The organism is Kocuria palustris (assembly GCF_016907795.1).
Classification (GTDB): Bacteria; Actinomycetota; Actinomycetes; order Actinomycetales; family Micrococcaceae; genus Kocuria; species Kocuria palustris.
This window is the reverse complement of record NZ_JAFBCR010000001.1, coordinates 2855235-2897960: the sequence shown is the minus strand read 5'-3', so window position 1 is coordinate 2897960 and position 42726 is coordinate 2855235. Positions and strand designations below refer to the sequence as shown.

Below are 42726 nucleotides of genomic sequence, written 5' to 3'. Positions count from 1 at the left end.
TCTCGATGACCGGCACCGTGGCGTTCTGCACGACCGACTGGATGAGCCCGTGTCCCCCGCGCGGGATCAGCACGTCGACCTTGCCGCGCGCCGACATCAGGGCCGTGGCTCCGTCGCGGCCGTAGTCGTCGACGGTCTGCACGATGTCCACGGGCAGCCGCTTGTCCGCCAGGGCGTCGCGGATCAGCCCGACGAGCACGCGGTTGGACTCGGCGGCAGCGGAGCCGCCGCGCAGCAGGACGGCGTTGCCCGACTTCAGGGCGATGCCGGCGATGTCGACCGTCACGTTCGGGCGCGCCTCGTAGATCGCGCCGACGACGCCCATGGGCACGCGCACCTGGCGCATGCGCAATCCGTTGGCCAGGGTCTCTCCGCGCACCATGGTGCCGACGGGATCCGGAAGCGCGGCCAGCTCGCGCAGCGAATCCGCGAGGCCCTTGATGCGGTCCTCGTCCAGCTCCAGTCGGTCCAGCAGGGCCGAGGAGGTCCCGTTCTCGCGACCGCGGTCGATATCGCGCCTGTTGGCCTCGATGATGCGCTCGGAGGACTTCTCGATGGCCTCCGCGATGTGCAGCAGCGCGGCGTCCTTGCGCGAGCGGGTGGTCGTGGCCAGCGTGCGCGCTGCCACCTTGGCGTCATCGGCCATGAGCCCGACGGCCACCTGGGGGTCCTCGCCGAAGGTCTCGTGGGTCAGGCGGACCGAGGCATCGGTCGAGGCGGTGTCGTTCGTGGTGTTCTCGCTCATCAGGGTGTGCTCCTCCTCCGCCGTCGCGGCGGGGTCGTGAATCATCCTGCTCCGGTGGTCTTCCTGCTCAGCACAGCGAACCCGCCCGGCGCATTGTTCCGCGCCGGGCCAGGCCGCCGGATCACTCGCTCCTGCGCTTGCGGGGCTTGTCCGCGGCGTCGGAGGTGCTGCGCTCGCGGGAGGCGGACCTCGCGGCGGCGCCGTCCTTGGCCTTCGCCTTGGACTTCCCCTCGGCCTTGTCCTTGTCCTTGGTCTTGGCCTTGGACTTCGCGCCTGCGCCGTCCTTGGCCTTCACCTTGGGCATGGACTGGGTCCTGGCGCGGCGGCGCACCTTGGTCTTGGCCGAGCGCGGGCGGATGGTCACGAGGTTGTCCACGTGGACCAGCTCGCGCTCGAAGCGCGAGCCCAGGTCCTCCCCGATCTCCCGGGTCGTGCGGCCCAGCATGTCCGGGATGTCCTCGGAGTCGTAGTTGGACAGCCCGTGGGCGACCTCCTCGCCCTCGGCGTTGACCAGCGAGACCGGCTCGCCTGCCGCGAAGCGGCCGCGGACCTCGGTCACGCCGGCCGGCAGCAGCGACTTGCGCTTGCCGATGGCCTTGACGGCGCCGTCGTCGAGCACGAGCGAGCCCTTGATGTCGGCCAGGTGCGCCAGCCACAGCAGGCGGGTGTTGCGTCGCCCGCCGGTGGGCAGGAACCAGGTGCCGACGTCCTCGCCGGCCAGGGCGCGCTCGATGTTCGCGGTGGAGGTCACCAGCGCGGGCACGCCGCCGGCCGCGGCGATGCGGGCGGCCTGGACCTTGGTCACCATGCCGCCGGAGCCCACGCCGGCCCGGCCCACGGTGCCGATCTCGACGCCCTCGAGGTCCTTGAGCGGATCCTCGACGACCGGGATGCGCTCACCGCCCTCATCCGGGTGCTTGGTGTAGAGCGCGTCCACGTCCGAGAGCAGCAGCAGGACGTCGGCCTTGACCAGGTTCGCGGTCAGCGCCGCGATGCGGTCGTTGTCGCCGAACTTGATCTCCTGGGTGGCCACGGCGTCGTTCTCGTTGATGATCGGCAGCACGCCCAGGTCCAGAAGCCGCTCGATCTGGCGGTGCGTGTTCTGGTAGTGATGCCGCTTCATGAGGTCCTCGGCGGTGACCAGGACCTGGCCCACCTGGACGTCGTAGCGGGCCAGCGAGTCGATGTACCGGCCGATCAGCAGGCCCTGGCCCACGGAGGCGGCGGCCTGCTGGGCGGCCAGCTCCTTGGGGCGCTTGTCGAAGCCCAGCGGCGACAGACCGGCCGAGATCGCGCCGGAGGAGACATAGACGATCTCCTTGCCGCGCTTCTTCTGCTGGCCCAGCGCGGCGACGATGCGCTGGATCGCGGCCTCGTCGATCGAGTTCTGGATGCTGGTCAGCGACGACGAGCCGACCTTCACGACGATCCGCTGGGCCCTGGGGATCTGCGACGGGCTCGTGATCGGCGAGACCCGGTTCTTCCCCCGGTTCTCGGAGCTGATCTGCTCGACGGACTTCTCCGCCTCCCCGCCCATGCGGTCGATGTCGTTCTTGTGCAAGACCTTCGCCATGCTTGTCCGTGTCCTTCCTGTGCCCCGCTGCGGGGCAGGTCTGAAGAGGTCAGGGGGATCGTGCGTGTCGCTAGGGTGCTGCTGTCGTGCCGCGCTGCGGCAGGGCCGGGCTCAGTCCTCGGTGGTGTCCTGGCCCTGGCTGCCGCCCTGCTGACGGGCTCGGCGCTTCTCGTCGACGGATTCGGTCCACACGCCGGCCAGGCGCTCCGATTCGAGCTCGTCGCGCGCGGCGGTCTTGGCGTCCATCCGATCGTAGAACTCCCGGCGCTTCTGCTCGCGCGTGGGACGGCTCGTGGTGTCCTGCAGTCGCGGATCCGTGCCGCGCGGTGCCGCGAGCAGCTCGGCGCCGCCGACCATGGTGGGCTCCCAGTCGAAGACCACGCCGTCCTCCTCGGGACCGATCAGCACGGCGTCGCCGGGTCGGGCCTTCTGGCGGAACAGCTCGTCCTCGATGCCGAGCTTGGCGAAGCGGTCGGCCAGGTAGCCCACCGCCTCCTCGTTGTTGAAGTCGGTCTGCAGGACCCACTTCTCGGGCTTCTCGCCGCGCACATGCCACAGCGGCTCGAGGCCGCGCTCCTCGCGCGTGATCGTGAAGTCGGGGACCCCGACCTTCCCGCCGCGACGGGTGCGCAGCGGCTCGGGCCGCAGCACGGCCGGTGCGGTCTCATCCGGAGCCTCGGCCTCGCGGCCCTGCTCGACGAGCTCGCCCATGGCGTAGCCCAGCAGGCTCATCCCCTCGTGCGAGGCCGTGGAGACCTCGAAGACGCGGTAGCCGCGCTCCTCCAGGTCCGGGCGCACGAATTCGGCCAGCTCGCGGGCATCGGGGACATCGATCTTGTTGAGCACCACCAGGCGGGGGCGCTCCAGCAGCGGGATGGAGCGGCCGCCGTCGAGCTTGCCGTCGATCGCGTAGGCGGCCAGCTCGGCCTCGAGCGCCTCCAGATCGGAGATCGGGTCGCGGTGGGGTTCGAGGGTGGCGCAGTCGATGACGTGCACCAGGGCGGCGCAGCGCTCCACGTGGCGCAGGAACTCGAGGCCCAGGCCCTTGCCCTCGGACGCGCCGGGGATCAGGCCGGGGACGTCGGCGACGGTGTAGCGGTACTGCCCGGCCTCGACCACGCCCAGGTTGGGGACCAGGGTCGTGAACGGGTAGTCGGCGATCTTGGGCCGCGCCTTGGACATGGCCGCGATCAGCGAGGACTTCCCGGCCGACGGGTAGCCCACCAGCGCGATGTCCGCCAGGGACTTGACCTCGAGCACGATGTCCCGGGCGTCGCCGGGAAGGCCCAGCAGCGCGAAGCCGGGGGCCTTGCGCTTGGGAGAGGCCAGGGCCGCGTTGCCGAGCCCGCCCTGACCGCCGGCGGCGGCCACGAACTCGGAGCCGACGCCGACCAGATCCGCCAGGACCTCACCGTCGCGGTCCTTCACGACAGTGCCGTCCGGGACCGAGAGGATCAGGTCCTCGCCCTTGAACCCGTTGCGGTCATCGCCCATGCCCGGGCCGCCGTTGGGCGCCGAGCGGTGCGGGGAGCGGTGATACGGCAGCAGCGTGGTGGACTGGCCGTCGACCCGCAGGATCACGGAGCCGCCGTCGCCTCCGTGGCCGCCGTCCGGTCCGCCCAGCGGCTTGAACTTCTCGCGTCGGACGGACACGCAGCCGTGGCCGCCGTTGCCGCCCGCTGCGTGGAGGACCACTCGGTCGACGAACTCGGCCATGGTCTCCCTTCCTTGCCGGGCGTCCCGCGCCGGCAGCTGATCGGCGCCTGAGGGCGCCGAGATGTGCGTTCCGCCAGGCGTTCAGCCGGCGGGGTCCTGAAACGGAAGAGAGGGCGGGCGCACGTGGCACCCACCCTCTGACTCCTCATGGTGAGCGTGACGCGGATGATCCCGCGTCGAGCGACCGCTGCAGCGCCCCCTCAGGGTCGCTGCAGCGGTCGCCGGGTCACTCAGCCGCTGCGAGGACGTTGACGACCTTGCGGCCGCGCTTGGTCCCGAAGGCCACCTGGCCGGTGGCCAGGGCGAACAGGGTGTCGTCCTTGCCGCGGCCCACGTTCTCACCGGGGTGGAAGTGGGTGCCGCGCTGACGCACGATGATCGAGCCGGCGTTGACGGACTCGCCGCCGAAGCGCTTGACGCCCAGGTACTGGGCGTTGGAGTCGCGGCCGTTGCGGGTGGAGCTTGCGCCCTTCTTATGTGCCATGGCTGCTGCCTGCTTTCGCTAGTCGGTCCGGTTCGAGCCGCGGAGGCTCGGGCGGACCCATGGAGTGTGGAGAGGGTGACCGGGTGGGTCAGGCCTTGATGTCGGTGACCTTCACGGTGGTCAGCTCAGAACGGTGACCCTGGCGCTTCTTGTAGCCGGTCTTGTTCTTGTACTTCATGATGCGGATCTTGGGGCCGCGGAGGTTCTCGACGACCTCGGCCGTGACCTTGACGCCCGAGAGCTTCTCGGCCTCGGAGGTCACCTTGTCGCCGTCGACGAGCAGGAGTGCGGGGAGCTCGAGGGTGCTGCCGGTCTCACCGGCGACACGGTCGAGGGTCACGAGGTCGCCGACGGCAACCTTCTCCTGGCGGCCGCCTGCGCGGACAATCGCGTAAACCACGGGGAACTCACTTCTCTCGAGTAGAAATCACTGTCTGGGGGCGCAGACGCTCCTGCCTGACTGACGACGCCGAGATCACCGTGGCGTCGGCCTGCCAGTGGGATGGAGACAGTACGGCCGACGCGGCTTCTCAGCGGTCAGGAGCTGCACCCAAGTGTGCCTTCCGAAGTCCCGCACTTATGACATGGACGGTGTCGCGAGGGGTCATGCGGCATGGCACTGAGCAAGCAGATTACTCCATCGTCACCGCTGCGGACAAGGACATCGCCCCCGCGCGAGTCGTCATCCGGATCACCCCCCGAGCATCCCGCGCAGGGCCGGTGCCAGGTGGTGCCCGTGGTGCACCGGACCGCTGCCCCGCCCCACCTCGAGCTCCTCGGCATGCTCGAGCGCTCCGCGCAGCCAGCCCCGCGCCGCCTCCACGGACTCCGGGAGACGCCCCGAGCGCGCCGCCAGCACGGCGATCGCGCTCGAGAGGGAGCAGCCCGTGCCGTGGGTGCAGCTCGTGTCGATCCGCGCTGCGTCCCACTGCGCCACCGGCTCCTCCTGCCCTGGCCCGACCAGCGCATCAGGGGTGCGCTCCCCCGGCAGGTGCCCGCCCTTGACGAGCACGAGCACGCCCAGCCGATCGGCCAGCCGCCGTCCCTGCTCAAGGGCCTCGGACCACTCCTGCGCCGGCGCCCGGTCCAGCAGGGAGGCGAGCTCCGTGAGATTCGGCGTCACCAGGTCGGCGGAGCCCAGCAGCTCCAGGACGGCGCCGAGCGCCTCGGACTCCAGCAGGGTCCCACCGGCTGTGGCGACCATGACGGGATCGATGACGCACAGCGGCGGCTTCTGCTCCTGCAGCCACTGCCCCACGACCTCGACGGCACCGGCGCTGCCCAGCATGCCGATCTTCACGGCACCCACGACGACGTCGTCGGAGACGGCCAGCAGCTGATCCCTCAGCACCTCCGGCGGCGGTGTGTGGATCGAGCGCACTCCGCAGGTGTTCTGGGAGACGACAGCGGTGATCGCGCCCATGCCGTAGCCGCCCAGGACGCTGATGGTCTTCAGATCCGCGTGCACTCCGGCTCCGCCGGTGGGATCGGTTCCGGCGATCGACAGGACGCGCGGGACGGCGCGCGGGCTGATGGTGCTCATCGCTGGATCTCCCGTCGGTAGGTCTGCGCCGCCAGGCGCGGATCGGCAGCCGCGCAGATCCCGGAGACCACGGCCACGCCGTCGGCACCTGCGGCCATCAGCCCCGCGACGTCCTCCGGCCGGATCCCGCCGATGGCCACGGCCGGGAGGGCACTCAGGGCTCGGGCCCGGGCGAAGCCGTCGATGCCCAGCGGCTGCGGGGCGTTGGGCTTGGTGGCGGTGGCCCGCACCGCGCCGATGCCCAGATAGTCCACCGTTGCCGGGGGCAGCGCCGCTGCGGCGGCGATCTCGGCCTCCGAGGCGGCGGAGAGGCCGATGATCGCCTCCGGGCCGCACAGCCGACGGGCGTCCTCCGCAGGCAGATCCGACTGGCCGATGTGGACGCCGTCGCAGGCGATCCCCCGGGCGCGTGCGGCCAGGTGGCACTCCACGCGATCGTCCACGACCACCGGGGCCGCGCCGTCGACGGCCGACACGACGGCCTCGAGCAGCTCGAGCAGCTCGCGTCCGGAGGCATCCTTGGCCCGGACCTGGATCATGCTCGTCCCGCCCTCGACAGCCAGCCGCGCGACCTCGGGGACGCTGCGAGGCCGGCTGAGCTGGGGGTCGGTGACGTGGTAGAGCGACAGTGCGGCGGGGTCGAATCGGGGGCTCATCGCCCGGCCTCCTCTGCCTGGCCCGCCCCGGCGGCGGCACCGTCCGCGGCGCTCGGGGCCCCGGCCGCCTCCGCCTCGACGCGGCACCGTTCGGCGACGTCCTCGGGGCGCAGCCCGGCCAGGGCGTCGAGCAGATGCACGGCGAAGGACCCCGGGCCCTGGCAGCGATCGGCGGCGTCCTCGGCCGCCAGTCCCCAGACCAGGCTCCCGGCCGCGGCGGCGTCGGCGGGGTCCTGCGCGACGGCGGCGAAGGCCGCGATCACGGAGCCCAGGGCGCACCCTCCGCCCACCACCTGGGTCAGCAGCTCGTGACCGTGCGGCACGCGCAGCGTCCCCGATGCGGAGACGATCAGATCGACGGGCCCGGAGATGGCCACGGCATCGGCGCAACCGGTCGACACGAGCTGCCGGGCGGCCTGCACCGCGGCCTCCGGGGCATCCGTCGTGTCGATGCCGCGGCCCCCGGCCCCTCCGGTCAGAGCCAGGACCTCCGACGGGTTGCCGCGGATCACCGCGGGACGGGACTCCAGCAGCTCGGCGGCAAGGGCGGTGCGGATCGGCAGCGAGCCGATCGCCACCGGGTCCAGCACCCAGGGTCGGCCTCCGGCCTGCCGGGCGGCAGCGGCCTCGCGCATGGCGCCGCGCTGCTCGGGATCGGGAGTGCCCAGATTGATCAGCATGCCGTCGGCGATCTCGGCGAACGGCCCGGCCTCCCCCTGGATGTCCGTCATGGCCGGAGCGGCGCCGAGGGCCAGCAGGGCGTTGGCGGTGAAGTTGGAGACCACCGTGTTGGTCAGGCACTGCACCAGGGGGCGCGTGCTGCGCAGCTGCTCGAGCAGCTGGGCCATCCGGGCCGAGACCGGCCCGGAGGCGTCGTGCGATGGATTCAGGGTGCGACTGTGCGTCATGGCGACAATCCCTCCGCTAGTGCGAACTAGTTCAGGTTCGACGGGTGTGCTCTCAGCCGCCTGCTCGGGCGGCACCCCGTGTCGTGCCTGCTCAGTCTACGCATGATCCGGCTGCCCGGGCGAAGACGACGACGGCCGCCTCCCCTTCTCGGGGAGACGGCCGTCATGCGATCGGGTCGTCCCATCGGCGCCGGCCGATCACCGGCGCCGACTGCGCTCAGGAGCGCCCGCGCTCACCCTGCGAGGCGTCCCCGCCATCCTGCGCCGGACCCGCCTGGGGTGCGGCCTCCGGGGCGCTGGCGCGGCGCGAGCGGCGCGGGCGACGGCGCGGACCGGCGGCACCGGGCTCGCGCTCGCCCAGCGAGCTGGCCAGCGACTCGAGCTGCGAGCCGGACGAGCCCCCGGCGCCCAGCGCCTCGGCGGCGCTCTGGCCCTGCGGCAGCTCGATGACCTCGCCGTTGATCGTCACCTGCGAGGCTCCCTCGGAGGTCGAGACCACCGAGGCGCTGCCTGCGGTCACGGTCGCCGAGGCGGCCGGAGCCGCAGGAGCCGACTGCGGGGCCTCGGGCGTGCCCGCCGGAGCAGCCGCACGACGCGAGCGACGCGCCCGCTGGCGCACCGGGGCGGCCTGCTCCGCGTCCGCATCGCGCACCGTCGCCGTGCCCTGAGCGGCCGGGGCCGTCGGTGCGGCCGGGGCCTGGACCGGCTCCGGCGCCGCCTGGGCAGCGGCCGCGGTGCGGCTGCGACGCTTCTGCTGAGCGGCTGCCGCCTGCTCGCCCTGGGAAGCACCCTGGGCCGCCTCCTGCGACTCGGCTCGCGCCGTGCGCGATCGCCGCTCACGTCGTCCCTGGGCGCCCTGAGCGGCGTCCCGGCGCTTCGGCTCCGATGCCTCTCGCGGCGTGGCCTCGCCGTCGGTTTCCTTCTCTGGGGCCGACTGATCCGCCGCGTCCTCGCGCGGGGCGCTCGCCTCGGGAGCCTCGCCGGAGGCCGCACGGATGCGCGCCTCGATCAGGGAGCGGGTCTCGTCCTCGGAGCGGGTCCCGGACTGCGCCTCGGACCGGCCGCGGCCGCCACGGCCGGAGGAGCGCTCACCGCGCTGCCGGCGCTGCCCGGAGCGGCCGTCCGACTCACCGCGGCCCTGCTCTGCCTGGGCGCCGGTGTCCTGGCCCTGCGCCGGATCGGCCTGCGGGGAGTCCTGCCGGTCGCTCTGGGCCTGGTCGCTGCGGTCCTGATCGTCCTGGTCCTGCGGGGCCTGGCCGTCCTGACCGCGGCCGCGCGAGCGCTTGCCGCGGCGCTTGCGACGACGCTTGCCGCTCTCGCGGGAGTCCTGGGACTCCTGCGGGCGCTGGCCCTGGGACTCCTGGTCCCCGGCGGGCTCGCTCGCAGAGGCTGCCTCCGTCCGCTCTCCTGCCGAGGCGGAGGAGTCGGTGTCGTGGCCGCTGGCCGAGGCGATCGCGGCCAGGGCGCTTCGGGTGGCCTGTGCGCGCTTGGCCTGCTCCGGATCCTCGGCGCGCGGACCCTGCTCGTCCTGAGCGCCCGGGAGACGACGGCTGCGCTTGCGGTCGTTGCGACCCTGCCGGTTGTCCGAGGAGCCCGAGCTGCGGCCCTTGAGCGGGTGATCGTGGACGACCACGCCGCGGCCGTCGCAGGCCTCGCAGTCCTCCGAGAAGACCTCGAGCAGGCCGGTGCCCATGCGCTTGCGGGTCATCTGCACGAGCCCCAGCGAGGTGACCTCGGCGACCTGGTGCTTGGTGCGGTCGCGACCCAGGCACTCGACCAGGCGCCGCAGCACGAGGTCGCGGTTGGCCTCGAGCACCATGTCGATGAAGTCGATGACCACGATGCCGCCGATATCGCGCAGGCGCAGCTGCCGCACGATCTCCTCGGCCGCCTCGAGGTTGTTCTTGGTGACGGTCTCCTCGAGATTGCCGCCGGAGCCGGTGAACTTGCCCGTGTTGACGTCGACGACGGTCATGGCCTCGGTGCGGTCGATCACCAGGGAGCCGCCCGAGGGCAGCATGACCTTGCGCTCCAGTGCCTTGAAGATCTGATCGTCCACCCGGTAGTGGGCGAAGAGATCCTCGTCCCCGTCCCAGCGGTGGACGCGGTCCAGCAGGTCAGGAGCCACGTAGGTCACGTAGGCCTCGATGCCGTCCCAGGCCTCCTGGCCCTGGACGTGCATGGCGGTGAAGTCCTCGTTGAAGACGTCGCGCACGGTCTTGATGGTCAGATCCGGCTCGGCGTACAGCAGCTCCGGTGCAAGCGTCTTGCCCTGGGCCGCCTTCTCCTGGATCTGCTCCCACTGGGTGCGCAGGCGGTTGATGTCGTTGGTCAGCTCCTCCTCCGAAGCCCCCTCGGCGGCGGTGCGCACGATGACGCCCGCACCCTCCGGGAGGTGGTCCTTGAGGATCTTCTTCAGCCGCTGGCGCTCGACGTCGGGCAGCTTGCGGGAGATGCCGGTCATCGAGCCGCCGGGCACGAACACGAGGTAGCGCCCCGGCAGGGAGATCTGGCTGGTCAGGCGCGCGCCCTTGTGCCCCACCGGGTCCTTGGTGGCCTGCACCAGCACCGGGTCTCCGGGCTTCAGCGCATTCTCGATGCGCTTGGCCGCACCGTTGAGGCTCGCCTTGTCCCAGTCGACCTCGCCGGCGTAGAGGACGGCGTTGCGGCCGCGGCCGATGTCCACGAAGGCGGCCTCCATGGACGGCAGCACGTTCTGGACCTTGCCCAGGTAGACGCTGCCGATCAGCGAGTCCTGCTGGGTGTGCGAGACGAAGTGCTCCGCGAGGATCCCGTCCTCGAGCACGCCGATCTGGATGCGGTCGTTCTTCTGCCGCACCACCATGGTCCGCTCGACCGATTCCCGACGAGCCAGGAACTCCGCCTCGGTGATCACCTGGCGGCGGCGCCCGGTCTGACGCGACTCGCGACGACGCTGCTTCTTGGCCTCCAGGCGCGTGGAACCCTTGACCGACTGCACAGTGGTGGGCGCGGAGCCGTCGACCACGCGCGCGGTGCGGATGCGCGTGATGGTCTGCTCCGGGTCGCCGTCGTCCCCGCCGATCAGCTCCAGATCCTCCGAGCCGCGACGGCGCCTGCGCCGACGTCGGCTCGTGACCCCAGCACCGGGCTCCGGGTCCTCGTACTCGGCCTCCTCGGCCTGCTCCTCCTCCTGCACCTCGCGCAGACGAGCCTCCTCGCGCTCGCGCTCGGCGCGCTCCCGTGCCGCGGCGACGTCCTCCGGGGCCGGGGCGTGGAAGAGCAGCGACGTGGCCGACGCCGCGCCGAACGCGGCGAACGGATCCGCCGTCGGCTGCTCGTCCTTGGCCTCCTCGTCCTTGCCCTGCTGCGGCGGCTCCTGCTGGGCCGGCTGCTGCTGGCTCTGCGCCTCCTGGGCCTGCTCGCTGCCGCCCAGCGGCGCGGTGCGCAGGATCGTGGTGCTGGCCTGCTCCTGCGTGTGCTCTGCGGACTCGAGCGCCTCGAAGGCGGTCTGCGCCGGATTTGCCTGCTCGGCGGCCTGGCCCTCGGTCTCGACGCGCTCGCCCTCCTGCTGGGACTCCTCGTCCTGCGCCGGCTTCGCCTGCTCGCTCTGGCTCGTCTCGGTCCCCGCTTCGACCTGCTCGACCCCGTCCTGCTCGGACTCGGCCGTCGTCGACGGAGCGGTCTCGGCCGACGCCGTCTCGGCTGCCGTCGGGGCCTCCTGAGCCGTTCCCGTGACGTCGATCTCGGTCTGCGACGACTGCGCGTCGGGTGCGGTGGAGGGGCTCTCCGCCGGGACGTTCGAGTCCTCCGGCGAAGAGTCCGACCCGGGCTGTGCCTGCTCTGATGCCATGTGTGCTGTGCTCCTGCGGGTACCAGCCGTCCGCACCCGGCGGTCCCCCGGTCGTGAGCGCCGTGCGTGGCCCCGAGGGGTCGCGCGGCTGCTGCAAGAAGTCGTGTGTGTGCGCTGCGCGGGGGCGCTGATCGCCGGGCGCGCAGGCCGTCACGGATCCGAGTCGCCGGGGCGGGCCCTGTAGGACCCTGCTCACGGCCGATCTTGTCCGGGCGGCGGACGCGCTCGATCCTTCCGAGAGCTGCGGCCGCGCCGACCGGGTCGGAGCCGTCGACGGACCCTCCCACGGGTGCGGCCGAAGGAGGACCGCTCTCATTCTGACACAGCGCTCCCCCGGAATGAGGCACATCACGTCCGGGCCCGGGGTGATCGCCGCGACCCTCACCACCCATCGCCGCGACCCTCACCACCTATCGGCGCGCCCGTAGGATCGGGAGAGTGAACACTCGAGACACTCTGGACTCCCCCACTGACGAGCCGGGCCGCGCTCACGCCGCCGCGCGCGGCTCCAAGCCAACCTCCCCCCGCCCTGCAGGCGATCTCGGCTGGGCGATCCTGGCCCTGATCACTGCGGCCGCCGGGCTGTACGCCTCGATCTCGCTGGTCGGGGAGAAGCTGCAGATCCTGGAGAACCCGCTGCACACCACGGCCTGCGACATCAATGCGGTGCTCTCGTGCGGCACGGTGATCCGCACCGACCAGGCGGCGGTCTTCGGATTCCCGAACCCTCTGATCGGCCTGGTCGCCTACGCGGTCGTGATCGTGATCGCCGTGGCCGTGCTGGCCGGGGCGCGGTTCCGGAACTGGTTCTGGTGGGGTCTGATCGTCGGTCAGCTCCTGGGCCAGGTCTTCCTGATCTGGCTGTGGTTCGAGGCCACCTTCCAGATCAACGCCCTGTGCCTGTACTGCATGCTCGTGTGGCTGGTGCACCCGTTCCTGCTGATGTCCACGATCGGTCGCAGCGTGCGCACCGGGGCGCTTCCGGGCTCGGCGGCCGCCCGCTCGAGCTCCGGTCTGTGGAGCATGGGCGCGGCCGTGCTGATCGTGGTGATCATCTTCGGCGCCGTGCTGGTGCGCTTCTCCGGCACCATGTTCGGCTGATCCGCCACGGCTGCCCTGGAGCAGCTGCGATGCAGAAGAGCGAACGCCCCGGAAGAGGCTTCCGGGGCGTTCGGACTGTCATTCCCCCGCATCTGCACGGACCGCAGGACGATCCGTCGGCGATCGGGAGGGACTCACAGCCTAGGGCTGCGCCCGAACCTCCGCAATCCGCTCAAGGGACTTCCCAGTGCTCAGCGCGGCGGCATGCGCAGCGCGCCGTCCATGCGCACCGTCTCGCCGTTGAGGTAGTCGTGCTCGACGAGCATGCTCACCAGGCGCGCGTACTCCTCCGGGCGGGCCAGGCGCGCCGGGAACGGGACGGTGGCCTCCAGCCCGGCGCGAAAGTCCGGGTCGATCCCGGCCATCATGGGCGTCTCGACGATTCCCGGGGCGATCGTGCACACACGGATGCCCTTCGAGGCCAGGTCTCGGGCCGCCGAGATCGTCAGCGCGTGGACGCCGCCCTTCGAGGCCGCGTAGGCGGCCTGCCCGATCTGGCCCTCGAAGGCCGCGACGGAGGCGGTGGAGACGATCAGGCCGCGCTGGCCGTCGTCGTCGACCGGCTCGAGCTCGGCCATGGCGGCCGCCGCAGCTGTCATGACGCTGAAGGTGCCGATCAGGTTGATCTCCACGACCTTCTGGAACAGCCCGATGTCGTGGGGGCCCTTCTTGCTGAGGATGCGCTGGCCCGGGGCGATGCCCGCACAGTTCACGGCCAGGCGCAGCGGGCCGGCCGCTGCCGCCTCCTGCACGGCGGCCTGCACGGCCTCGGGGTCGGTGACGTCGGCGGCGATCAGGTGCACGCCGTCCTGGGCCTCGGCCTTGTCGATCGAGGGCTGCAGGTCCACCCCGTACACGGTGGCTCCCTGGGCGACGAGCGCGGCCGCGGTGGCCGCGCCGAGTCCTGAGGCCGCTCCGGTGACGAGGGCGACGGTGTCCTTCAGCTGCATGGTCTCTCCTTGGGGTTCTCGTTCAGGTTCGGGTCTCGATGAGCGCTGGGCGCGGGATCGGGATTCAGGAGCGCTCGCCGACCCCGGCGCCCTGCTCCTTGCGCTGGGCGCGCAGCACATTGCGCTGGACCTTGCCCGACGGGGTCTTGGGAAGCTCGTCGACCAGGTGGACCCGGCGCGGGAAGGCGTGCGCGGCGTACTCGGTCTTCACGAACCGGGCGATCTCCTCGCCCAGGCCGTCCGCCCGCTGCACGTCGTCGCGCAGCACGACGAAGGCCTCCACGACCTCGCCGCGCAGCTCGTCGGGCACGCCGATCACGGCTGCCTCGGCCACGGCCGGGTGGCCCATCAGCGCCGACTCGACCTCTAGCGGGCCCACCCGGTACCCGGCCATGAGGATGACGTCGTCGTCGCGCGAGGTGAAGGCGAACGCCCCCGAGGACAGCCTGCGGGCCAGATCCCCGGTCAGATACAGGCTCCCGTCGCGCGAATAGCGCTGCGCGGTGCGCTCGGGCTCGTCCACGTAGCCGGTGAACCACATCAGAGGGCTGTCCGGCAGGACGATCGCCAGGCGGCCGGGCTCGTCGTCAGGGGCGGGCCGATCCGCCTCGAGCTCGAGGACCTGCGCTGCGAATCCGGGCAGAGGCCGGCCCATGGAGCCGGGCTCGATCGGGCGCAGCACGTCCGGGTGCCAGCCGTTGACGATGCACATGCCCATCTCGGTCTGGCCGTAGTCGTCGCGGATGGCCGTGCCCAGATGCTGCTCGGCCCACTCGACCAGCTGCGGGTTCAGGGGCTCTCCGGCAGACGAGGCCACGCGCACGCTCAGCGGCTGGTCGGGGCCGGACCCGGAGCGCAGCACCCGGTACACGGTCGGAGCCGCCGCGAGGTTGGTGACGCCGAGCTCGGCGAGAAGCCGCCAGGTCAGCTCGGGGCTGAAGCCGCCGCGCAGCAGGATGTTGGCCCGCCCCATGAACAGCGGGCCCATGAGCCCGTAGTACAGGCCGTAGGCCCATCCGGGATCGGCGGCGTTCCAGAAGACGTCGTCCGCGCGCACGTCGAGACCGTACTCGAGGTAGATGCCGAACGCGGCCAGCGCGCGCACTGGGACCGGGACCGCCTTGGGCGATCCCGTGGTTCCGGAGGTGTAGATGTGCACCAGGTGATCGTCGCCGTCGCGAAGCGCTGCCGGCAGGCCTGCCTGCTGCTGCTCGATCAGCTGCTCCAGCGTCGGGGCCACGACGGGCTCGCCGGAGCCGTCGTCGGCCGTCACGACGGTCCAGCCGGCGTCCTCGCCGCGCAGCTGCTCGGAGTCCAGCTTGGAGCGCTGGGAGGCGTCGCACACCACCACATGAGGCTGGCTGGGCAGCAGCCGCTGGGCGATCGCGGACGGGGCGAAGGCTGTGAACAGCGGGATGTGGATCGCGCCCAGGCGCCAGATGCCCAGCAGCGTCACCACCAGGTCCTCGCCCTTGCCCATCAGCGTGGCGACCCGGTCACCGGGTCCCACTCCGAGCTCGGCGAGTGCCGCCGCCGCGCGCTGCGAGCGCTCGGTGAGGTGCCCGTAGGTCAGCTCCCTGCGGGAGAGGTCCTGCTCGACGACCGTGAAGGCCACGGCCTCGGGATCGTGGCGGTCGCACAGCAGGTGCGCGACCGGGATGCCGGTGCCGCTGACCTGCTCCAGCAGGTCCTGCGCCCTGCGCTCCGGGGTGCTCACGGCGTCTCCTTCGGGGGTGGGATCGTCTTCCGTGCGCGCGTGCACGGGACCTTCAGCAACCTACTGGTGCGCCCCGTGAGTGTGCAACGGCTCACACCCCCTCGGCGCGTCGCGGCGCGTCAGGTACGACGACGGCCGCACCGAGCGGATCGGTGCGGCCGTCGTGATGCTGCGGAGGGCTTCGGCTCAGGCGAACCAGATGCCGATCTCGCGCTCGGCGGACTCGGAGGAGTCGGAGCCGTGCACGATGTTCTTCTGGACCTTCTCGCCCCAGTCGCGAGCCAGGTCGCCGCGGATGGTCCCGGCGGCGGCCTTGACCGGATCGGACACCCCGGCCATGGCGCGGAAGGACTCGATCACGGACTCGCCCTCGAACACGGCGGCCACCACGGGCCCGGACATCATGAACTCGACGAGCGGCTCGAAGAACGGCTTGCCCTGGTGCTCGGCGTAGTGCTGCTCCAGGATCTCGCGGGTGGCGTCGAGCTTCTTGAGCTCGGCCAGGCGGAAGCCGCGGGCCTCGACCCGGGCCAGGACCTGGCCGGTCAGGCCGCGCTCGACGCCGTCGGGCTTGACCAGGATGAGGGTGCGCTCGGTCATTCGGTGCTTCTCCGTCTCTGCCGTGCGCCCTGGACGGGCGCGGTGTTCAGGTCTCCAGGACCACCCTAGGTGTTGTGGGGCATGAGGTTCTTGTCACCAACGGCGTGCTCAGATGAGGCGAGCGGGCTCTTCGCCGCAGGATGGAAGTTCCTACACGACCCATCCACGGAAAGACAGAGCCCGCTCATGCCCCACGCTAATGCACCACTGACCCCTACCGGGCGTCTGCGCATGGTCGAACGCCACCTGCACGACGGCATCCCGATCGCTCACGTGGCCGCCGAGTTCCGTGTCTCGCGCCCGACCGTCACGACCTGGGTGGCCCGCTATCGCGCCGAAGGGCGGCCGGGGTTGAAGGACCGCTCCAGCCGTCCGCACACGGCCACCAGCCAGCTCGATCCGCGGCTCATCGTCCGGATCGAAGAGCTGCGGCGGGAACGGAAGTGGCCAGCCCGGCGCATCCATCACCATCTGCGCGCCGAAGGCCATCAGCTGCATCTGCGCACCGTGGGCCGGTGGCTGCACCGACTCGGGATCTCCCGACTGCGCGACCTCACCCCGGCCGGGGAACAGCTGCGCCGAGCCCCACAGCGCATCCGTACGAGCAGGCCCGGGCAGATGGTGCACCTGGACGTGAAGAAGCTCGGGCGCATCCCCGATGGCGGGGGCTGGTGGGCCCATGGCCGCGGCAGCCAGGCGGCCCTGGCCTCCAAGCGCCAGGGCCGTGTCGGCTATACGTACCTGCACTCGGCAATCGATGCGCACACGCGCTTGGCCTACACCGAGGCCCTGCCCGATGAGCGTGCTGCCACCACGATCGGGTTCTTCTCCCGAGCCCGGGTGTTCTTCGCCGCGCACGGCATCCCCGACCTGGAGCGGGTGGTCACGGACAACGGGAACAACTACCGTGCCGCCGACTTCACCCGTACGGTGCAGGCCCTGGCGGGTCGGCATCAGCGGATCCTCCCGTACACGCCGCGGCATAACGGCAAGGTCGAGCGCTACAACCGGCTGATGGTCGATGAAGTCCTCTACGCGAGGGCCTATGACTCCGAGCAGGCCCGCCGGCAGGCCGTGCAGGTCTGGGTGCATCACTACAACTACCATCGCCCGCATACAGCCTGTGGTGATCAGCCCCCGGCCTCACGCACACCGGCTCTAGTCAACAACGTCATGCCCTCCTACACCTAGTAATTAGTTGAACTAGTGATTGCGAGGCTTGTTGCCTTGCAGTGGTTCAGTTTGTGGTGCTCAGATGAGGATGCTGTTGGTGATATTTGGAGCGTCAGTGCCGCTGCTGGGTGTAGCAGTTGCCGATGGCTCGGCTGTCGCCGACGGAGTTTCGCGTGCCGAGGTGGGTTCGGGCGTTGGGCTCGGTGCTGCGGTCGGTGTGTTGGTGTCGGTTTTCGGGGTGTCCATGTCTGTCCTTCCGTTGGGGTGTTCGGGTGCATATGACGGATGGGGTTACAGGAGTAGAGGACCGCGTTGTATGGTTTCCAGCTTGCCGTCGATCGTTACCCGACGCAGTGAATGTGTTGTCAGGGATTGCGAGCAGGCGGTGTAACTGATGGTGGCCTGGAAATAGGGCTGGCCTGTGGCGATCTTTGCGGCGTTCGTTGCGGAGTATGTGAAGGCGCCAGAGTACCGCATGGTGTACGCGGTGAGGTTCGCGATCTGCGGCACTGCGGTGTCCACGACTGGGCGGGACCAGTTGCTGTTCGTGTTCATCGCTTGCCAGGCGATGGTTCCCAAAGCGGTCGGGAAGTACAGCGTGATGCTCGGTGACGTGATGGTCGTGGAGCTGGTGGCGCCTTCGACCCACAGCCCGCGGTCGGGGTAGCTCCCGCGGCCGTCGATCGTCAGCAGACTGCCAGGGGCGGTAGTGCTGCAGGACTTCCGTACCGTCACGACCCCCTGCAGACCTGGCCGGGGTGATGCAGCCACGGCAGGAGCAGGAGTCGTGAGGGCAATGACGGGCGCGGACCAGGCTGCCGCGGTCAGCGCAGTTCTGCGGGGCATCTGGGGGGCGGAGTGGGTCACGGAGGCTCCTCGAGCTGCGGGGCCGTGGCTCTGTCATCAGAGCCTCGGTAAGTACATACTGAAGAATGCACCAACTGTCACGCCTGGCGCAAAAAACGTGACAGGTCTCACAAGAGCACGGCCGTGGCGCGGGTAGGGGGGTGATCATCCGCGCGGGTTTAGGGCGCAATCTCTGGGTTGCGGGGCCGTCGTGTGGCCGGTGAATCGAGGAAGTGGAGGGTCGGCCGGTCAAGGGAGGCGCCGACCGACCCTGCCGGTGACATGGAAGAACATGTCACCGACTACTCTATGCGTATGCATGTGGTAGTGTTCCGCGGTGCCCAAGGCAGTCTTGGGGGACTCCAGATGGATCGATCTGGGGTAAGACCTTGGGCCGCAGGGGGTTCCTGGCTGAGGGGCCAGGAACCCCCTGATCTTATCCTGTGTGTTAGCTGTGTCTAGACATGGTGGGCAGGTGTCCCAAATGGGACACCTGCCCGAGGTGGTGCTGGTCAGAGGTGGGCTCCTTCCGGGCCGGTGGTCGTGTCGATGACTTCGGGGCTCTCGGGGTGGACGTGACGCTGGTCGTCGGGGAACGGCGTCGGCTCCGGTGTGGTGGTCTGGTCTGGCTGGGTCGCGGAGTCGTGGAAGTTCTGCCATGCCTCGGCTGCTCGACGGTCCTGGGGAGGGGTGTCGGGCAGGACGGTGTCGGGGTCGTCCCAGTCACAGGCCTGGCGGGCGATCAGGGCGGCGTCGATGCGCTGTGTCGGTTCGGTGGCCAGGGAGGAGCGCCAGGGCTCGTTGTGGGTCTGGGCTCGCAGGACGGTGAGGCGATCGGAGATCTTGTCCAGGACCTGACGCACGGTGTGTGTCTCGGCGTCGTTGTCGGAGGTGGGGACCGCCAGGCCGCCGTGGCGGGTGGAGCGGGGCTGGAGGTCTGCGGCCTTGACTGCGGCCAGGGCCTCGCGGGGTGTCTCCGGGGCTGGTTCTTCGGGGACGCGGTGGCCGCGGGCGATCTCGTTGATGATCGCGTGCCAGTGCTCGCTATTGGCCCAGGAGGTGACTGTCTCCGGGCCGTGGGAGCGTTCGACCCATTCCACGGCCTGACGGGTGGCGATCGCCTGTCCCGCGTACCGGAGCTCGTCGGTCAGACGGGGCAGATCGGCGTCCCAACCGTGGGCATGATCGCGGACTTCGTGGGCTGTCATGTCGGTGTCGGAGCGGTCCAGGACGCGCACGAGCTGATCACGGACGGTCTTGGGTGTGATCTCCCGGATCATCTTCCAGGGGTCCGGGGTGTCGGTCTGAGTGTCTTGACCGTCGCTGTCTGGGATGGGCAGGACCGCGGTGTTGGAGTAGCGGCCGCGGGTCATGCCGACGTAGAAGGTCTCTCGCGACGTCGTCGAGGGATCGACGGCGGTGATGGCTCGATCGACGGTCGCGCCTTGGGAGCGGTGAGCGGTGCAGGCGTAGCCGAGCTGCGTGGTGGCGAGGACCTCGGGCGACAGATGGACGGCGGCACCGTTGTCGCGGGCGGCTTCCAGCGCCCCGTCAGCATGGACGCGGGTCACAGTCAGCAGGTCGCCGTTCTTGATGAACTCTCCGTGGTCGTCGAGCACCGCACGCTCGTTGCGGCGGGTGAGGATGCGGTCACCGACTCCGGCGACGGTACCGGCTGACAGCTCGGCGGTATGGGTGCCGTCGACTTCGCCTTCGGAGCGCAGGAGCGCTTGGGCTTGTGCGTTGAGGCGGTCGACGGAGTCCTTGGTGGAGGCGATGAGCAGGGCCGAGCCCTGTGTGCGAGCTTCGGCCCACTGCTGGAAGGCCGTGGTCTCGACGTCGTCGGGGTCGGCGACTCCGGTGATGCGGTCGTGTTCGATCAGGGTGTCGATGGCGTGGTGCTTGCCTTCGCGCAGTGCAAGGGAGTTGGAGGCCTCCCAGTCGTTCTTGAAGCGCCACACGCTGCTGAGGGTGGCGGCGGTGACGTCGGGTCGGTCCTGGTGGCGTTCGATCCATCCGAGGGTTCCGCCGGCTTCGATTGCGCTGAGCTGTGCGGGGTCTCCGACGGCAACGATCTTCGCTCCGGCGTGCTGTGCCTGGTCGCGGAGCTGATCGAGGGCTTGGGTGCCGGCCATGGAGGCTTCGTCGACGATGACGAGCTGGTTCGGGCGCATGGTGTAGCGGTCTTGGGTGGTCTCCAGTTGGGTGATGGTGGCGTTGAGGCGGCGCATCGTTCTCTGCTGCGCGGCCGAGGGTGAGTCGTCCAGGTGGGCGAGAAGGAGGGTCATCTCGTCTCGGGCCTTGTCGAGCTGCTCTTGGCGATGTTGGGCGCCGGGGCCGGCGGATTCCCAGAGCCACTTCGTGACGTTGTCGGTGGGGATGTCGATCTCCTGGCTGAGCACGGAGGCGGCGACGGCTGAGGGGGCGAGCCCGACGATCGAGCCTGTGCCGTGCTGGTCTTCCCAGACTTGGCGCAGTGCGGACAGCGACGTGGTCTTGCCGGTGCCGGCTGGGCCGATGAGGGCGCTGACCGATTGAGGAGCTGTGGCGATGCTCAATGCGGCTCGGCGCTGATCATCTGCGAGGGAGTGCCCGTCGCCGACGGTGATGCTGTCCAGGACGGCCTCGGCCCGGGTGGTGTCGGAGATGACGGGGCCTTGGTTGTTGGTGGCGGCGTCGATGAGCCGGGCTTCGGCATCGAGCTGTTCGGGGGTCGCGTAGGCCGCGGTGTCGTTGAAGGCGTGGTCCGTTCCAGAGGACAGGCCTGGGTGGTGCTGATCGGGGGACTGGTAGCGGTGCGGGGTGAGCCGGACCGTGGAGTCCAGGGCGAGGTCCGTGACGGTATCTAGGAGCTGGTCTCGATCTTCGGGGGTGTGGCACCGCACGGCGGCGAGGCCCCTGGAGATCTCGGCGTGAACGTTGGCGCGGGTGAAGGTCGCACGCTGGGCGGACACGGTCGTGATCGCGCGCTGGGCGATCTGGGTCATCGTGTCGGGCTGGATGGTCTCAGCGGTCGTGATGCTCGGCTGCTGGGCGATCGTGCGGGAGACGATTGCGGCCGGGTTGAAGCCGAGGTCCGAGGCGCGGTCGCGCCACTGGGCGCTCTTGCGTTCAAGGCTGCGGTGGTCGTCGTGGTCCTTGGCCTCGCGGGTGGCGAGGGTGGCCTGACGACGGATGTCCAGGAGATCACCCTCCGATGGTCGGGCACCGTGCTCTTCAGTCCAAGCAGCGATGAGTCGGTCGGCTTCGGCCTCGATCGCCCGCGCTCTGGTGGAGAACTCGTTGATGAGTTCGTCCGGGACGCCTGCCAGTTCGATGCGCGCGTTGCGGTCGGTGAGCTGGAGACCGTCGGCGCTGGTCGTGATCTCGCCGCGGATCTCGGCTTGGGCGCCGATGGTGCGGGCGAGCTCGTCGAAGAGAAGACCGTTGAATCGCTCGGAGGCGGCGACGACGTTCTTGTGCAGGTTGACGGAGTCGAGGGTGGTCCAGGCTCCGTCGGAGGCGCGCTGGATGCGGTTGGCGACGACGCCATGGGTATGCAGCTGCGGGTCGCCGGCACGGGAGTCCCAGTGGTCGAAAGCGGTGGCGACGAGTCCGCGGGTGGCGACTTTGGCGACGCCGGCATGTCCGGCTCGGGTCTAGATGACCCGGTCGTCCAGCCACGACAGGCTCTGATCGACGGCTGCGCGGTGGGCAGCATGGATCGCGGCCTTGGTCGGTTCATCGGCCATGGCCCACAGCACCGAGACGGACTTCGGCACGGAGAACGTGAGGTCGAATCCGGAGACAGGCTGCCGGTCGGACTTCGCGGGCTTGCCGGCGGCGGTCTTGGCTCCCTCGGGGGCCTGCTGGGCGGTGATCGGGGCGCGCCCCAGGGGCTCGCCAGTCGTGGGGTGTGCCGAGTCCTGGAGGAGTCGGCGCGCGGCCTGGGCAGTGACGCGCGTGCCGGGATCGATGCCGAGCCCGGCGGTGCCGGCACCGAGCCATCTGCCGGGCGGGGCACCGGCAGAGGTGTAGTAGCGGGTGAGGTCGCGGGTGCCGGTGCCGGCTACCGCGGCGTCGCCGATCGCGACCTGCTCCAGGTAGTACTCGACGGACATCTTGGAGATGGAGACGGTCATCGGTTCCTTCTACGGGGAGCGGTTGCCGGTCGGGGTGTGCGTGCTGGTGCTGCCGTCTCGGTGGTGCCGGTGCCGGTGGCTTGCCGGAGCCGCTGCCAGGTCGAGACGACTTCCTGGTCGAGCCCGGCAAGCGGCAGTCCCGTGCCGCCGGAAGCTTGCCGGGCGATCCGAACGGCAAGGGCTTCCCATTGCCGTTCGGATGAGCTGCGTCGGCACTTGCCGTTCGGCAAGCTCACGCTGCTCGGCATCGGCACGGAACTTGCCGATCACGTCCCGGAGCTGAGCGTTGTTCCGCTTCTCGGTCTGGAGGTCCTGCCGGGCTTTGCGCAGGGCGTCGGCCAGCTCGGCGTTCTCTCGGCTGAGTGCGTGCTGATCACGGCCCATGGATTCGATCGCCCGCTCGGCGCGACGGTCCGCGGCCGCGGCGGCGACCTCGGCCGCGCGGGTGCGATCGCGGTCGGTCTGGTGGCGGGCGCGGAGCCTGGCGATGGTGCGCTTCTTACCGGCGAGCTGGCGATCAGCCTTTGCCAGTTGAGAGAGGTCGACCATGGCCTGCGACGAGTCTTGCTCGGGCTGGTCATGGGCACGTCTCCAAGCAGCCCGGTCCCGACAGCGCTTGTTGCAGAAGCGCTGGTTGGGCCGGGGATCGGAGATGAGTCGCGTGCAGGCTGAAGCGCCCTGGGTTTCGTTCCGAGGTCAGGACGCAACGGGCGCTGAATCCTGGTCGTGAGTGTAGGCCGCCTCGACCTCCGCGGGAGTGCAGTAGCCGAGGGCTTCATGGAGGCGGGCCGTGTTCCACCAGTGCACCCACCCCATCGTGGCCAGCTCGACCGCCTCGACGGACTCCCAGATCCGCTTGGCGTGAATGAGTTCGGCTTTGTAGAGCCCGTTCACGGTCTCGGCCAGGGCGTTGTCGTAGGAGTCGCCCACGGTGCCCACCGAGGCGCTCACCCCGGCGGTGATGAGCGCGTCCGAATACGCCAGAGAGACGTACTGGGAGCCGCGGTCTGAGTGATGGACCAGACCTTCCCGGCCCCGGCTGGCTCCCGTGCTCAACAGCGCGTGCTCCAGGGCCAGCAACGGCAGCCCCGCAGTGTGAAGGCTGCCCGAGACGGCCCACCCGACGATGCGCCGGGAGTAGACGTCGGTGATGAAAACGACGTAGCAGAACCCACCCAGGATCCTCACGTAGGTGATGTCAGCGACCCAGAGCCGATGCGGCCGATCCGCCGTGAAGCGGCGCTCGACCATGTCAGGGCGGGCATCCGGCTCGCGGGCAGGCTTCGTCGTGATCGGCTTGCGCCCTCGCCTCACGCCCTGCAGCCCGGCGGCACGCATGAGGCGGGCTGCTTGGTCCCGGCTGATCTCCCAGCTGGCCCGACGCATGGCCTGGTGCATCTTCCTGACGCCGTAGACGCTGTAGTTCTCGACATGGACCCGCCTGATCTCCTGCCCGAGCATCGCGTCTCGCACAGACCGCTCAGAGGCGGGCCTGGTCTTCGCGGGGCGGTAGCCGCGCGAGGTGATGAACCCACACTCCGTTGCACTCAGCGTGCGGCAGATGGCCTCGACCCCGAACTGATCACGATGCATATCGATGAACGCGATCATCTCGTCGTGGGGCGGTCGAGCTCCGCTGCGAAAAAAGCCGAAGCCTTGCGCAGGATCGGCGGATTCAAGCGGTCAGCGCAACATCTCCTGTGAGATGGGACAGTCACTGATCACAGGAGGATCCGGATGCAGGGCAAGCACGGTCATCTCAGCCGGGAGCAGAAGCAGCTGGCGCTCAGGCTGCACGCGAGGGGCTGGCGGCTGGTCGATATCGCCAAGGAGATCAGCTGCAGCGCGCCGCTGGTCGGCATCATGGCCCGCGCCGGCAGGCACCTTGACGCCAGGCCGTTCGGGTGGGAGCCACGTCAGGGCTGTCTGACGATCGACGAGCGCGAGCAGATCCTGCTCGGGATCAATCGCGGCGATACCTTCACCGCGATCGCCGAGCAGCTGGGGCGTGCGGTGTCGACCGTCAGCCGTGAGGTGAAGCGCGGTGGGGGTCGCTGCGGCTACTCGGCGTGGCGTGGTCATGAACGTGCCCGCGAGCAGGCGCGTCGACCGAAGCCGTTCAAGCTTGCGTCGGGCCGGCTGCTCGAGGAGGTCGCCAGCCGGCTGGAGCAACTGTGGTCACCTGAGGAGATCGCAGCGCGCCTACGGTTGGATCACGCCGACGACCCGGAGATGCGCGTGAGCCACGAGACGATCTACCAGTCGCTGTTCGTGCAGGGCCGAGGCGAACTGCGCCGTGAGCTGGCGCGGTGCCTGCGGTCCGGAAGAGCGGCCCGCAAGCCCCGCGGAACCACGGACGGTCGCGGCCGCATCCCCGGCATGATCATGCTCAGCAAGCGCCCCGCAGAAGCCGACGACCGCGCCGTGCCAGGCCACTGGGAAGGAGATCTCATCCTCGGCGAGGGCAGCCGCAGCGCCATCGGCACGCTCGTTGAGCGCTCGACGCGAATGACACTGCTGCTGCACCTGCCCGACGGCAAGAGCGCCGAGCAGGTCGAGGCCGCGATGCGCGCCGCAATCAGCAAGCTGCCGTCCTCGTTGATTCGAACGATCACCTGGGACCAAGGCGCGGAGATGTCCAAGCACGCCGCGTTCACCATCGCCACAGGAATCCCGATCTACTTCTGCGATCCCCACTCGCCCTGGCAGCGGGGGAGCAACGAGAACACCAACGGCCTGCTGCGCCAGTACCTGCCCAAAGGCACCGACCTGAGCGTCGTCAGCCGCGAGGAGTTGGACGCGATCCAGGACAGCCTCAACGGACGCCCCCGCAAGACGCTGGGCTATCTGACACCATCAGAGAAGCTCGCAGAGTTCCTTGCGCCCACCGCTTGAATCCGCCATCTCGTTGCCGCGGCGCAGCTCAAGATTCTCTCTGCGCAGCTTGGTGATCTCCTCGGCTTCAGCGGTGCTCAGCCCTGGAGCCTCGCCCTGATCGATGCGGTCCTGCTTCCACCAGTTCCTCAGCGTGTGCGGTGAGATCCCGCCGAGGGCTTCACCGACGGCGGTGCAGGCGACCCAGCCAGAGCACTGCTCGGCACGGACGCGTTCTTCGATGAGCTTCAGGGCTCGCGCCTTGAACTCGGGGGTGTACTTCTGGGGCATGATCCGATCCTCCTTGAGGAAGTAGGTCGGAACGAAACCCAGGGCGCTTCACACATCCCGCCACGGCGCCCCAGTCCGGTATTTCCACGCGATCCCCTCAACAGCGAGCCGATGATCCGTCCACGGCCGCGAGCGGCCAGTGGTCGACGGCATCAACGGCTCTATCACGGCCCACAACCCGTCAGAGATCTCCTGTCGCGTCACCGTTCAAGGCTCACCCAGCCGAGGTCGAAACCTCTTGATCAACACGGCCTAGTGGGGCCCGGAGCTCGCTTCAGCGCGCGGGCGTCCCGACAACGGACCACAGCAGCTGCGCGGCCTCGACCAGCGCCTCGGCGAAGCCGTCGGGGTCCTCGGCCGTGTCGGCGCGGAAGCTGAGGCAGAACTCGAACTCGCGCTCGCCCTTGGTGTAGGCGATGCCGAAACCGGCCGCGGAGGTGGGGGCGAAGGCGTAGCGCACGATGGACTGCGCCCCGCCCACCGAGGTGGTCGACAGGAAGTCCTCCGAGAGCGCCTCCAGCGATGGATCCCCGAGCAGCCCCTTCCGCACCTGGTCCTCATCCGCCATGAGCCGAAGGCCGGTGACGTGGCGCTGCGGGCCGTGCCCAGCCTTGCACGCCTTGATCCAGTCCTTGTGCGCCTCGATCGCAGCGCGCAGCTGCTCCTGGGTCGCGGTGCCCTCCACGGCGGCGGCCGCGAGCTCGACGGCCTGGGCCGTCACCGGGCGCAGGCACTCGGTGCGCCCGGCCTGGAAATCGCGGACGTCGACCGACTCGTAGACGCTGCGCACCCGTCCGAAGGCCAGCTGCTGGGCGATCGTGAAGATCAGCTGCTGGACTGCGTCGTCGCTCATCCGGAACGGCCGATCCTCGGCGGCCGCGCGCGGCACCGTGACGAGGCGCACCGACAGCGGCTCGGCGGCCCGAGACACGCCCTCCAGCCCGGTGCGCACGCGCTGGGCCTGCTCCGCAGTCATCGACCAGGCGAGCTCCGGGGCCTCGATGACCAGCTCCGGAACGGCGGCAGGGGCGTCGTGGATCTCGACCTGCTGCATGCGGCCCACGGCCGCCAGCACCGTGGCCCCGTCGATCGTGCTGTGCTCCACGTGCACGCCCGTGAAGGAGTCGTGCAGCGCGATCTCGTAGGACATGGGCTTGCGCACCCAGGCCTCGTGGAAGCCGAAGGCCAGGTGCTGCAGGTGCTGCTCATCCGTGAGCTGCTGCTCCTGCAGGTCCACCGTGTACACCAAGCGGGACAGCCGGTCGTAGGTCCGCGCGTTCGCCGAGTCCTGCAGCAGCTCCTCGAGGATCTCGGCGGCGTCGTCGGCGGGCAGCCAGGAGACCGCGCCGAAGGGCAGCTCGTCCCGGGCTCCGCCCGGCGCGGCGACGATCGTGCGCAGCGCCTGCGCTATACAGGCGGCGCTGCGGGGCTGGCCGTCGGCATCGGCGATCGGCAGCACTCGGAGGCGCCCGCGGTGGAGGATGCCGATCTCGGCGTCGGCGGCCTCGACCCGCGGCCGGCGGATCTCGTCCATGCCCGCCTGCGGGTGCCGCAGCCCGCCGCCCAGGGCCTCCCACTGCTGCATGCACAGGTGCGCACCGCGCGGGCTGACCTCCACCGGGGTCTCACCGCGCAGCTGCTGCAGGTGGACGGCGGCCGCGCGGTGGATAAACCGGGCTGCGCGGTCGAGGCCGGGAGTCCCGGGCTCGTCGGCCAGCTGGAAGCCCACGCTCGTGCTCAGCGGCAGGGACTCGCGCGTGCGCAGGTAGCCGCGCAGCCACTCCCGCGACAGCCAGCTGCGACCGGCGGCGTCCTCCCGCCGGGCGAAGTCCAGCAGGCGCTGCTGCAGCACGGGGGCGTCGCCGGCCAGCCACTGCCGGGCGGTCTCGCGGGTGCGCTCGGCCTCGGCGTCGTCCTGGAGGGGTCGAAGCGCGCTGAGCAGCCGCTGCACGGTCGGCTCGAGCTCGGGCACAGGCAGGACGGTTGTGGTCATGGGTGTCCTCTGGGAGAAGGCGGCGGCGATGACGGCCTCTCGATTCTCGCAGGCGGCGAGCAGGCCCGGCAGAGCGCGTCAGCGACTGTGATCAGGGCCACGTCACCCGGACTCGCTGCGGCTCGCGGCAGGTGCCGCGGGTGGTCGCGCCCTAGAATCGGGCGAGCCCCGCGGCACCGAACTCGGGGCCACGATGATGCGAGGAGGGTCGGCGCCTTGGAGCTGGATCTGCTGCAGGTGCGCGCCGGCGGCCAGGGGTGGGGCCCGGTGGACGCCCTCGTCCAGCTGAGCGCGCGTCTGCTGGACGCACGGCTGATCACCATCGATGAGCGCGCCCGCCCCACGGCGCTGCAGCGCGGCGCCTCCGCGATCCCCCGGCTGCTCTCCGCCTCCTCGCGTCGTCTGCTGGTCATCGCCCCGAATCCGGCGCACCTGGCCCAGGCCGCGCGGATGCGGCACTGGCTGCCCGGCTATGCCTCGACCGCGGCCTGGGTGATCGACTCGTTCTGGACCGAGCGCATCGCGCGCTTCGCCCGTACCGGACGGCACTTCGATCACCTGTTCATCACGGACCCCGGACTTCGCCAGGAGTGGGCAACGCTGACGGATGCTGCCGTCTCCGTGCTGCCCTGGGGCGCCGACACCCTCGCCTTCCCGCTGCAGGACGGCAGCCGGAGCACCGATCTGCTGCGGGTCGGACGCCAGCCCTCAGCCTGGGACGACGACGCCGCCATTGCGCGCCTGGCCTCAGCGCGTGGGCTGCGCTTCGAGGGACGCCCACCGCTGGATCCTGCGGACCCCGCCGGCAGCTATGAGCAGGTGCGGTCGGCACTGCTGCGCACGCGCTTCATGCTGGCGTTCTCCAACCTGGTCAGCCCCACGACCTACACCCACCCGACGCGGGACTACCTCACGGGCCGCTGGACCGATGCGCTGGCGGCCGGCGCGGTCGTCGTCGGGGCGGCGCCGAGCAGCGCCGCGCAGCTGCTGTGGGAGACGGCCACGGCGGAGGTCTCCCCCACGGATCCGGTCGTCGGACTCGAGCGCATTGCCGAGCTCAGCGCGCAGTGGACCCCGGGCTCGGCACGAGCCCAGCAGCTGCTGGCCCGGCAGAGTCTGGACTGGCGGCATCGTCTCCGCACGCTGTCCGAGGTCCTGGGGCTGCCAGAGCCCCCGGAGCTCACCCGGGAGCTGAGCCAGCTGGTGCCGCCGCGATGAGCGCCGATCCGCTGCGCCGCCTCAAGCACCGGGCCTTCCTGGCCCGCCGGGACGCCGGGCTGGTGGGAAGCAGCCTGCTCAGCCGCCGGACCGGAGCACTGGCCCAGCAGCTGCGGATCGCCCGTGCGGGTCTGGACCTGCCGCCCCTGGCGGCTCACCGGGGCCTGTGGGCCGTGGGCATGGTCCGCGATGAGGCCGATGTCGCGGCCGAGACGATCCGGCATCTGCTCGAGCAGGGAGTGGAGCGAGTGCTCGTAGCGGACAACCTCTCCACGGACGGCACCGGTCGGATCCTGCGCGAGCTGGCCGCCGAGCATCCTCAGGTCCTGGTGGCCCGGGACGCGGAGCCGGCCTACGTGCAGTCCGCCAAGATGACGATGCTGGCCGATGCCGCGGCCCGTGCGGGTGCCAGGTGGGTCATCCCGTTCGACGCCGACGAGCTCTGGTACGGCGCTGAGGGCACTCTTGCCGAGACGCTGTCATCCGCACGCGCTCCGATCGCCCGGGCCGTGGTGCACAACGTGTTCCCCTCCCCCGACTCCGAGCACGAGCTCCGGGTGGATCGGACCCCCCACTACGACGACAAGGTCGCCTTCCGCCCCTTCCCCGGGGCCGTGGTGGCCATGGGCAACCACGAGGTCAGCCGACCGGGCAGATCCGAGTCGTCGCTGCGGATCCTGCACCGCCCCTGGCGCAGCTACGAGCAGTTCGTCCGCAAGGCCCGCGGCGGAGCCTCGGCCCTTGCACTGACGCAGCTGCCGGCCGAGAAGGGGTACCACTGGCGAGCCCTGGGCGCACTGTCGGACGACGAGCTGGGCAGGGCATGGGAGTCGCTGCTCCAGGGCACGGCATCGCAGGAGATCGCATGGCGGCCCCGGGGGAGCCTGGTGCCGCTGGGGCCGCGGCTGCCGCGCTTGTGGGACGAGGTCCGGCGAGCGCTGTGAGGCACTGCCTGCCAGAGCACGGACGTCGTCCACGATCCAGAGGCGCCAGCGGCCCTCAGCGCCCGACGAGTCGGCGCAGTGGCGCCTCCGCGGCCGGGACCCTCTCGAGCAGAGGGCGGACGGTGCGCTTGGCACGCGACCAGGCGCGCGCCCGAGCTGCGCGTGCGAGCCGCTCCGGGCGGGTCATCGGGCTGCGCACGCGGACGCTGTAGCGATCCAGCAGGTGCTCGGGCACGAGCTCCTCCCCCACCCCGAAGCGCTCCGCGAAGCGGACGACGCCCAGCGGCTTGTCGCCGTGGCCGCAGAAGTGCATGACCAGCGCGTCCGAGAGGGAATCCTCGTAGTAGTGGCCCCGGGAGTTCAGCGCGCGGTGTCCGACGATCTGCGTGCGCTCGAGCAGATCGGTCGTGGAGAGGGCCCACCACATCTGGTCCTGGTCGCCGCCGGTGAACAGCCCATCGCGCTGCGGATCCCACCACTCGCGCACGGCATCGAGTTCGGCGTCCTCCATGAGCCGCAGCAGCCTGTTCGCGTCGTCGCCGCGGCGCAGCAGGAAGACGCCCGTGTTGATGCGGGACCAGAAGCCATTGGGCTCCTCGGGCCCTTCTGCGATGACCAGGAACTTCCCGTCCTGCTCTGCGTCCTGGGCAAGACGGCGGATGCCGTCGGAGTCGAAGTCCGTGAAGTAGGCGTCGTCGTCGATCCACACCAGCCAGTCGTAGTGCTCCAGGAGACGGCGGATGATGGCTGTGGAATAGAGGAAGGGGTTGTCGATCCCCTCGTCCAGTCCGATCTCCAGCCGGTAGTCCAGACCGTGCTCCCGGGCATAGATCAGGTGATTGACGTAGGAGCGGAAGCGGATCTCGTCTCCGCCGGATACCAGGCCGATGGACAGCTCCTGCTCGCGGCCGTGCCCGTGGGTCATCGTGACTGCTCCTTGAACGTGCGCGTATAGGCGCTCAGGCTCTCCATCGCCTGAGGCAGGGTGCCCTCGGCTCCCAGCAGGGAGTTCCTGGGACGCGGCGCCGCACCGGGGCGGTCCCGGAAGAAGTCCGCCGTGCTGACGGGGCTCACCCGCTGCGGGTCGTGGCCCGTGAGCTCGAAGACCGCGCGCGCCACCTGGAACCAGCTCATGGCCGGTCCCGCGTTGGTGACGTGCCGGGTGCCGTAGGGGGCCTGCTCGACCACGAGGTCCAGCAGGACCTCGGCCAGGTCGGCGGCGAAGGTGAGACGGCCGTGCTGATCATCCACGACGGCGGGGTCGATCCCCCGCTCGGCCAGCGAGGCCATGGTCCGCACGAAGTTCGCGCCGTCGCCGATCACCCAGCTCGTGCGCACGATCCAGTGCTTCGGCCAGGTGCGCACCGCGGCCTCCCCGGCCGCCTTGGACTGGCCGTAGACGGACAGCGGGGCCACGGGGTGCTCGGGGGCGTGCTCCTGATCCAGCGGCAGGGAGCCGTCGAAGACGTAGTCGGTCGACACGTGCGTCAGGGGGACGTCGTGATCGCGGCAGGCGGCGGCAAGCGCGCCCACGGCCGTGGCGTTGACCTGCCAGGCTCGGGAGCGGCCCTCGGCGGTCTCGGCCTCGTCGACCGCAGTGAACGCCGACGCGTTGAGCACCGCGCGGGCGGTCTCCAGCTCGCTGAGCGGCCAGCTGCCCGGGTCCTCCATGTCCCATTCGCCCCGGGTCAGGGCCCGGTGCGCGATCCCGCGACGACGGCAGGCCGCCACCAGGGCACGGCCGAGCTGCCCAGCGGCACCGAGGATGAGCACGGGCGAGGCCCGCACCGGTGCCACCTGCGCCAGACGCGGATGCTCGCGGTCCTTGTCCGAGAGCTCCGCCTGCTCGAGCGGGACCGGCCAGTCGATCGCCGCGGTCTCGTCGGCGAGGTCCAGGAACGTGTAGCGCGACTGCGCCTCGGGCGACCAGTGCGCGGTGACCAGATAGGTGTAGGCGGTCGAAGGCTCCAGGGTCTGGAAGCCGTTGGCCACCCCCCGCGGGACGAAGACCGCGGTGTCCGGTCCGATCTCCTGCGTCACGACGGCGCCGAAGCTCTCCCCCTCGCGCAGGTCGACCCACGCGCCGAAGACCCGGCCGGTCGCAACGGACACGTACTTCTCCCACGGCTCGGCGTGCAGGCCGCGCGTGGTCCCGATCGCGCCGTTGAAGGAGATGTTGTTCTGCACCGGTTGGATGTCAGGCAGCCCGGCCTCGGTCATCTTCTGCCGCTGCCAGTTCTCCTTGAACCAGCCGCGGCTGTCGCCGTGGACGTCGAGCTGCACGATCAGCAGTCCCGGGATCGCTGTCTCGGTGATCTTCACGGGCGGGACCTTTCCAGAAGAGAGAGCCATGGCACGGACACGGAGGGCGGCTGCCCCGCGAGGCTCATCGGTAGCCGCCGCCGGTGTAGTCGAAGTGCATCTGCGGCCAAGGCTCGAAGCGATGCGCGTATCGCAGGGCCAGAGGCGAGAACACATGCCCCATCAGAGCGCTCCACGGTACCGGGTAGTCGCCCTCCAACCCGTACGGGTCCTGGGCCGGGTGCTGCGCGAGCAGTCCCTGGAAGTAGTCCAGGCGCCGCTCGACCTCGCACAGCCACTGCTCGGTCCAGCTGGAGCCGGGCTTGAAGGCGAAGGCCGCCTGGAAGGCCGTCCTCGTGTAGTAGAGCCGCTGCTGCCTCCCGAGGGGGCCCATGGCGGGGCACGTGTTCCGCGAGCTCATCTCATGCGGTCCGGCGGCCCACAGATGATCGGCCGAGTTCAGCCTCTCGAGCACCGGGGCCCACGGCTGGCGCATGACCTTGAGATCCGCGTAGGCGCCCCCGTGATGGTGCATCAGGTAGCAGCAGAGGTAGTCCGAGCGATGTACGGGGCTCAGGAACGAGAAGGCAGGGTGCAGCGGCGAGCCCTTGACGAGGACGTCGTCGAGGTTCTCCAGCGTGATCAGCGCGATCTCGAGCCCGGCGTTGACCTCCCGCATCACCTGCAGGGCCGTCCGGCGCGGGGCCGTCAGCTCGTTGGCGCCCAGCCAGGCCGCATAGACGACCCGCGGAGCCTCGCCGCGCGGCCCGTGCTCCACATGGGGGAACCGGAGATGGTCGATCTGGAACGTCGAGGAGGCGGGCACCACCACGTCGCCGACGTGCTGCTCATGCTCACTCGGGTCATACCGGTACTCGATGTGCGCTGCCCAGTGCCGACGGGCGGCATCAGGCGCCCGCTTCAGCCGCCGACGGGTCAGCCACAGCCCGTGCTTGATCCGCCGCAGCGGCCGCAGCAGGTCCCTCGGCGTTGGCTCCGGCTCGCTCATGGCCTCGCGCCCCCTGCGCCCCGACGCGCTCCACGGCGCTCGGCCGGGTGCGCAGTCACTGCCCCTCCCGGGCGTAGCCGGCCTCGACGGCGGCCTTGTGCGGGCGCCACCAGGACTCGTTGTCGCGGTACCACTGCACGGTCGCCTCGAGCCCGGCGCGGAGATCGGTGAAGCGCGGGGTCCAGCCGAGCTCCTCGCGCAGAGCGGTCGCGTCGATCGCGTAGCGGCGGTCGTGGCCGGGACGGTCGCGGACGAACTCGAGGTCTTCGGCCGGCCGGTCGAAGATCTCGAGCAGCAGCCGGGCGATCTCCAGGTTGCTGCGCTCGCCGTCCGCTCCGATCAGGTACGTCCGGCCGATCTCCCCGCGCTCGAGGATCCGCAGCACCGCCGAGGAGTGGTCCTGCGTGTGGATCCAGTCGCGCACGTTGAGCCCCTGCCCGTAGAGCCGCGGCGGGCGGCCGTCGATCAGCTCGGTGATCTGGCGCGGGATGAACTTCTCCACGTGCTGATGCGGGCCGTAGTTGTTCGAGCAGCTGCTCAGCGTGGCCTCGAGACCGAAGGAGCGCACCCACGCGCGCACCAGGTGATCCGAGCCGGCCTTCGAGGCCGAGTAGGGACTCGAGGGGCGGTACGGCGTGGTCTCGGTGAACTTCTCCGGATCGTCCAGGGCCAGATCGCCGTAGACCTCGTCCGTGGAGACGTGGTGGAAGCGGGTGCCGTGCCGGCGGGCGGACTCCAGCAGGGTGAAGGTGCCGACCAGATTGGTCTGGATGAACGGAGACGGGTCCGCCAGCGAGTTGTCGTTATGCGATTCGGCCGCGAAGTGCACGACGGCATCCGCCTGGCGCATCAGATCGTCCACCAGCTCGGCATCGCAGATATCGCCCTGGACCAGGCGCATGCGCTGCGGATCGGCTCCCTCCAGGGAGGCCGGATCGCCGGCGTAGGTGAGCTTGTCCAGCACCACGACGTCGTGGGCGGTGGTCTCCAGGACGTGGTGGACGAAGTTGGAGCCGATGAAGCCGGCTCCGCCGGTGACGAGCAGTTCCATGATGAGCAGGGCCTTCCGTGGTCAGTCGGAGCTCGAGGATGAGGCGGAGGCGGCGGGTTCGAGGCCTTCCCCGATCCGGCGGGCCGGGATGCGGCGCAGGATGCGATAGCGCAGCATCCCCTGCAGCGCTCCCAGGTGCCCGCCCAGGAGCCGGGCGTGCAGAAGCCTGCTCTCCCGGTCTCGAGCGAGCAGCAGCCGCGGCGCCTCGCGTGCGACGGTCAGCAGCGAGTCCTTGGCGCTGGGACCGTTCATGCCGCGGTCCCGGAACCGGATCCACAGCAGGATGCGCGCCAGCTGCTGGATGCGCTGCTGACGCAGCAGCGCCCGTGGGGTGGAGCGCAGGCGGTACTGCATCGTGGCAGCGGGCACCCGGAGCATCGTTCCGCCGGTCTCCAGGAAGCGCCAGGAGAAGTCCGTCTCCTCCGATCCGCCCGGGTACGCCGCATCCATGCCGTTGACAGCCCAGTAATCGCTTCGCAGGATTCCGAAGCCGCATCCGGGCACCGAGGGCAGATAGCCGGCGAATCCCTCCTCCGCCACAGTGGGCGGCTCATCCGTCGCCTGCAGTCGCTGCAGGTCGGAACCGATCCCATAGGCTGCGAGCACCGCTGAGTCATTGAACCCCTCATGCAGGAGGGTGCTCGAGGCCAGGCATCGTCCCCCGGCCCGCACAGCATCCGCCATCGCGCTGACCCAGTTCTCGCTGACGAGGTCATCTGCATCGCAGAACAGGAGGATCCTCCCGCGGGCGACAGCTGCCCCGCGGTTCCGCGCGAAGGACGCGCCGTGCTGCGCTGAGGCGTCCACGATCTGCAGGTCGAGATCCTCGCGGAAGCCGGCGGCTGCTCCCGCCAGGCCATCCGAGCTCCCGTTGTCGGCGATCACGACCTCGAAGCGCGGTGCACCGCGCTGGGCAGCCAGCGCCGCCAGCTGCTCTCCGATCACGGCAGCGACATCGTGGGCGGGGATCACCACACTGACCTCGGGCGCACTCATTCGGAGACCTCCGGGGAATCGTCGGGGAGCTCGCGGATGCGGCGGGCGGGCACGCCCGCGTACACGCCGTCGGCGGCGCAGTCCTTCGTCACGACCGCTCCGGCGCCGATCACGCAGCCGGAGCCGATCGTGACGCCGGGCAGGATGATCGCCCCGGCCCCGATCCAGCTGCCGTCGCCCACATGGACCGGGTCCGGGTGCCCCGGAGCGGCCCGCTGCTGCGGGCCGCCCACGGGATGACGGGTGGTGACGAACATGGCTCGCGGCCCCACGAAGACATGGCGCCCCAGATGGACCTCCGTGTCCACGAACACCTGCCGGTTCAGGAAGCTGCCCTCGCCGATGCTGATCCGACGCGGCGGGGCGAGCACCACGCCGTCGCTGATCAGCACTCCGTCCGCCACGCCGGCCAGGCCGAGGCGCTGGAGGAGATCGCGCCGACGGGTGTTGGGCACGATCGGTGTCAGAGCCGCCTCCCATGCCGCGCGCCGCAGCGCGGCCAGTCCTGGGATCCTCATCTGCTCGCCTCATCCTCCGGGGTCGGGTGCATGTCCATCGACGGCGCTGCGGCCTCCTGCAGACCGACGCCGATCTGCGCGTCGGGCATCCGCCTCAGCCAGCGGTACCGGACGGTGCCCTCGGCCAGGCCCCAGGCGATGCTCGTCCTGTGGATGAGCCCGAACCAGTCCGGCGTCTGCCGCCGGCTCAGCATCTTCAGTCCTGCTCCGGCACAGCGCAGCAGCTCCGTGTGCCAGCGGGGCATCTGCGAGGCGGGCCAGGCATCGTAGCGCTGCATCAGCAGGCAGTGGGCCCGGGCGGATCGACGGACGATGCGCAGCTGATCGGAGGCCGACCAGTGCCCTCGGCAGCCGACACGGAGGTGTTCGGCCGAATGCAGTGACACCCCGGCCCGCTGTGCGCGGAAGGCCAGGTCGTTGTCATCGCCTGCCAGCGGGAAGGACTGATCGAATCCCCCGAGCCTCAGCAGCAGGTCCCTCCGTGCGCCGAAGTCGCCGCCGAAGAGCACGGGCAGTGCCTGCCCGTCTCCCTGCCGCACCTCGACGACGGCGTCCTCCTGCGACGGCTCGACGTCGAACCGGGCCCGGATGACCTCCAGCGGATGCTCGAAGGCCCCCTGGGGCAGCAGGTGGGCCATGCCGGTCCACAGATCCGCCGTCTCGAAGGCAGCCGCTCCCTGGGCCAGCCAGCGGGCGGAGACGGCGTCGTCGGCGTCGCAGAACATCAGCAGCTCGGCGCGCGCCGCACCGATGCCGACATTGCGCGCGTAGGACGCACCCTGGTGCGCCTCCGCTCGCAGCACGCGCAGGTCCAGGGGCCCGCCCAGGAAGGGCTGCACCGCCGCAGCGAGGTCATCGCTGGATCCGTTGTCGACCACGATGACCTCGAAGGCCGGCGGATCGACCTGTGCAGCCAGCGCCTCGAGCTGCAGCGGAAGCGTCCGGGCAGCGTTGTAGGCGGGGATGATCACGCTCACCGCCGGTGCGGCGGCGCGATCAGCGGGGGGAACGGTCGTCATGGCTGTGCTTCCTGGGGTGCTCGGGGGTGTGCCCAGTGCGGGTCCTGCGGGATCAGAGTCCAGGGTCAGTCTGGTACTCATCCTCGGGGATCGCCGTCCATTGCGGCAGCAGCAGCGGCGAGTCGCCGTGGTTGTACTGCCGGGTGAAGAACAGCGGAGCGAGGATCTGACGAGGGCGCTGCGCTGGGGGCCGGCTCGTGGCCAGATACCCGCCCCAGTAGGAGAACGTGGAGTTCGTGAGGATCAGCGTCCTTGCTGCGGCCAGCTGGGCGAGGTCCTGGAACATGTCGTGCGGCGGCGGCATGGCCTGCACTGCCCCCCGCTCGGCCAGGAAGCCCAAGTGCTCCATGCACCACGGAGGGTCATCGGAGACCAGCACGAACCGCTCCTGCGCAGTGCTCGGTATCCGTCGCACGGCCTCGCGGATGAAGGCCTCGATGTCCATCCCGTAGCGGCTGCGGTTCAGCGCGTCCGAGTAGTAGTCCCCGCGGCGGACGTTGACCACGACCGCATCCGGCACTGCAGCTGCCACACGTTCGGGGAAGCCCGAGCCCGGCAGCAGCACCTCGCGCACGAACATCGGGATCTCCGGGACCAGGTAGTCGTAGCCAGCCTGCTGGCCCCATTCCACGGTGCGCCGCTGGAGGGGGCCGACCTCGTGCTCCTGGACGGTCCACTCACGCAGGCCGGGGAACTCCTCGAGCCAGGGGCGCATCTTGGGCTTGAAGCGCACCGTCCACCGCTTGCCGGTGCGCCGAGTGCGCGACCAGGCGGTGAGCCACAGGTACAGGAAGTTCCCGCCGTTCATGGGCTCGGCACCCCAGATCACGGAGGGGCTCTGCCGCCGCAGGGGGCCCAGGCTGCGGGCGATAAGCGGCCTGAGAGCATCGAGCGGTCTCGACCCCATCGCCTCAGCCCACCTCCAGCCGGCCGAGCTCGACCAGGTGCGCGAAGTCGGGGTCGCGCTCCACCAGCTCGGACATCGTCCCGCTCGCGCGCAGCCGGCCCTCGGCGAAGTAGAGGATCTGATCTGCGTTCTTCACGGTCGACAGGCGGTGGGCGATCACGATGACCGTCAGCTGTCCGTGCAGCTGCTCGACGGTCTCCGTGATCTGCCGCTCGGTCTCGTTGTCCAGGGCGCTGGTGGCCTCGTCCAGGATCAGCACACTCGGACGCGAGTACAGGGCGCGGGCGATCCCCAGCCGCTGCGTCTGACCGCCTGACAGGCGTGTGCCGGCCTCCCCCACGGTGGTGTCCAGCCCGTGGGGCAGGGACTCCACCACTTCCGTGAGCCGGGCCTTCTCGAGCACGTCGGCCAGGTGGCGCTCGTCGATCTCTCCCGCAGGCGCGGCGAAGGTGATCAGGTCCCGGATGCTCGCGTCCCAGAGGTAGACGCGCTGGGAGACCATGGCCACCCGCGGCAGCCATGCGCCCGGGTGCTCCGTCAGATCCACGCCGCCCACGCAGAGGCTGCCGGTCGAGGGCTCGTACAGTCCGGCCAGCAGGTCGGCGAACGTCGTCTTGCCTGCGCCCGACCCGCCCACCAGTGCCACGGTCGATCCCGCCGGGATGTCCACGCTGACGCCCTCCAGCACAGGGCGCTTGCCGTCCGGGAAGCGGAAGCCCAGATCGCGGACGCGCAGCGGCGCGGTGGGGTCCAGCTCCACGTCACCGCCCGTGCGCCGAGCAACCCCCTGCTGCTCGAGCGTGCGGATCTCCGCCACGAGTCCGCGCAGAGCCGGGGTGCCCGCATGGATCTGGTTGTTGGAGGCCACCACGCGGTTCAGCGCCGGGACGATGCGCATGGCAGCCGCGACGAACACGGCCAGCAGGCCGAAGGCCCTCTCGGGGCCCTGCAGGCCGAACAGCAGCAGCGCCACCAGCAGGATGCCGAGGATCATGACGACCTCGAGCAGGTAGCGCGGCAGCTCGATGAGCACCGACTGGAAGCGCGCCAGCCCGGCGGCCTCCTCCTTGTTCCTGCGGTAGCGCTCGACGAACAGCTCTTCGCGCTGGAAGAGCCTGGTCTCCCGGAAGCCCTCGATCGCCGGATTCAGGGCGGCGATGGCGTCGCGGTCGAGCTCGAAGGCACGATGGGCGAACTTGAGCGACCAGGGCTTGAGATAGCGGGAGAGCAGCACGGCGAAGCCGCCGAAGACGACCAGGGCCGCAGCCGCTGCGATCGGTGACATGGCCACGAGCAGCCCGAGCATCAGCACGATGGACAGCAGGTCCACCAGCAGCGCGAGCCAGCTCGAGAGCACCAGGGAGAACGCCGCGGGCACGGCACCGCCGACCATGTTGGTCATCGCGGACTTGGAGCGCAGGCGGTGATCGACGTAGCGCGCGGCGGCGTAGCGGCGCAGAAGCTCCGCCTGGACGGCTGCGCTGGCCCGATTCGACTGCCCGATGCTCCACCACCGGATGGCGATGACGGCCACGTTCTTGACCAGGAAGGCGGCGCCGACGGCCACCGCTGTGAGGATCAGCAGCCGCCGAGGGTCGGTGCCCGCCAGCGGGACCAGGAACCGATCGACCGCACCCGGCAGCGGGTCCGGGGCGGTGAGCATCTGGGTCAGCGGCAGCATGGCCGCGACCGCCACGAGATCCAGCATGGCCGCCAGCAGCGCGGCGACCGCCATGGCGATGATCCGCCAGCGCATCCGCCACGGCACCAGGGTGAAGACCACGCGCAGATCGGCGATGGTCGACCCGGCCGAGAGGCGGGACTGATCGCTGGGGGGCACAGGCTTCTCCGAAAGGGGGTTGGGGATGCGGCTGCAGGAGCCAGAACGATGCGATCGCATGGGATGCATGTCTCGCCCTAGGATAGTCCCCATGAAGGGCATCATCCTCGCCGGCGGGACCGGCTCACGGCTGCATCCCATCACCCTCGGGATCTCCAAGCAGCTCATGCCCGTCTACGACAAGCCGATGATCTACTACCCGCTGTCCACCCTGATGCTGGCGGGCATCCAGGACATCCTCATCATCACCACACCGCAGGATGCCGAGGCCTTCCAGCGCCTGCTCGGCGACGGCTCCCGATTCGGCATCCGGCTGAGCTACCAGGTCCAGCCCTCCCCCGACGGCCTGGCCCAGGCGTTCCTGCTGGGGCGCGAGCACATCGGCGAGGACTCCGTGGCACTCATCCTGGGCGACAACATCTTCTACGGCCCCGGCATGGGCACGCAGCTGCGTCGCCATCAGGAGGTCCGGGGGGCCTCGATCTTCGGATATCGGGTCAGCGACCCCGCGGCCTACGGCGTGGTCGAGTTCGACGACGCCGGCCACGCCGTCTCCCTCGAGGAGAAGCCGCCCCTCCCCCGCAGCCCCTACGCCGTGCCCGGGCTGTACTTCTACGACAACGACGTCATCGCGATCGCCGAGTCGCTCAGGCCCTCGGCCCGCGGGGAACTCGAGATCACCGACGTCAACAGGATCTTCATGGAGCAGGGCCGCCTCAGCGTCGACATCCTGCCGCGCGGCACCGCCTGGCTGGACACCGGCACGTTCTCGGACCTCAACGACGCCTCCAACTTCATCCGCACCGTGGAGAACCGCCAGGGCCTCAAGGTCGGGGCTCCCGAGGAGATCGCCTGGCGACAGGGCCTGCTCAGCGACGACGCGCTGCGCGAGCGCGCCGAGCCCCTGGTGAAGAGCGGCTACGGCAGCTATCTGCTCGGCCTGCTCGAGCACCAGGACGCCTCCGCTCCCGACGCAGCGGAGCGAGCCCGGTGACCGAGCCCGCCGTCGGCTCCGCCCTCCCCATGGAGGTCCGCGTCCGCTTCGCCCACGCGATGATCGCCCACCTGTTCGCACAGGCGGGGATCCGAGCCCTGCACCACAAGGGGCACACCGCCCCGGAGGGCACCTATGTGTCCGGTCGAGCCTCCACGGACGCCGACGTCCTGGTGCCCCCGGACCAGGCCGCCCGAGCCATCCAGGTCCTGCAGGCCCGCGGCTGGGACCTGGTCACGAGCTACCGGGACGGGTCGATCTTCCAGCACGCGGCCTCCCTGTGGCACAGCCATCTGGGCTACGCGGACATCCACCAGCTGATCCCGGGCACCGGCCCCACGCCCCAGGCCGTCTTCGAGCGGCTCTGGAGCCAGCGCTCCACAGCGGATATGGGCGGACAGCCCTGCACGGTGCCGGGGCGCTTGGACCACCTGGCTCTGATCGTCATCCACGCCGCCCGCGACACCTCGAGGGGGCAGCCGGACACGGCCCACCTCCGCTCGAGCCTCTCGCCCCAGGAATGGGCCGAGGTCCGAGCCCGCGCGCTGGAGCTGCGGGCAGCAGCGCCCTGGGTGGTCGCCACCGGCGAGAGCGCACCCGCCGCGCAGGCGGAGGTCGCGCTGTGGCGCGCACTGCGCGATGGCGCCGAACGGGACGTCCTGCTGCGCGCCCGGATCCACGCCGCGGAGGGCTTCCGAGAGCGGGCGAGCATCACCCTGGGCACGCTGGTGCCGAATCGCGGTCATCTGCGCATGCAGCTCGAGAGGGAGCCGCGCCTGACGGATTACCTGGCGGACTACCGCGACCGGCTCGGGGCCGCCGTCGGCGCGGTGAAGAGGGGTCTGCGCCGATGATTCCCCGCGCACATCCGATGTCCTGGCGACCGGCGCCGACCGTCGTCTGGCTGTCCGAGCCTCACGACGAGACCGCAGCGGACGCGCCGACGGTCTATCTCCTGGACCTCGAGGCCGAGATCCCCAGGATCCTCGAGCAGTCCTCGGCCCTGATCTGGATCGCGCTGCTGGAACGGCTGGCGCACCCCTCGACGTCGGCGGACGAAGGCGTCACGGCCGCACGGATCGCCGAGGATCTGACGGCGGGCGCACCGCTGGACCCGCAGGACATCCAACCGGACATCGAGCGGTTCCTCGAGGCTCTGGGCGCGGACGGTGTGCTGATCCCGGCGTCGAGGGAAGGCATGCGCCAGGACTGATGCCCTGCGCCCCCGTCGCACCGGCTCCGTCCGGAGCAGGCGACGGACCGCTCGTGGTCAGGCCACGGAGGAATGCCGGTGCCGAGCAGCGGATGCCCCGCGCTCCGGCAGCGGGCAGACCACGGACTCCTCGGCCTCGAGCAGCCTCTGGATGCTGGCCATGAACCGGCGCTCGGAGAACTTCGCGGCGTGATCGCGCATGGCCTTCAGGTTCCAGTCGCGCGCCAGCGCCCTGCGGATCCCGGCGGCCAGCGCCTCAGGAGACGGCTGCTCCACGAAGGTCCCGTTGAGGCCCTCCCGGATGGTGTCCAGATAGCCGCCTCCGCGCAGCGCCACCGTGGGAAGGCCCCATGCGCTGGCCTCCAGCGGCGTGATGCCGAAGTCCTCGAAGCTGGCCGCCACCAGGGCCGAGGCATGGGCGTAGGCCCAGCGCAGCTGCGCGTCCGAGATGTCCTGGGCGAAGACCACGCGGTCCCCCGCCAGCGCCCGCAGCCGCTGCTCCTCCGGGCCGCGCCCGACCACCAGCAGCGGCAGATCCAGCTGCTCGGTGGCTCGGATCACGGCGTCGACGTTCTTGTACGGCAGCAGCCGTGCCACGGAGAGCAGGAAGCCCCCCTGCGCCACGAGCCGCTGGGCCCCCTCGATCGGCTCCAGAGGCACGGCCTCCGTCTGCACGGAGTGCGGGGGGAAGATCAGCTGCACATCGTCGCGGTCGTAGACGCGGGAGATGCGGTGCTGGACCTCCGTGGAATTGCCCACGTAGACGTCGTGACGGGCCTGCGCCCGCTGGTCCCAGGGCTCGAGCACCGGGTGCATGGCCCGTGCCAGCACGCCCTTGGGAGAGCTCCACCAGGGCCCTCCCACGTAGTCCTGCAGCAGGTGGACCCAGCGCGCCGGGGTGTGGCAGTAGACGGCGGTCTCGCCCGTGAAGCGGAAGCCGTGCGCCCAGCCCGAGCTCGAGACGATCGCCTGATCGGCATCGACGAGCATCCGCGAGCACGCCCACGGCAGCAGCGGCAGCGCCTTGCGCGGATCCCGACGCAGCGCGCCGATCGAGTTCAGGGGCGAGGTGATGATGGTGGCGTCGCGGAATTCGGGGAACGTGGCCTCGGGCTCGTAGAACAGCGTGTAGATGGGCGCCTCCGGGTAGAGGCGATGCAGGGCGAGCACCACGCGCTCGGCGCCGCCGCGCTGCGTGAGGTAGTCGTGAGCGATCGCCAGCGGGGGCCGGCGCGTCTCATCGGCGAACGAGTGGCTCATCAGGGGCTCTCTGCGAGGCGGGGGGGAACAGCGGACCGGGGGATGTCCGCTGCTTGATTGTTTCAGATGCATAGTCATCATGTCAGAAGGAAGCGGTCGCGCGAGCGGGATGTCGCCGACCGGCCTCCGCGGCGGCCTCCACCTGCAGCGCGATCAGCTTGATGGCCAGCCACCGGGGCAGACGCCCGATGCTTCGGTCCAGTGCCCGGGCCGTCACGCTCAGCGACCGCTCGGTGGTGACCGAGGCGACCAGGCGCACCGCCGCCCCCCATATCCCCCGCGGCGGACGGTCGCCCTCCAGCGCCTCGGCTCCGTGCCGGGCGATGAAGATCT

Annotated in this window: 36 protein-coding genes, 3 pseudogenes, 1 riboswitch and 1 other annotated feature (1 of these 41 cut by a window edge); of the genes and pseudogenes, 9 read left to right on the top strand and 30 right to left on the bottom strand. The window is 70.4% G+C overall.

Annotated elements, in window-relative coordinates; translation table 11 throughout:
- From JOE55_RS12960 to JOE55_RS12920, 9 genes are all read right to left on the bottom strand, one after another.
- On the bottom strand, positions 1-745 hold a 745-nt coding region (locus tag JOE55_RS12960), incomplete at its 3' end, for an aldehyde dehydrogenase family protein (protein WP_204783143.1).
- Between the two features lie 121 nt (positions 746-866).
- On the bottom strand, positions 867-2318 hold the full coding sequence (gene proB / locus JOE55_RS12955) for a glutamate 5-kinase (RefSeq protein WP_204783142.1): 1452 nt from the start codon (positions 2316-2318) through the stop codon (positions 867-869).
- Between the two features lie 111 nt (positions 2319-2429).
- Positions 2430-4034, bottom strand: a complete 1605-nt coding sequence (obgE, locus tag JOE55_RS12950) for a GTPase ObgE (protein ID WP_204783141.1) — start codon at positions 4032-4034, stop codon at positions 2430-2432.
- A 226-nt stretch (positions 4035-4260) separates the two neighbouring features.
- On the bottom strand, positions 4261-4518 hold the full coding sequence (gene rpmA, locus JOE55_RS12945; protein WP_006214639.1) for a 50S ribosomal protein L27: 258 nt from the start codon (positions 4516-4518) through the stop codon (positions 4261-4263).
- Positions 4519-4606: 88 nt separating this feature from the next.
- Entirely contained in the window at positions 4607-4918 is a 312-nt protein-coding gene (gene rplU / locus JOE55_RS12940) for a 50S ribosomal protein L21 (RefSeq protein WP_006214638.1), read from the bottom strand.
- A 291-nt stretch (positions 4919-5209) separates the two neighbouring features.
- A complete protein-coding gene (thiD, locus tag JOE55_RS12935) occupies positions 5210-6061 on the bottom strand; it encodes a bifunctional hydroxymethylpyrimidine kinase/phosphomethylpyrimidine kinase (RefSeq protein ID WP_204783140.1) in 852 nt (283 codons plus the stop codon).
- Positions 6058-6717: a thiamine phosphate synthase gene (thiE, locus tag JOE55_RS12930; RefSeq protein WP_204783139.1), complete on the bottom strand. Its 660-nt coding sequence runs from the start codon at positions 6715-6717 to the stop codon at positions 6058-6060. The genes thiD and thiE overlap by 4 nt, the downstream gene beginning before the upstream one ends.
- A complete protein-coding gene (gene thiM / locus JOE55_RS12925; RefSeq protein ID WP_239546684.1) occupies positions 6714-7625 on the bottom strand; it encodes a hydroxyethylthiazole kinase in 912 nt (303 codons plus the stop codon). Before thiM ends, thiE begins: the two co-directional genes overlap by 4 nt.
- Positions 7616-7714, bottom strand: a riboswitch (TPP riboswitch). It overlaps the preceding gene by 10 nt.
- Positions 7715-7842: 128 nt before the next feature.
- The gene (locus tag JOE55_RS12920) at positions 7843-11457 is read right to left on the bottom strand and encodes an Rne/Rng family ribonuclease (protein WP_204783138.1); all 3615 of its coding nucleotides are present in this window, start codon (positions 11455-11457) and stop codon (positions 7843-7845) included.
- Positions 11458-11895: 438 nt separating this feature from the next.
- On the opposite strand from JOE55_RS12920, the gene JOE55_RS12915 reads away from it, so the two are divergent.
- On the top strand, positions 11896-12558 hold the full coding sequence (locus tag JOE55_RS12915) for a vitamin K epoxide reductase family protein (protein ID WP_204783137.1): 663 nt from the start codon (positions 11896-11898) through the stop codon (positions 12556-12558).
- 191 nt (positions 12559-12749) lie between these two features.
- On the opposite strand, the gene JOE55_RS12910 is transcribed toward JOE55_RS12915, so the two are convergent.
- The 3 genes from JOE55_RS12910 to ndk form a co-directional block, all read right to left on the bottom strand.
- A complete protein-coding gene (locus JOE55_RS12910) occupies positions 12750-13508 on the bottom strand; it encodes an SDR family NAD(P)-dependent oxidoreductase (protein WP_006214632.1) in 759 nt (252 codons plus the stop codon).
- A 64-nt stretch (positions 13509-13572) separates the two neighbouring features.
- The gene (locus JOE55_RS12905) at positions 13573-15225 is read right to left on the bottom strand and encodes an AMP-binding protein (protein WP_204783136.1); all 1653 of its coding nucleotides are present in this window, start codon (positions 15223-15225) and stop codon (positions 13573-13575) included.
- Positions 15226-15411: 186 nt separating this feature from the next.
- Positions 15412-15825, bottom strand: a complete 414-nt coding sequence (gene ndk / locus JOE55_RS12900; protein WP_006214630.1) for a nucleoside-diphosphate kinase — start codon at positions 15823-15825, stop codon at positions 15412-15414.
- 186 nt (positions 15826-16011) lie between these two features.
- Between ndk and JOE55_RS12895 the strand changes: the two genes are divergently transcribed.
- The gene (locus JOE55_RS12895) at positions 16012-17016 is read left to right on the top strand and encodes an IS481 family transposase (protein WP_204783135.1); all 1005 of its coding nucleotides are present in this window, start codon (positions 16012-16014) and stop codon (positions 17014-17016) included.
- A gap of 273 nt (positions 17017-17289) precedes the next feature.
- Here the strand turns inward: JOE55_RS12895 and JOE55_RS12890 are convergent, their stop codons facing one another.
- From JOE55_RS12890 to mobF, 3 genes and pseudogenes are all read right to left on the bottom strand, one after another.
- Complete coding sequence (locus tag JOE55_RS12890) at positions 17290-17865, bottom strand: hypothetical protein (protein WP_204783134.1); 576 nt, start codon at positions 17863-17865, stop codon at positions 17290-17292.
- Positions 17866-18356: 491 nt separating this feature from the next.
- Positions 18357-20831 carry an ATP-dependent DNA helicase gene (locus JOE55_RS12885; RefSeq protein ID WP_204783133.1) on the bottom strand — a complete coding sequence of 825 codons (2475 nt, stop codon included), beginning with the start codon at positions 20829-20831 and terminating at the stop codon, positions 18357-18359.
- 93 nt (positions 20832-20924) lie between these two features.
- Positions 20925-21944 (bottom strand): annotated as a pseudogene (mobF, locus tag JOE55_RS13250) (MobF family relaxase); the annotation flags it as partial.
- Positions 21945-22181: 237 nt separating this feature from the next.
- Between mobF and JOE55_RS12870 the strand changes: the two are divergent.
- Positions 22182-22637 carry a hypothetical protein gene (locus tag JOE55_RS12870; protein ID WP_204783131.1) on the top strand — a complete coding sequence of 152 codons (456 nt, stop codon included), beginning with the start codon at positions 22182-22184 and terminating at the stop codon, positions 22635-22637.
- A gap of 24 nt (positions 22638-22661) precedes the next feature.
- Here the strand turns inward: JOE55_RS12870 and JOE55_RS12865 are convergent.
- A pseudogene (locus tag JOE55_RS12865) lies at positions 22662-23612 on the bottom strand (IS3 family transposase); the annotation flags it as partial.
- Positions 23505-23615 (bottom strand) — a sequence feature (AL1L pseudoknot). It overlaps the preceding pseudogene by 108 nt.
- An 87-nt stretch (positions 23616-23702) precedes the next feature.
- On the opposite strand from JOE55_RS12865, the gene JOE55_RS12860 reads away from it, so the two are divergent.
- Positions 23703-24860, top strand: a complete 1158-nt coding sequence (locus JOE55_RS12860) for an IS30 family transposase (protein WP_204781924.1) — start codon at positions 23703-23705, stop codon at positions 24858-24860.
- On the opposite strand, the gene JOE55_RS12855 is transcribed toward JOE55_RS12860, so the two are convergent.
- From JOE55_RS12855 to JOE55_RS12845, 3 genes and pseudogenes are all read right to left on the bottom strand, one after another.
- Positions 24822-25130 carry a transposase gene (locus JOE55_RS12855; protein WP_204783129.1) on the bottom strand — a complete coding sequence of 103 codons (309 nt, stop codon included), beginning with the start codon at positions 25128-25130 and terminating at the stop codon, positions 24822-24824. The genes JOE55_RS12860 and JOE55_RS12855 overlap by 39 nt on opposite strands.
- A 51-nt stretch (positions 25131-25181) precedes the next feature.
- Positions 25182-25334, bottom strand: a pseudogene (locus tag JOE55_RS13640) (transposase); the annotation flags it as partial.
- Between the two features lie 70 nt (positions 25335-25404).
- A complete protein-coding gene (locus JOE55_RS12845; protein WP_204783127.1) occupies positions 25405-27123 on the bottom strand; it encodes a choline/carnitine O-acyltransferase in 1719 nt (572 codons plus the stop codon).
- Between the two features lie 216 nt (positions 27124-27339).
- On the opposite strand from JOE55_RS12845, the gene JOE55_RS12840 reads away from it, so the two are divergent.
- Together JOE55_RS12840 and JOE55_RS12835 are read left to right on the top strand one after the other, a co-directional pair.
- Positions 27340-28341: a glycosyltransferase family 1 protein gene (locus tag JOE55_RS12840; protein ID WP_204783126.1), complete on the top strand. Its 1002-nt coding sequence runs from the start codon at positions 27340-27342 to the stop codon at positions 28339-28341.
- On the top strand, positions 28338-29285 hold the full coding sequence (locus JOE55_RS12835; RefSeq protein WP_204783125.1) for a glycosyltransferase family 2 protein: 948 nt from the start codon (positions 28338-28340) through the stop codon (positions 29283-29285). The genes JOE55_RS12840 and JOE55_RS12835 overlap by 4 nt, the downstream gene beginning before the upstream one ends.
- Positions 29286-29340: 55 nt before the next feature.
- Here the strand turns inward: JOE55_RS12835 and JOE55_RS12830 are convergent, their stop codons facing one another.
- From JOE55_RS12830 to JOE55_RS13500, 9 genes are all read right to left on the bottom strand, one after another.
- Positions 29341-30210: a hypothetical protein gene (locus JOE55_RS12830; protein WP_204783124.1), complete on the bottom strand. Its 870-nt coding sequence runs from the start codon at positions 30208-30210 to the stop codon at positions 29341-29343.
- On the bottom strand, positions 30207-31607 hold the full coding sequence (locus tag JOE55_RS12825; RefSeq protein WP_024290616.1) for a sugar nucleotide-binding protein: 1401 nt from the start codon (positions 31605-31607) through the stop codon (positions 30207-30209). The genes JOE55_RS12830 and JOE55_RS12825 overlap by 4 nt, the downstream gene beginning before the upstream one ends.
- 64 nt (positions 31608-31671) lie before the next feature.
- On the bottom strand, positions 31672-32595 hold the full coding sequence (locus JOE55_RS12820; RefSeq protein ID WP_204783123.1) for a glycosyltransferase family 32 protein: 924 nt from the start codon (positions 32593-32595) through the stop codon (positions 31672-31674).
- Positions 32596-32650: 55 nt separating this feature from the next.
- Positions 32651-33646 carry a dTDP-glucose 4,6-dehydratase gene (gene rfbB, locus JOE55_RS12815; protein WP_204783122.1) on the bottom strand — a complete coding sequence of 332 codons (996 nt, stop codon included), beginning with the start codon at positions 33644-33646 and terminating at the stop codon, positions 32651-32653.
- Positions 33647-33667: 21 nt separating this feature from the next.
- The gene (locus tag JOE55_RS12810) at positions 33668-34642 is read right to left on the bottom strand and encodes a glycosyltransferase family 2 protein (protein WP_024290619.1); all 975 of its coding nucleotides are present in this window, start codon (positions 34640-34642) and stop codon (positions 33668-33670) included.
- Complete coding sequence (locus JOE55_RS12805; RefSeq protein WP_024290620.1) at positions 34639-35160, bottom strand: acyltransferase; 522 nt, start codon at positions 35158-35160, stop codon at positions 34639-34641. The genes JOE55_RS12810 and JOE55_RS12805 overlap by 4 nt, the downstream gene beginning before the upstream one ends.
- Positions 35157-36179, bottom strand: coding sequence for a glycosyltransferase family 2 protein (locus JOE55_RS12800; protein ID WP_024290621.1), 1023 nt, complete (start codon positions 36177-36179; stop codon positions 35157-35159). The genes JOE55_RS12805 and JOE55_RS12800 overlap by 4 nt, the downstream gene beginning before the upstream one ends.
- A gap of 52 nt (positions 36180-36231) precedes the next feature.
- Positions 36232-37008: an alpha-1,2-fucosyltransferase gene (locus JOE55_RS12795; protein ID WP_204783121.1), complete on the bottom strand. Its 777-nt coding sequence runs from the start codon at positions 37006-37008 to the stop codon at positions 36232-36234.
- A gap of 82 nt (positions 37009-37090) precedes the next feature.
- Entirely contained in the window at positions 37091-38926 is a 1836-nt protein-coding gene (locus JOE55_RS13500; protein WP_204783120.1) for an ATP-binding cassette domain-containing protein, read from the bottom strand.
- A gap of 91 nt (positions 38927-39017) precedes the next feature.
- Between JOE55_RS13500 and rfbA the strand changes: the two genes are divergently transcribed.
- From rfbA to JOE55_RS12775, 3 genes are read left to right on the top strand one after another with little or no spacing between them, the layout of a single operon-like run.
- Positions 39018-39920, top strand: coding sequence for a glucose-1-phosphate thymidylyltransferase RfbA (gene rfbA / locus JOE55_RS12785; protein WP_024290624.1), 903 nt, complete (start codon positions 39018-39020; stop codon positions 39918-39920).
- Positions 39917-40774: a nucleotidyltransferase family protein gene (locus tag JOE55_RS12780; RefSeq protein WP_024290625.1), complete on the top strand. Its 858-nt coding sequence runs from the start codon at positions 39917-39919 to the stop codon at positions 40772-40774. Before rfbA ends, JOE55_RS12780 begins: the two co-directional genes overlap by 4 nt.
- Positions 40771-41133: a hypothetical protein gene (locus JOE55_RS12775; protein ID WP_204783119.1), complete on the top strand. Its 363-nt coding sequence runs from the start codon at positions 40771-40773 to the stop codon at positions 41131-41133. The genes JOE55_RS12780 and JOE55_RS12775 overlap by 4 nt, the downstream gene beginning before the upstream one ends.
- Positions 41134-41190: 57 nt before the next feature.
- Here the strand turns inward: JOE55_RS12775 and JOE55_RS12770 are convergent, their stop codons facing one another.
- On the bottom strand, positions 41191-42393 hold the full coding sequence (locus tag JOE55_RS12770) for a glycosyltransferase (RefSeq protein WP_024290627.1): 1203 nt from the start codon (positions 42391-42393) through the stop codon (positions 41191-41193).
- An 82-nt stretch (positions 42394-42475) separates the two neighbouring features.
- On the bottom strand, positions 42476-42726 hold the 3' portion of the coding sequence (locus JOE55_RS12765) for a glycosyltransferase family 2 protein (RefSeq protein ID WP_204783118.1). The gene runs 724 nt beyond the window's last position; only the last 251 of its 975 coding nucleotides appear in the window; its start codon lies off the right edge, out of view; it ends in the stop codon at positions 42476-42478.

Excerpts from the sequence above, each read along its gene's own strand:
- JOE55_RS12860 (WP_204781924.1), top strand. The coding sequence starts at position 23,703 with ATGCAGGGCAAGCACGGTCATCTCAGCCGGGAGCAGAAGCAGCTGGCG.
- JOE55_RS12775 (WP_204783119.1), top strand. The coding sequence starts at position 40,771 with ATGATTCCCCGCGCACATCCGATGTCCTGGCGACCGGCGCCGACCGTC.
- JOE55_RS12835 (WP_204783125.1), top strand. The coding sequence starts at position 28,338 with ATGAGCGCCGATCCGCTGCGCCGCCTCAAGCACCGGGCCTTCCTGGCC.
- JOE55_RS12800 (WP_024290621.1), bottom strand. The coding sequence starts at position 36,179 with ATGACGACCGTTCCCCCCGCTGATCGCGCCGCCGCACCGGCGGTGAGC.
- JOE55_RS12770 (WP_024290627.1), bottom strand. The coding sequence starts at position 42,393 with ATGAGCCACTCGTTCGCCGATGAGACGCGCCGGCCCCCGCTGGCGATC.
- JOE55_RS12885 (WP_204783133.1), bottom strand. The coding sequence starts at position 20,831 with ATGACCCAGATCGCCCAGCGCGCGATCACGACCGTGTCCGCCCAGCGT.
- proB (WP_204783142.1), bottom strand. The coding sequence starts at position 2,318 with ATGGCGAAGGTCTTGCACAAGAACGACATCGACCGCATGGGCGGGGAG.
- rpmA (WP_006214639.1), bottom strand. The coding sequence starts at position 4,518 with ATGGCACATAAGAAGGGCGCAAGCTCCACCCGCAACGGCCGCGACTCC.
- JOE55_RS12895 (WP_204783135.1), top strand. The coding sequence starts at position 16,012 with ATGCCCCACGCTAATGCACCACTGACCCCTACCGGGCGTCTGCGCATG.
- ndk (WP_006214630.1), bottom strand. The coding sequence starts at position 15,825 with ATGACCGAGCGCACCCTCATCCTGGTCAAGCCCGACGGCGTCGAGCGC.
- rfbA (WP_024290624.1), top strand. The coding sequence starts at position 39,018 with ATGAAGGGCATCATCCTCGCCGGCGGGACCGGCTCACGGCTGCATCCC.
- JOE55_RS12920 (WP_204783138.1), bottom strand. The coding sequence starts at position 11,457 with ATGGCATCAGAGCAGGCACAGCCCGGGTCGGACTCTTCGCCGGAGGAC.
- JOE55_RS12820 (WP_204783123.1), bottom strand. The coding sequence starts at position 32,595 with ATGAGCGAGCCGGAGCCAACGCCGAGGGACCTGCTGCGGCCGCTGCGG.
- JOE55_RS12910 (WP_006214632.1), bottom strand. The coding sequence starts at position 13,508 with ATGCAGCTGAAGGACACCGTCGCCCTCGTCACCGGAGCGGCCTCAGGA.
- obgE (WP_204783141.1), bottom strand. The coding sequence starts at position 4,034 with ATGGCCGAGTTCGTCGACCGAGTGGTCCTCCACGCAGCGGGCGGCAAC.
- JOE55_RS12810 (WP_024290619.1), bottom strand. The coding sequence starts at position 34,642 with ATGAGTGCGCCCGAGGTCAGTGTGGTGATCCCCGCCCACGATGTCGCT.
- thiE (WP_204783139.1), bottom strand. The coding sequence starts at position 6,717 with ATGAGCCCCCGATTCGACCCCGCCGCACTGTCGCTCTACCACGTCACC.
- JOE55_RS12805 (WP_024290620.1), bottom strand. The coding sequence starts at position 35,160 with ATGAGGATCCCAGGACTGGCCGCGCTGCGGCGCGCGGCATGGGAGGCG.
- rfbB (WP_204783122.1), bottom strand. The coding sequence starts at position 33,646 with ATGGAACTGCTCGTCACCGGCGGAGCCGGCTTCATCGGCTCCAACTTC.
- JOE55_RS12830 (WP_204783124.1), bottom strand. The coding sequence starts at position 30,210 with ATGACCCACGGGCACGGCCGCGAGCAGGAGCTGTCCATCGGCCTGGTA.
- thiM (WP_239546684.1), bottom strand. The coding sequence starts at position 7,625 with ATGACGCACAGTCGCACCCTGAATCCATCGCACGACGCCTCCGGGCCG.
- JOE55_RS12845 (WP_204783127.1), bottom strand. The coding sequence starts at position 27,123 with ATGACCACAACCGTCCTGCCTGTGCCCGAGCTCGAGCCGACCGTGCAG.
- JOE55_RS12855 (WP_204783129.1), bottom strand. The coding sequence starts at position 25,130 with ATGCCCCAGAAGTACACCCCCGAGTTCAAGGCGCGAGCCCTGAAGCTC.
- thiD (WP_204783140.1), bottom strand. The coding sequence starts at position 6,061 with ATGAGCACCATCAGCCCGCGCGCCGTCCCGCGCGTCCTGTCGATCGCC.